51 protein-coding genes and 1 pseudogene (2 of these 52 only partly in view) are annotated in these 57671 nt (G+C 55.0%); 34 read left to right on the plus strand and 18 right to left on the minus strand.

From position 1 onward, the window contains the following. A protein-coding gene (locus EYC98_RS09410; RefSeq protein ID WP_279245094.1) for a DUF3336 domain-containing protein crosses the window boundary here: on the plus strand, nt 1-380 show its final stretch. It extends 1258 nt beyond the left edge of the window; only the last 380 of its 1638 coding nucleotides appear in the window; the start codon falls outside the window, past its left edge; it ends in the stop codon at nt 378-380. Nucleotides 381-468: 88 nt separating this feature from the next. Continuing rightward, a complete protein-coding gene (locus EYC98_RS09415; RefSeq protein ID WP_279245095.1) occupies nt 469-2466 on the plus strand; it encodes an alkyl/aryl-sulfatase in 1998 nt (665 codons plus the stop codon). 14 nt (nt 2467-2480) lie between these two features. On the opposite strand, the gene EYC98_RS09420 is transcribed toward EYC98_RS09415, so the two are convergent. From EYC98_RS09420 to aptA, 4 genes are all read right to left on the minus strand, one after another. Then, the gene (locus tag EYC98_RS09420; protein ID WP_279245096.1) at nt 2481-3902 is read right to left on the minus strand and encodes an SDR family NAD(P)-dependent oxidoreductase; all 1422 of its coding nucleotides are present in this window, start codon (nt 3900-3902) and stop codon (nt 2481-2483) included. Nucleotides 3903-3995: 93 nt separating this feature from the next. Next, nucleotides 3996-4697: a GTP cyclohydrolase I FolE gene (folE, locus tag EYC98_RS09425; RefSeq protein WP_279245097.1), complete on the minus strand. Its 702-nt coding sequence runs from the start codon at nt 4695-4697 to the stop codon at nt 3996-3998. A gap of 145 nt (nt 4698-4842) precedes the next feature. Then, entirely contained in the window at nt 4843-6327 is a 1485-nt protein-coding gene (locus tag EYC98_RS09430; RefSeq protein ID WP_279245098.1) for an FMN-binding glutamate synthase family protein, read from the minus strand. 66 nt (nt 6328-6393) lie between these two features. After that, on the minus strand, nt 6394-7737 hold the full coding sequence (gene aptA / locus EYC98_RS09435) for an omega-aminotransferase AptA (protein ID WP_279245099.1): 1344 nt from the start codon (nt 7735-7737) through the stop codon (nt 6394-6396). Nucleotides 7738-7853: 116 nt separating this feature from the next. Here aptA and EYC98_RS09440 point away from each other — a divergent pair, with 116 nt between their 5' ends. After that, nucleotides 7854-8792, plus strand: coding sequence for a LysR family transcriptional regulator (locus EYC98_RS09440; protein ID WP_279245100.1), 939 nt, complete (start codon nt 7854-7856; stop codon nt 8790-8792). 44 nt (nt 8793-8836) lie between these two features. Here EYC98_RS09440 and EYC98_RS09445 read toward each other — a convergent pair whose 3' ends face one another. Together EYC98_RS09445 and EYC98_RS09450 are read right to left on the minus strand one after the other, a co-directional pair. After that, nucleotides 8837-11068 (minus strand): 6-phosphogluconolactonase, encoded by a 2232-nt coding sequence (locus EYC98_RS09445; protein WP_279245101.1) that lies wholly within the window; start codon nt 11066-11068, stop codon nt 8837-8839. A 105-nt stretch (nt 11069-11173) separates the two neighbouring features. Then, nucleotides 11174-12874: a class I adenylate-forming enzyme family protein gene (locus EYC98_RS09450; RefSeq protein WP_279245102.1), complete on the minus strand. Its 1701-nt coding sequence runs from the start codon at nt 12872-12874 to the stop codon at nt 11174-11176. Between the two features lie 188 nt (nt 12875-13062). Between EYC98_RS09450 and EYC98_RS09455 the strand changes: the two genes are divergently transcribed. Further along, nucleotides 13063-14172 carry an NADH:flavin oxidoreductase gene (locus EYC98_RS09455; RefSeq protein ID WP_279245103.1) on the plus strand — a complete coding sequence of 370 codons (1110 nt, stop codon included), beginning with the start codon at nt 13063-13065 and terminating at the stop codon, nt 14170-14172. Between the two features lie 16 nt (nt 14173-14188). After that, nucleotides 14189-14476, plus strand: a pseudogene (locus EYC98_RS09460) (DUF3291 domain-containing protein); the annotation flags it as partial. Nucleotides 14477-14582: 106 nt separating this feature from the next. Here the strand turns inward: EYC98_RS09460 and EYC98_RS09465 are convergent. The 10 genes from EYC98_RS09465 to EYC98_RS09510 form a co-directional block, all read right to left on the minus strand. Further along, nucleotides 14583-15011 (minus strand): hypothetical protein, encoded by a 429-nt coding sequence (locus EYC98_RS09465; protein WP_279245104.1) that lies wholly within the window; start codon nt 15009-15011, stop codon nt 14583-14585. A 188-nt stretch (nt 15012-15199) separates the two neighbouring features. Next, nucleotides 15200-15814, minus strand: coding sequence for a 2-hydroxychromene-2-carboxylate isomerase (locus tag EYC98_RS09470; RefSeq protein WP_279245105.1), 615 nt, complete (start codon nt 15812-15814; stop codon nt 15200-15202). A gap of 74 nt (nt 15815-15888) precedes the next feature. Continuing rightward, on the minus strand, nt 15889-16395 hold the full coding sequence (locus EYC98_RS09475) for a gamma-glutamylcyclotransferase family protein (protein ID WP_279245106.1): 507 nt from the start codon (nt 16393-16395) through the stop codon (nt 15889-15891). Continuing rightward, on the minus strand, nt 16392-16649 hold the full coding sequence (gene nrtS, locus EYC98_RS09480) for a nitrate/nitrite transporter NrtS (protein ID WP_279245107.1): 258 nt from the start codon (nt 16647-16649) through the stop codon (nt 16392-16394). Before nrtS ends, EYC98_RS09475 begins: the two co-directional genes overlap by 4 nt. Beyond that, nucleotides 16642-17064: a hypothetical protein gene (locus EYC98_RS09485; RefSeq protein ID WP_279245108.1), complete on the minus strand. Its 423-nt coding sequence runs from the start codon at nt 17062-17064 to the stop codon at nt 16642-16644. The genes nrtS and EYC98_RS09485 overlap by 8 nt, the downstream gene beginning before the upstream one ends. 103 nt (nt 17065-17167) lie before the next feature. After that, on the minus strand, nt 17168-18400 hold the full coding sequence (locus EYC98_RS09490; RefSeq protein ID WP_279245109.1) for an acetyl-CoA C-acetyltransferase: 1233 nt from the start codon (nt 18398-18400) through the stop codon (nt 17168-17170). Between the two features lie 2 nt (nt 18401-18402). After that, a complete protein-coding gene (locus tag EYC98_RS09495) occupies nt 18403-19167 on the minus strand; it encodes a crotonase/enoyl-CoA hydratase family protein (protein WP_279245110.1) in 765 nt (254 codons plus the stop codon). A gap of 52 nt (nt 19168-19219) precedes the next feature. After that, nucleotides 19220-20242 carry a phosphotransferase gene (locus tag EYC98_RS09500; protein ID WP_279245111.1) on the minus strand — a complete coding sequence of 341 codons (1023 nt, stop codon included), beginning with the start codon at nt 20240-20242 and terminating at the stop codon, nt 19220-19222. Beyond that, on the minus strand, nt 20239-21447 hold the full coding sequence (locus EYC98_RS09505) for an acyl-CoA dehydrogenase family protein (RefSeq protein WP_279245112.1): 1209 nt from the start codon (nt 21445-21447) through the stop codon (nt 20239-20241). The genes EYC98_RS09500 and EYC98_RS09505 overlap by 4 nt, the downstream gene beginning before the upstream one ends. 8 nt (nt 21448-21455) lie before the next feature. Further along, nucleotides 21456-23012, minus strand: a complete 1557-nt coding sequence (locus tag EYC98_RS09510; RefSeq protein ID WP_279245113.1) for a long-chain-fatty-acid--CoA ligase — start codon at nt 23010-23012, stop codon at nt 21456-21458. 414 nt (nt 23013-23426) lie between these two features. On the opposite strand from EYC98_RS09510, the gene EYC98_RS09515 reads away from it, so the two are divergent. Then, nucleotides 23427-25127 (plus strand): class I adenylate-forming enzyme family protein, encoded by a 1701-nt coding sequence (locus tag EYC98_RS09515; protein WP_279245114.1) that lies wholly within the window; start codon nt 23427-23429, stop codon nt 25125-25127. A 61-nt stretch (nt 25128-25188) separates the two neighbouring features. Here the strand turns inward: EYC98_RS09515 and EYC98_RS09520 are convergent, their stop codons facing one another. After that, nucleotides 25189-26184, minus strand: coding sequence for an AraC family transcriptional regulator (locus EYC98_RS09520; RefSeq protein ID WP_279245115.1), 996 nt, complete (start codon nt 26182-26184; stop codon nt 25189-25191). Between the two features lie 254 nt (nt 26185-26438). Here EYC98_RS09520 and EYC98_RS09525 point away from each other — a divergent pair, with 254 nt between their 5' ends. From EYC98_RS09525 to EYC98_RS09650, 26 genes are all read left to right on the plus strand, one after another. Further along, the gene (locus EYC98_RS09525; RefSeq protein ID WP_279245116.1) at nt 26439-27614 is read left to right on the plus strand and encodes an acyl-CoA dehydrogenase family protein; all 1176 of its coding nucleotides are present in this window, start codon (nt 26439-26441) and stop codon (nt 27612-27614) included. Nucleotides 27615-27650: 36 nt separating this feature from the next. Next, a complete protein-coding gene (locus EYC98_RS09530) occupies nt 27651-28442 on the plus strand; it encodes an SDR family NAD(P)-dependent oxidoreductase (protein WP_279245117.1) in 792 nt (263 codons plus the stop codon). A 38-nt stretch (nt 28443-28480) separates the two neighbouring features. Next, entirely contained in the window at nt 28481-29614 is a 1134-nt protein-coding gene (locus EYC98_RS09535) for a CaiB/BaiF CoA transferase family protein (protein WP_279245118.1), read from the plus strand. Nucleotides 29615-29706: 92 nt separating this feature from the next. Then, nucleotides 29707-30489, plus strand: coding sequence for an enoyl-CoA hydratase/isomerase family protein (locus EYC98_RS09540; protein WP_279245119.1), 783 nt, complete (start codon nt 29707-29709; stop codon nt 30487-30489). 2 nt (nt 30490-30491) lie between these two features. After that, nucleotides 30492-31271 (plus strand): enoyl-CoA hydratase, encoded by a 780-nt coding sequence (locus EYC98_RS09545; protein ID WP_279245120.1) that lies wholly within the window; start codon nt 30492-30494, stop codon nt 31269-31271. After that, on the plus strand, nt 31268-32266 hold the full coding sequence (locus tag EYC98_RS09550; RefSeq protein WP_279245121.1) for an LLM class flavin-dependent oxidoreductase: 999 nt from the start codon (nt 31268-31270) through the stop codon (nt 32264-32266). Before EYC98_RS09545 ends, EYC98_RS09550 begins: the two co-directional genes overlap by 4 nt. Beyond that, on the plus strand, nt 32263-32958 hold the full coding sequence (locus tag EYC98_RS09555) for an NUDIX hydrolase (protein WP_279245122.1): 696 nt from the start codon (nt 32263-32265) through the stop codon (nt 32956-32958). The genes EYC98_RS09550 and EYC98_RS09555 overlap by 4 nt, the downstream gene beginning before the upstream one ends. Nucleotides 32959-32976: 18 nt before the next feature. Beyond that, entirely contained in the window at nt 32977-33774 is a 798-nt protein-coding gene (locus EYC98_RS09560; protein ID WP_279245123.1) for an enoyl-CoA hydratase/isomerase family protein, read from the plus strand. Beyond that, a complete protein-coding gene (locus EYC98_RS09565; RefSeq protein WP_279245124.1) occupies nt 33767-34858 on the plus strand; it encodes an NAD(P)H-dependent flavin oxidoreductase in 1092 nt (363 codons plus the stop codon). The genes EYC98_RS09560 and EYC98_RS09565 overlap by 8 nt, the downstream gene beginning before the upstream one ends. Before the next feature lie 92 nt (nt 34859-34950). Continuing rightward, nucleotides 34951-35517: a heme-binding beta-barrel domain-containing protein gene (locus EYC98_RS09570; RefSeq protein ID WP_279245125.1), complete on the plus strand. Its 567-nt coding sequence runs from the start codon at nt 34951-34953 to the stop codon at nt 35515-35517. A gap of 5 nt (nt 35518-35522) precedes the next feature. Then, nucleotides 35523-36980, plus strand: a complete 1458-nt coding sequence (locus tag EYC98_RS09575; protein ID WP_279245126.1) for an AMP-binding protein — start codon at nt 35523-35525, stop codon at nt 36978-36980. Continuing rightward, complete coding sequence (locus tag EYC98_RS09580; protein WP_279245127.1) at nt 36977-38527, plus strand: acyl-CoA carboxylase subunit beta; 1551 nt, start codon at nt 36977-36979, stop codon at nt 38525-38527. Before EYC98_RS09575 ends, EYC98_RS09580 begins: the two co-directional genes overlap by 4 nt. Nucleotides 38528-38613: 86 nt before the next feature. After that, nucleotides 38614-39786, plus strand: a complete 1173-nt coding sequence (locus EYC98_RS09585) for an acyl-CoA dehydrogenase family protein (RefSeq protein ID WP_279245128.1) — start codon at nt 38614-38616, stop codon at nt 39784-39786. Nucleotides 39787-39791: 5 nt separating this feature from the next. Continuing rightward, nucleotides 39792-40421, plus strand: a complete 630-nt coding sequence (locus EYC98_RS09590) for a glutathione S-transferase family protein (RefSeq protein WP_279245129.1) — start codon at nt 39792-39794, stop codon at nt 40419-40421. Between the two features lie 40 nt (nt 40422-40461). Then, nucleotides 40462-42066: an acyl-CoA carboxylase subunit beta gene (locus EYC98_RS09595; protein ID WP_279245130.1), complete on the plus strand. Its 1605-nt coding sequence runs from the start codon at nt 40462-40464 to the stop codon at nt 42064-42066. A gap of 1 nt (nt 42067) precedes the next feature. Beyond that, nucleotides 42068-42868 carry an enoyl-CoA hydratase/isomerase family protein gene (locus EYC98_RS09600; RefSeq protein WP_279245131.1) on the plus strand — a complete coding sequence of 267 codons (801 nt, stop codon included), beginning with the start codon at nt 42068-42070 and terminating at the stop codon, nt 42866-42868. A gap of 10 nt (nt 42869-42878) precedes the next feature. Continuing rightward, nucleotides 42879-44087 (plus strand): acyl-CoA dehydrogenase family protein, encoded by a 1209-nt coding sequence (locus EYC98_RS09605; protein ID WP_279245132.1) that lies wholly within the window; start codon nt 42879-42881, stop codon nt 44085-44087. A gap of 11 nt (nt 44088-44098) precedes the next feature. Then, nucleotides 44099-45232 carry an acyl-CoA dehydrogenase family protein gene (locus EYC98_RS09610; protein WP_279245133.1) on the plus strand — a complete coding sequence of 378 codons (1134 nt, stop codon included), beginning with the start codon at nt 44099-44101 and terminating at the stop codon, nt 45230-45232. Nucleotides 45233-45287: 55 nt separating this feature from the next. Then, on the plus strand, nt 45288-47249 hold the full coding sequence (locus EYC98_RS09615) for an acetyl/propionyl/methylcrotonyl-CoA carboxylase subunit alpha (RefSeq protein ID WP_279245134.1): 1962 nt from the start codon (nt 45288-45290) through the stop codon (nt 47247-47249). A gap of 3 nt (nt 47250-47252) precedes the next feature. Further along, the gene (locus EYC98_RS09620) at nt 47253-49037 is read left to right on the plus strand and encodes an acyclic terpene utilization AtuA family protein (RefSeq protein WP_279245135.1); all 1785 of its coding nucleotides are present in this window, start codon (nt 47253-47255) and stop codon (nt 49035-49037) included. Nucleotides 49038-49073: 36 nt separating this feature from the next. Next, the gene (locus tag EYC98_RS09625) at nt 49074-49844 is read left to right on the plus strand and encodes an SDR family NAD(P)-dependent oxidoreductase (RefSeq protein ID WP_279245136.1); all 771 of its coding nucleotides are present in this window, start codon (nt 49074-49076) and stop codon (nt 49842-49844) included. A gap of 4 nt (nt 49845-49848) precedes the next feature. Then, on the plus strand, nt 49849-50628 hold the full coding sequence (locus EYC98_RS09630) for an SDR family NAD(P)-dependent oxidoreductase (RefSeq protein ID WP_279245137.1): 780 nt from the start codon (nt 49849-49851) through the stop codon (nt 50626-50628). 62 nt (nt 50629-50690) lie between these two features. After that, nucleotides 50691-51470 carry an SDR family NAD(P)-dependent oxidoreductase gene (locus tag EYC98_RS09635; protein WP_279245138.1) on the plus strand — a complete coding sequence of 260 codons (780 nt, stop codon included), beginning with the start codon at nt 50691-50693 and terminating at the stop codon, nt 51468-51470. Nucleotides 51471-51586: 116 nt separating this feature from the next. Continuing rightward, on the plus strand, nt 51587-53320 hold the full coding sequence (locus EYC98_RS09640) for a vWA domain-containing protein (protein ID WP_279245139.1): 1734 nt from the start codon (nt 51587-51589) through the stop codon (nt 53318-53320). Between the two features lie 38 nt (nt 53321-53358). Beyond that, complete coding sequence (locus EYC98_RS09645; RefSeq protein WP_279245140.1) at nt 53359-53874, plus strand: sigma-70 family RNA polymerase sigma factor; 516 nt, start codon at nt 53359-53361, stop codon at nt 53872-53874. After that, entirely contained in the window at nt 53864-54571 is a 708-nt protein-coding gene (locus EYC98_RS09650; RefSeq protein WP_279245141.1) for a hypothetical protein, read from the plus strand. Before EYC98_RS09645 ends, EYC98_RS09650 begins: the two co-directional genes overlap by 11 nt. On the opposite strand, the gene EYC98_RS09655 is transcribed toward EYC98_RS09650, so the two are convergent. After that, a complete protein-coding gene (locus EYC98_RS09655) occupies nt 54537-56096 on the minus strand; it encodes an MltF family protein (protein WP_279245142.1) in 1560 nt (519 codons plus the stop codon). The two genes, EYC98_RS09650 and EYC98_RS09655, sit on opposite strands and share 35 nt — an antisense overlap. Before the next feature lie 297 nt (nt 56097-56393). Between EYC98_RS09655 and EYC98_RS09660 the strand changes: the two genes are divergently transcribed. Continuing rightward, complete coding sequence (locus tag EYC98_RS09660; RefSeq protein ID WP_279245143.1) at nt 56394-57470, plus strand: alpha/beta hydrolase; 1077 nt, start codon at nt 56394-56396, stop codon at nt 57468-57470. 26 nt (nt 57471-57496) lie between these two features. After that, nucleotides 57497-57671, plus strand: the start of a protein-coding gene (locus EYC98_RS09665) for a lysophospholipid acyltransferase family protein (protein ID WP_279246061.1). The gene runs 533 nt beyond the window's last position; 175 of the gene's 708 nt are visible here — the first part of the coding sequence; it begins with the start codon at nt 57497-57499; the stop codon falls past the right edge of the window.

A 57671-nucleotide genomic window follows, 5' to 3' on the forward strand; every position in this document is an offset into this window, starting at 1 on the left:
CCGGTTTCAGCTTTTATAATCCGTTAAAGCTACTATCGCATGTCACTGAAAAAGAAATGCTGAGTCTGATGCAGCAGGGCGAGCGCTCTACCTGGCCGCACATTGGTGAAATTGACACTTGCACCCGCATCAGCCGAACCTTGGACTCTATTCTGGAGCGCTTTGAAAGCGGTGATCTGAAACCGCGTGCGGCACGGCGCAGGCCACGACGTCCTTTGGCAAAGAAAAGCAGTAGTAAGACAACCGGCGTGACTGGTAAAACGGGCACTGTGAAAAAGAGCACTGCCAAGAAAGCTAAGGCGAAAAAGAGCGCCAAGCGTGGTGCTGCGGCACTGGTGAACGGCAAGGGCAGTGATTTTAGCGCAGCCGCGATGGTTTAAGCGCGCCGGCGTAAGAGCGATCGCAGCCGGCGCTATTATTTTTGATTTGCTTCGCGCTACACTGTCGCTCCGCAGAAGGGAGCTCAGCATGTCGTATACCACTTTAGCGCGCCTTGGTAGCATTGTGATATTGGCGCTTAGCGTCGCTTGCAGTAACGATACTGCAATTCCGATTGATCCAGATGCCGACGCACAGGGTCATACCGCGCCCAGTGCCGAGACCATTCGGCGCAATGCTGCCGTATTAGATGAGGCGCCTTTTGAAGATCGGCAGGATTTTGCCGATGCCAGTAAAGGTCTGATTGCCCGCATGCCCGCATTGCGCATTGAGGGACCGGGCGCCGAGCCTATTTGGGACCAGACTGCCTACGAGTTTATTACCGGTGATGCTCCCGCCAGCGTCAATCCCAGTCTATGGCGGCAGGCGCAGCTTAACAATATGCATGGTTTGTATCAGGTGGCGGATCGCATCTACCAATTGCGCGGCCACGACCTGGCGAATATGACCATCATTGAGGGCGATAGCGGCTGGATACTGGTGGATCCTTTGACCGCTAAAGAAACAGCAGCCGTGGCGCTGGATTTTGCTCGCGAGCACCTGGGTAACAAGCCGGTGGTTGCGGTACTGTTTACACACAGTCATATCGATCACTTTGGCGGCGTACTGGGCGTGGTTTCACCGGCTGACGTAGCGTCCGGAAAGGTGCAAATTATTGCGCCGGATGGATTTATGGAGGAGGTCACCAGCGAGAACGTCATTGCTGGCATTGCCATGAGTCGCCGCTCAGCCTATATGTATGGTACCCAATTGGCTCGCACCGAGCGCGGACATGTGGGCTCGGGGCTGGGCAAAAACCCGGCGATTGGTAGCCCGGGAGTCCTTGAGCCCACCACATTGATTAATGATGATTTACTGGCGTTGACCATTGATGGTGTCGATTTTGAGTTTCTGTATGCACCTGAATCAGAGGCGCCGGCGGAGTTTATGTTTTATCTGCCGCAGATGGGCGCTTTCTGTGGCGCCGAAGTCGTCTCCAGCACTCTGCACAACTTGTATACCTTACGCGGGGCCAAAGTTCGCAACGCCACTCGCTGGAGTGGCTATATTGACGAGTCTATTGAACGCTTTGGTGAAGCAGAGATTTATTTTGGCAGTCATCATTGGCCGCGGTGGGGTAACGACAACGTCGTCGAATTTCTAGAAGTACAGCGCGATACTTACCAATACATCCACGACCAGACAGTGCGGATGTTTAATAACGGTAAGACCCCAGGCGAAATCGCCGACGAGCTGACACTGCCTGAATCACTGCGCGGCAGCTTTGCCAACCGCGACTATTACGGCACTGTGCGCCACAATGCGCGCGCCGTCTATCAGGCCTATCTGGGCTGGTACGATGCCAACCCGGCGCATTTGAACCCGTTGCCGCCGCAGCAGGCAGGCACGCGTTACGTAGAAATGATGGGCGGTGCTCAGGCTCTGTTGGACAATGCTCAGACTTACTATGAGCAGGGAGACTACCGCTGGGTTGCCGAGGTCGTTAATCATTTGGTATTCGCCGAGCCTGGCAATGTAGCAGCACGAGCGCTGCTGGCACAGACTTACGACCAGCTTGGCTATCAGGCTGAGTCGGGGCCCTGGCGGGATGTCTATTTGACCGCTGCGCTGGAGCTGCGGCGAGGCGCGCCGAAAAAGTCCAGCATCGACCTGGCTAGCGCGCGAGATTTACTGCGCCAGACACCGGTGCCGCTGATGCTTGATTCTATGGCAGTACGCCTCAACGGGCCGGAAGCTGAAGGTGTTGAACTGAGGCTGAAGATGGTATTCACCGACAGCGGTGAGAGCTACCTGCTGACAGTTGAGAACTCCGTGCTCCGGCACCGTCGGGCGCGGCCGGATGATAAAGCCAATACCACGTTGACTCTGACCTACGATTTGTTTCTTGATATGGCGCTGAAAACGGCCAGCCTGAAGGACACCTTGCTATCTGATGATCTGAGCATAGACGGCAGCAAGCTCGACCTGGTGCGGTTTTTCTCGCTGCAGGATCAACCGCAGGGCGTGTTTAATATTGTTACGCCCTGAAGCCGCGGTGGCTGCTAGCTGGCTTTATCCAGGCTAGTGTCCCAGTCGTCGTTGTCGAGCAGGGTACGCAGTTGTTCTCGCTCGTCCGCCGATTCTTTGGTGGCGCTCATGAGGTGGGTAGTGCGGGGCTCTCGATCGAGAAACAGGTGGCCCGAAAGCGCGTCGGCCTCGGTGGCGCAGCTGAGCCAGACAATAGTGTCAGCGCCTTCCTCGGCAGAGCGAAGGAAAGGTCGTGTAAGTGCTCTGAATTCCGGGAGGGCAGACTGCACGCCCGGCGTGTCAGCCCACCCAGGGTGCATGGCATTCACCACAATGTTGTCGTCCGCCCAATCCTCTGCCCACTGCTCAGTCTTTATCATCAGCGCGCGCTTGGCACGGGCATAGGCGGCGCTTCCAGAATACTTGCCCACTTCATTTTGCAGGTCATCTACCTGCACCTTCTGTGAGTACATACCGCCAGACACAACATTGATGACGCGTCCACCACCGCTTTTCGCTAGCAGCGGATAAAGGCCCTCTGTGAGCCGAAACGGGCTCAGTAGCAGAAGGGCAAAACTCTGTTCCAGGCCTTCGGAGGTGACCTTACGGGGGTTGAATAATGCACCAGCGTTGTTAACCAGCACATCTATGGGCTTTTTACCCGTTATCAGCCGCTTAACCAGCGCATCGACATCGGCCATCAGGCTCAGGTCGGCGATTTCCAGCGCAATATTCTGGTTACCGGTGGTGGTTTTGAGTTCGTCGACAAGCTCTGCCCCGCGCGCGCTATCGCGGACTACCAGAGTCAGGTGTGCGTGTTTGCGTGCCATGGCCTCTGCCGTCGCCTTGCCGAGCCCGGCAGTGGCCCCGGTGATGACGACATGACTGTCACCCATATAGGCTGAAACTGGATTCCAGTGTTTGCTGCCTCTGCGGTATCCGCGTTTGGTGAATAAACTCAGTGCGCTGGGCAGAAAGCGATCGGCACGGGAGTTGGCTTTGGACAACCGTGGAGTCGGAAAATCATTATCCAGTGCCTGCTTCAAACCGACCTGTACGGCCTGATGGCCCATGTGCTCGAGGCCTGCAGAAAATGTCTTGACCACAGGCCGCAGGGGCTGCGGAAAGCGAAACTCTGCGGTGTATTCCAGAGTGCAGCCGCCCTTGCTGGGGGCCACGGTGATGGTGTCCTCGACATCGAAGAATCGAGATTTTCCCAATAGAACAATACAGCTGTCAGGCTCGAAGCGTGTCACCGAGTATTCCAAGGTGATACTGCCCACGGGTAATTCGCACACCACCTCCCAGCGACTGCCAAGGCCGAGCGGCGCATGGTCGAGACGTTTGGCAGAGATGGCTGTAGCATCCCACTCCGGGCAGGTAGAAAAGTCGGCGACGTACGCAAATACTTCCTGCACGGGACGGCTGAGAGTGATAGTTTCATTGAGCGTTGTCATGGGCAATTCTTCATGTGGTCATGCAGGAGGATGTGAAATGCAGTGGGGAAAAAAGGCGCCCCGCGAGGGGATTGGGGCGCCGTCAAACTGGACCTAGCGGGACTGTTGGAGAAACTCTTTCCGGGTGTCAGGGTTGCTCTTGAAGTTGCCGCCCAGAGCAGAAGTCTGCGTGCGTGAGTTACTGTCCATTACGCCACGTGATTTGACGCAGTAATGCGTCGCATCGATGCTGACAGCTACGTCTTTAGTACCGAGCAGAGCCTGCAGAGCAACCAGAATTTGCTGGGTCAAACGCTCCTGTACCTGAGGACGCTGCGCGAAAAAACGCACTATTCGGTTGATCTTTGACAGACCGATGATTTTTTCACCCGGGATGTAGGCGACTGTGGCGAAGCCATCAATCGTAACGAAGTGATGCTCGCAGGTGCTGATGACAGAGATCTCGCTGATCTTGACCATCTCCTCAACGCCCATCTTGTTGTCGATAACTGAGATGCGCGGGAACTGTTGATAGTCCAGGCCAGCGAACATTTCGTCGACGTACATTTTTGCGATCCGGTGGGGTGTCTCACAGAGGCTGTCGTCTGTCAGATCTAGCCCCAGCGTGTAGGCTATATCTGTAAAAGACTCCTTGATCTGCGCATACTTCTCACTCCTACTCAAGCCGTTCTCTATGAGAGGCGTTTCCAGGCCATTGTCTACCAATGCTTGGCGGACCAGTTGCGCCTCGGCGCTCAGCGTCGGCTCAGGTGCCTGAGTCAGGGGGGCGGTTTTTTCTTTGAGTGCAGCTTCCATTGGGGCTCCTTTTAGGGCGCGTTATAAGCATCACCAGAGCCATCCTATGTGACTCCTTGCAAGTAATTACGCCTCCGGTGCGCGGTCGGTTCACTGCACAGCAAGATAATTGTGAGAGTGCTGCTTAATTTGGCCATTTGAGCGGCTACGGCATTGCAGCAGGGGCTCCAGCGGCGTTGATCGTGTGCAGGTGTTGCCGACCTAACTGCCGTGGTTCAGTCACTCCGCAGGAGTGAGCAATGATTTCCACTTCGTGCTGCAGATTGAGGGCATAGTGACTGACACGGGCTGATTTATCAGTAGGGTCCAGGCCTTTTTGCAGATCTTTATCGTGGGTTGTAATACCAGTAGGGCAAGTGTTTTTATTACATTGCATCGCCTGCACACAGCCCAGAGCAAACATAAAGCCGCGCGCACTGTTGATGCAATCTGCGCCCAGGCACAGGGCCGCAGCTGCGGCCGCCGGCGTGATCATTTTACCGGAGGCAATGACGCGGATACGCTGGCGCAACTTGTGCCGCTCCAGCAGCTCCACCAGTAGCGGCAGACTCTGCCTGACTGGCAATCCCATGAAATCCATCAGGCTCTGCGGTGCTGCGCCTGTGCCGCCATCGGCGCTGTCTACCGTGATGAAGTCGGGTGCGCTCTGTAAACCACGTTCATTAATTCGGTCGCAGAGTTCTTCCAACCAGCTGCTGTCTCCAATAACCGCTTTGAAACCGGTGGGCTTGCCGGTGATATGGCGTACCTTTTCGATCATATTTAGCAGCTCATCGACACTGCCTATATCGCTGTGCCGGTTGGGGCTAATCGAGTCTTCTCCCACTGGAATACCGCGGGTGCTGGCGATAACCGCGGTAACCTTGGCGGCAGGCAAAATACCGCCTTTGCCCGGTTTTGCCCCCTGCGATAGCTTGATCTCAAACATCCGTACCTGCTCATGATCGGCGATTGCCTTGAGCTTTGTTTCGCTGAGGTCGCCGTGCTCATCGCGCACTCCGTATTTTGCCGTGCCCAGCTGAAACGCAATGTCACAGCCGCCTTCAAGGTGATACGGCGATAGTCCACCTTCGCCGGTATTGAGCCAGACCCCAGCCTTGGCAGCGCCTCTGGACAGCGCCTGAATGGCCGGCACAGAGATAGCGCCAAAGCTCATCGCAGAAATATTGATCAGGGAGCGAGTGCTATAGGGGTGTTGGGCGTAGCCTTCGCCAAAGCTAATCTCAGCGGGGATCCGGGTTTGCTCATCAAGCGGCGGAAAGGCGCCATTGAGGAACAGATAGTCGCCGGGTTGATTGATGCGTTGAGTAGAACCAAATGCCACCGTGGAATCAATATTTTTTGCGGCACGGTAAACCCAGGAGCGTTGCGCGCGATTGAAGGGCAACTCCTCGCGGTCGTGAGCAAAAAAGTACTGCCTAAAAAACTCCCCCATATGTTCAAACAGGTAACGAAAGCGGCCGATAACAGGGTAGTTGCGACGTATGGTCTGTCGCGTCTGGGTGATATCCACAATATACATGTAGAGAGTAAGCACCAGCGCTGCGCACACCGCAAAGGCGAGGATGAGGGCACTGATCTCCATGGTGCGCAGGGCAAAAGCCTGCAGTGCGTCCATGTTTTGGTTCATCGCGGTCGGTCCTTAAGGCAAGCCATTCGTCATTGACCCGCGGCTGCCTGGGACAGTTGTGCGTAGTCAGTTTTGCTGCTGCAGGCTATCTTCCATAGCAGCGATCAAGCTGTCAATTTCAGCCTGCTGGCAGGTGAACGGGAGACCTAGTTGCAACGTGTCACCACCATAGCGCACATAGAATCCCTTGTCCCACAGGCGCATGGCAATCTCGAAGGGGCGGCGCAGCGGTTCCCCTGGCATTGACTCGATGGTCAGTCCAGCGGCCAGCCCGCAGTTGCGTATATCACTGACCCAGGGCTTGTCGGCGAGACTATGCACTGCGCTTTCCAAAATGGGTGCGATGCTGGCAGAACGCTCTATTAATTGCTCCTGTTCCAGTATATCCAGCGTAGCGAGGCTGGCAGCGCAGGACACCGGGTGTGCAGAATAGGTGTAGCCATGTGGAAGTTCCAGCGCGTAATCAGGGCCTCCGTTTTCCATGAAGGTGTCGTAGATAGACTGTCTTACGGCTACTGCACCCATCGGAATCGCTCCGTTGGTAAGTTGCTTGGCCATCGTGAGAATGTCTGGCGTCACCCCGAATGCCTCTGCGCCCGTGTTGGCCCCGAGCCGGCCAAAGGCTGTGATGACCTCGTCAAAAATGAGCAGGATGTCATGTTCGTCACATATTGCTCGGAGTCTGGCCAGATAACCCTGCGGCGGCGGTAAAACCCCTGCCGATCCGGCCATGGGCTCGACGATTACGGCGGCAATAGTGCTGGCATCCTGCAGGGCAATAATCTCCAGCAGCTGCTCCGCCAAATGTGAGCCATGCTCGGGCATGCCCTTAACAAACCGATTCTCCGGCAGCAGAGTATGGGGGAGGTGATCAGCTTCTACGGCGCTGCCAAAAAGTGCTCTGTTGGGCGCGAGTCCTCCCACAGAGATACCGCCGAAGTTAACCCCGTGGTAACCCTTGACGCGGCCTATCAGGCGGGTCTTGTGCCCCATACCGCGCTTGCGCCAATAGGCCCGGGCAATCTTCAGTGCGGTGTCTGCGGACTCGGAGCCTGATCCGGTAAAAAATATGCGATTCAGTTCATCGGGCATCAACCGGGTGATGCGTTCGGCTAACTGAAACGATTTTGGATGACCAAACTGAAAGGCCGGAGAGTAGTCCAGGGTTCGCAGCTGTTGGCTTACTGCATCGGCGATTTCCGGTCGGGCATGGCCAGCGCCACAAGTCCACAGGCCGGAAAGGCCGTCGAAGATACGCCGTCCGTCTGCTGTAAAGTAATAGTTACCTTGAGCTTTGACAATCAGCCTCGGGTCACGCTTGAACTGGCGATTGCCGGTTGACGGCATCCAGTGTGCATCTAGCTGTTGTTGGGTGAGCCCGGCTCTGGGGTCAAATTCTGCCTGGGTCATGCTACTGATCTCGCCTTACCGCTGTAATCTTACTTAGTTTAGAGGCATGCTATATCAATGAAAAATACAAATAACTTAAGTATATTCAATTAATTGTTTAAGTAAGGAGTGGTTTCATGGTGGCGCGCAAGTTAGTGCTCAGCGCCCAGTTGGGTGATAGCGATGTTCGTTTGCTCCGGATTTTTCGCGCGGTGGTGGATTGTGGCGGTATATCTGCAGCTGAAGTCGAGCTCAACATGAGTGTTGCAGCGATCAGTATGGGTATCGCCGACCTTGAAAGGCGCCTGAGCCTGAAACTGTGCCAGCGCGGTAGGGCCGGGTTCGCACTCAGCGATGAAGGTGCTCAGGTCTATGAGGCTGTGCTGCAGGTACTGGCAGCATTAGAGGACTTTCGGACTGAAGTGAATAGCCTTCATGCCAACCTGAGGGGTGAGCTGAATATTGGCATTACCGACAATCTAGTCACAATGTCTGAGCATATGAGGGTGACTCATTCACTGGCGGCACTGCGGGAGCGCGGGCCAGATGTGAGAATCAATATTCGCATGCTGCCGCCACCGGAAATTGAAAAAAGCGTGCTGGACGGACGCATGCATATTGGAGTGATCCCTTCGCTGCGATTACTGGCAGGTTTGGAGTACCTCGATTTATATACGGAAGAATCGCGCTTGTACTGTGGCCACGAGCACCCTTTGTATTGCCGTCGGGATGCTACTGAGCAGGAGGTGCTGGCCGCTCCTGCGGTGCTGGCTACCGGCGTCGTAATGCCCGAGGCAGCGCGTACGTTCAGCCAGCAGATGCAGGCAGCAGCTACCGCTACCGATAGAGAAGGCATCGCATTTTTGATTCTGTCTGGCCGGTATATTGGGTTTCTACCGCGGCATTATGCCCAGCGCTGGGTGGCGGAAGAGCGCATGCGCGAGTTGATTCCGGAGCACTTTTTATTTCAAACACCTTTTGCAGCAATTACCCGCAAAGGCGCGCGGCCCAACCTGGTGCTGCAGACGTATCTGGAAGAATTGCGACGCTCTGAAAGCGATCAGCTACATCCCTGAAGATTGACGTTGCGGAGAGCCTGAGCCGAGGCTTGGATTCAGCTTCAGGCAGTTTTTCTGCTGCGTCGCGATGATTTTCGGTTTGACAGCCAGGTCTGCACGCTGGCTACTCGATCCACTGTACCGGCGGCGCTGGCAGCGGCGACATTGGTGTTCACAAACTCGGTTATAGCGGCAGTGACCTGACGTGATAAGGCGTCGCCTTCTTGCGATGTGGACATCAACATTAAATGTGGATTCAGTGGATCTACGGGCAGTTTCTGCTCGGCTCTGGTAAGTTCCAGAAAGCCCAGCGGTGTGCGTAGATCAGCAGCCCGCTTGACGCCTTCTTTAGCCATGCGCTGCTGCATAAGATAGTCGTGTTCTTCACGATGTCTTTGCGCAGAGACCATAAAGTCATCGCGGTGAATAATGGCGAGATAGGGAATATCATACTTAACAATAATATCCAGTGCTCGAAGATGCAGTTGCTGATACTGCAGCGGTTCGTGCAAGGCTGCGCTGACTTCTTTCAGCAGTCCGTAGAACGAAACTTTTCGTAACAGGCGGCCGCCAATGACTCGCAGTCCATAGGGGATCTCGCGTCGCGACAAACTCTGCTGAAGGTCGTGGCGGTCCATCAGGTAGCGGATGCCGCGGTTGAGTGCGTTGACGGTTTGCTTGACCGTCGGTAGCAATGTGAACTTCAGCAGACGCTTGGGTTGGTTATCCAATACCAGATTGGGGTCGACTAAATGCAGCTGGCCGTGTTCATCTTTCTGATAAACCTGTTGCGGGCCGCCGTAGTCCAGGTCTTCACCGCGGCGCCAATGGCCAATCAGGCTGCGCGAGGTTTTATTGATATGCACAATATCGCTGGGTGCCCAGGTTGCCATCGCAACGATACCGCCGCTGCGCAGTGCCTGAATTAGCTTTTGATCTTCGCGCTTCAACTGTTCGAATTCAGGCAGGGGGCCCTCTTCTGAACCGACCAGAGACACCAGTAAATGATCGCAAATCACGCCGGCAATGGAGTGATGGCCGACTGCAGTAGGGTGTCGCTTGTTCCAGTTCTGCAAAATGCCTTTGCGCAGTGCTTTGGCATAGTGAGGAAAGATGTCAGCGGCGGGCAATTTCTTGGCATGGCTGCCTCTGTGCAATGCCGATACCGTCCATGCGCCGGGTAGCCTGATCAGGAAGTTTATGTAGCTGTAGAGGCCCATAAAGCCGTGCAACAGGTAAACATGGACACCATCTTCCTCAGTGCCGTAACGGACTTCCGCCTTGGTGGAAATATCTTGCCCATCTTCACGATACTGTAACTCCCCTTCATCGAAGTGCAGGGCGTTGTCGTCGGCGAAGACGTAGACCTTTTCACAGATGGCAGGTGATTCGCGCAGCATCCTCACCGGGGTTTCCATGACGGTTTGCTCGAAGTCAGCGGACTCCTGCATTTCAAAGCGCCCTAGCGCCATTAGCTTGCGACTTCCCGCCAGCATGGCAACGATGCAACCGGCATTAACAATGGCGCCGCGGTTGAGCGTAACGCGGATGGCGCCGTTTTCTTTAAGTACAGCGACGCCTGGCTGTTTGTCTGCCAGTGCTGGACTATAGGGCGTAAAGGCGCCTAGCCCGCCATTGCGGCCGATTCCGGTCACCAGCAGGTGGCAGGCCATACTCTCGCCAAGATGCTCACGCAGCAGGGCTTCATAGCGACGGCGTTCTTGTTGGGCGCTGCGACCGGCCTGCGGGGCTTTACCGGCGCGTAAATAACTGGCAGTAGCATCCAGATCAAAGCGATAGACCATGGCGGCAGTAATCTGCTCCGCTGCATCCTCCGCCATAATGGGGTAGGGCAGGGCCAGCATTTCGTTGACTCGCTTGATGCCATAACGCTCTACGAGTTTGGTGGCAAGAGGGCGCAGAAAAGTATTGCTCAGCGAATCGGAAGCATTTTCCCAGTTGGACTCACCGGTCGATTCCTGCACGAAGAAAAAGCGCACATGCTCAATCCAGTTGATGTGATCAGCAAGGTGCTCAAGCCAAGCGCGGTATAATGCCTTCACGGTATTACCGCCACCGACCGCGATCGTAAAATACTGGTATTTAAAACCGGTGTCGGCGCTAAAACTGCCGTTTTTACACCACTCCTGATATTTCTCCAACGTCGTGTTGGCTGCCAGCCGGCCCATCTCCTCCAGATTCCCGGCTATGCCGAGCTGAAATCCCGCCGCCTCTTGCGATAGCAGCGGTTCGTTGTCTGCAGCAGCGCCTCTGAGCGCATTGAATAACTTCATTCTGGGTGCCCCAGCCCGAGACGGACTGGCTTGTGGGTTATCCTTCCATTAGAGCGGAAATAATTAGGCATTACCTTCTAATTTTCCTCATATTGGGGCACGGCTTCACAGGGGCTGAAAGCCGGCCCTGAGATCCTTTTTTAGTACTTTGCCAGACGGATTGCGTGGCAACGGTGCGCTGTGTATCCAGACTTGGTGGGGTACCTTGAAGTTTGCCAGGTGCTCTGCGGCGTAGGCGGTTACGTCAGCCGGGCTCAGTTCAGTCCCCTCGCGTGGCACCACTGCGGCCGCCAGCGCCTCGCCCATTTTCTCGTCGGGTACGCCAAATACGGCCGCCTCGACAATATCGGGGTGGTCAAACAGTACGGATTCAATCTCAGCGGGATAGATGTTTTCACCGCCACGTATCACCATATCTTTGGCGCGATCTGACAGGAAAAGATAGCCATCTTCGTCGAAATACCCAATATCTCCCGAGTTAAACCATCCTGCAACGAAATCTTTCGCGGTTGCCTCCGGACGATTCCAGTACTCGCGGATCAGGGTCGGTGTCTTTATCCATAGTTCACCAGCAGTCCCCGTAGGTAACTCTTCGCCGTTAGCATCGCGGATACTGATTTGTACCGTCGCATAGGGAAACCCAGCGCTATTGGGCTTGCTCTGGAAAGGTTTGCCAGTGAAGGCAGTGCCGATGGCATTGGTTTCGGTCAGACCCCAGCCGGTACCGGGATAGCCGTTGGTAACTTTCTGCTCAATCAAGCGGGCAGCGCGCGGTGGTGTGGCAGAACCGCCGGCGCCCACGCTGGAAAGGGAGCTGGTATCGCGGCTGTCAAAGTTAGGAGATTCGAACAGTTGCAGCAGTTGGGCGGGTGCTGCATTGGCGATGGTGATTTTTTCACTCTCAATCATTTCCAGAGCTATCTCTGGATCCCATTTGTAGAGCATGACTATCTTGCGCCCAGCTTTCAGCGCGGTCATAAAGACAGCGTGACAGCCGCTCACATGGAACAGGGGTACCGCCAACATCTGGGTAGGTTCCAGCCCGCTTTCCATCATGGCACCGATGGCCTCCGGGTTGATCATGGCTGAAGCCATACCCATGACTTCAAAATTCTGAATCGCCTGACCCAGCGCATAGTGGGTAGAGATTGCACCCTTGGGTGCGCCGGTGGTACCGGAGGTATACAACATGAGTGCGAGATCTTCACCACTGATGGCGACGGCGGGCATTGTCGCGGTTTCATGGCCTTGCACGAAGTGCTCCAGGTCGTAAACGCTGACGCCGCTATTGGGTTGCTCTGGCCGCACAATCACCGCGGGAATGCCGGCGTCCTCCAATGCAGTCGCAATCAGATCAAAACGTTGTTGATCACAAAACGCGACCCTGGCGCCGGCGTCTTCGATGGCGAATTGCAATTCTCGCGCCTTACCCCAACTGTTCAAGGGCACGGCGACTGCGCCTATCGAGATAATGGCAATAAAAGCGGCCATCCACTCGGGGTAATTGCGCATGGCAATGACGACTCGGTCGCCTTTGTTCACGCCCAATTCCTGTTGCAGCTGATGGCCAATACTGGCGGCCAGTTGCAGCATTTGGGTGAAGGTCCAGCGCTCCCCCTCGTAGATGACGAATTCTTTGTCACCATGGACGGCGGCGGCCGTGAACACTTCCAGCATAGTAGCTGGCGCTTCTGCAAACTCCACGTAATCGACGCCGTGCCGAGTGATCGACTGCGTGGCGAAAGGTGACCCGGCTGCGGTGAGTTGGGCGAGGGCTTCGTCAAAAGCGCGTTTGTAGTCAGACATCTGGTTTCCCTGGGTGAATGCTCTGCACGTAACTGCAGACCATAGGTGTATTTTGGAGCAAATATTGTAAGAACAGCGACCCTGTTGTGGCAAGGCTTGCAGTATCAGCAGCCATACTGGCGCTGCTGATTTTGCCGCTGAGGAGTGTTAGAGTCAGCCGTCTTCGTAAACGTCTACAGGAACTCTTCATGACAGATTACAGCAGTCTGTACCGACCCTTTGGCCTCGGTCCGCTCGAACTCCCCAACCGCATCGTTATGGCGCCTATGACCCGTAATATGTCTCCTAATAATGTGCCCAGTGACGATGTCGTTGAATACTATCGTCGTCGAGCGGCGGGTGGCACCGGTTTGATTATCACCGAAGGCACCTGTGTTGATCATATCGCCGCTAGCGGTTATCCCGATGTGCCGTACTTTCACGGAGCGGACTCCCTGGCGGGTTGGCGCCGGGTCGTTGAAGCCGTGCATGCGGAAGGGGGCAAGATTGCACCGCAGCTGTGGCATGTCGGGGGGATGCGTAAGGCCGGTACGCCACCGGAGGGCGATGTGGATGGCTACTGCCCCAGTGGTATGAATATGCCTGGCAAGGTCAATCGCCGGGTTATGACACAGCAGGATATTCACGACTGTGTTGACGCGTTTGCGCGTGGCGCGGCCGCTGCCAAGGAGTTGGGTTTTGATGCCGTGGAAATACACGGCGCCCATGGTTACTTGGTCGATCAGTTTTTTTGGGAGGGAACTAATATCCGTGATGATGAATACGGTGGCTCGATGCAGAAGCGCAGTCGCTTCGCGATTGAAATTATCGAGGCGACCCGAGCTGCCGTAGGCCCCGATTTTCCCATTATTTTTCGCTTTTCACAGTGGAAACAGCAGGACTTTGATGCGCGACTGGTGCAGAACGAGACTGAGCTAGAGCAATTCCTGATGCCACTCAGTGAAGCGGGTGTGGATATTTTCCACTGTTCAACGCGGCGCTTCTGGGAACCTGAATTTGAGGGCAGTGATCTCAACTTGGCGGGCTGGACTAAAAAGATAACCGGTAAGCCCACCATTACCGTCGGCAGCGTCGGACTCAATCACGACTTTATCCCGCTACCTGGTGAAGCCACCTTTCGCGAAGCAGAGCCGGCCAGTTTGGATAGCCTGATTGAGAGAATGGAGCGGGATGAGTTCGACCTTGTCGCAGTTGGGCGCGCCATGATTGCCAACCCGGACTGGGCCGCGCGCGTGCGTGAGGGTCATCTGGATACTATGCAGGCGTTCGAGAAGGAGCAATTGTTCGCGCTAACTTAGGCGCGGCAATGCCACCGATATTGATGTTGGCGGGAAAGCTTTGTTGCTCGCGAATATGTCGGTTTGGGAGTCTGCTGACAGACTGTTCGACTACGTCTACAGATCTGCGCATCGCGATGTCATGGTAAAGCGCCGCGCTGGGTTCGAAAAATCGCTGCAACTTTATCAAGTGTTGTGGTGGATACCGGCGGGACACATACCGAGCGCGGAGGAGGGCTTGCAAAAGTTGAAACTGCTGTGGGGCAACGGTCCCAGTGCTGAGGTTTTCACTTTCAAACTAATAGCTGAGACTTTAGCCGCTTAACAGCTACTTGCTAGCAAGGACTTTATAGTAGGCAAAAAAAAAGGCCCTCACAAGGAGAGCCTGACACAGGCGCGTTACCGCGCCCGGGTCTTAACTGTGCAGCTGATTAAGCTGCTTTAGCCGGTGTAAAACGATCTTTGACGCTAACAACAGCATCTTCAACCTGGTTCTGAACTTTGCTTAGCTGCTGACGTGCATCGCCGACAACTTCATCGAAAGCCGGTACGTCGATACTGTCAACACGCTTTTCCAACTGCTTGCGAAGCTTGGCGCCACGCTTTTCCAGATCACTGACACGCTTTTCGTTTTGCTTGCGCGCTGTTTCCAGATTGGCTTGAATACTATCAACGCTCTTACCAATAACGCCGAGGTAAACGTTAACAGCGCGTTCTGCGACCTTGATGAAGGCGGGGCTGGTCTGCTTGGTAGCAGCCTTTTTAGCCGTGGTCTTCTTGGCAGCGGTCTTTGGTGCAGGGGCTTTTTTGGCAGAGACTTTCTTCGCCGGTGCTTTCTTTGCTTTGGGTGCTGTGGCCATTTTCTATCTCCTGATACTTCAGTTTGTTTGGTTACGGCAGAACAATGACTTGTTTGGAAACATCATTGCCCTGTCTACAAATGCGAAGATACGGAGATTTTTTAGAATCTACTGCCTAAAAAAAGTGAGAACTATTTACAACCCGGTCTTTGCTGCGCGCACCGCCAACATCTCGGGAGTTGCGCAGACTAGAGTAGCTGGCGAAGTCTATGCTCGATGAGCGGCAAACGGTCGTTGCCGAAGTACATATGATCGGTGTCTATAAACATCGTAGGCGAGCCATAGCCACCTCTGGAAATAACCTCTTCGGTGTTCTCGCGTAACTTCAGCTTGATAGCCTCGGAGTCCAGTTCCATCAAAAACTTATCACGTGACATGCCCAGCTCTGCTGCGATGTCGGCTAGAATATCTGCGCCGGAAACATCCTGATGATCGCTCCAGTAACCTCTGAACAAACGTTCTGAAAACGCCTCGCCGATGTCGTTTTCCAGTGCGACTAGACAACCGCGCATCATTTTGACCGAGTTAACCTGCAGGTGGAAGCTCGGCCAGTTAATTCGAATGTCGCGGTACTCGGCCCACTCGCCCAGATCTATCATCATTTGTTCAATACGGGGCTTGTTCTGAAAGATCTTCTCGCGGGCTGCATAAAGATCGGGATTAACCGCATTGAAAACACCGCCTACCAGAATCGGTCGCCACTCTATGTCTATGCCCAACTCAGCCGCCATTGGTCTGATGCCGGCAAAGGCGAGATAAGTCCAGGGTGAGGAGCAGTCGTAAAAGAATTCCAGTTTTGGCATGCCAGGTCTCGAGATTGTTTGGTTGGTGCAGAGCTTAATACAGGCTGTCCTTCGCAGCAAAGAATCAGTGCCGGCTAAGGCGATTGGTACAAACTCATTTCCAGATTGTGGCGCTTTTTGTCGGGATCCTGGGTGGCCGGCGTAGCCGCAATATCTGCGACATAATCGTGCGGGAGTCGAGCGGCTCGAGCGCCGGTAAGCACATGATTCAGATACCAGGTATAAGGCGGGAGATTTTCGGCAATGCGAATGGCGCTGTAGGTGAAGCAGGAGTGCAAGACACCCTCGGGGCAGCTTACCTGCACCTGGCTAATTTCGTAGCCCCATCCAACGCCTTCGATGCGATCCAGAATGGGTTTCTCTGCACCGTCGAGTTCGTAGAGTATGCCGATCACCGAGTGCTGCTCATTGCCGCTGTAAAACGCGTTGCATTTGCCCGAACCGTCTTTGCCCGCTTTATGAAATAGCAGCTGATGCCGGGGTAGTACATGTATACCGAGGCTATGCGCACTAGGTGTGCGGGCCAGCAGCCTGGCGCTGGACATGTTCGAGCCGTAGGCGAAGTACTTCAGCGCGCTCATGGGCGTGATCCGGGTACTGGGCTCGGTTGTTCGGTTCCCTGTAACGCTCTGGCAGAGGAATAAGTCGAGACCCCATAGGGAACCAGATAAGTGAGGCCTACTTGTAGCCAGCGGCCACTGCTCATGCCCCCTTCAAGCAGTGCCGGTCCATGATTGATGGCGGCGAGAACGCTGCCAACCAGAAGTGACAACTTCAGGGCCGTGATGACCACCGGGCGGCGCAAAGCGATGCTGAGCAAGCTCGAATCACTCATCGAGATTAGAGTGTCGGTTAGTGTGCACAGTGGTGCTGACCTGCAGTTCGCGCTGGGAAGGGTTCTCGATAATCACACTGGGGTCGGTCGTGCTGATAAGCCGATAACTGCGATACAACTCGCCAAACGCAGCCAGTAGGTGTCGCTCACCTCGCGCCAGGGAGTCGCGTATCTGTTGCTCCCTTTCACCAGGGGTCAGATTGGCTATGTCGGGGGGTAACGACTGCTCTGCCGCCACCAATACTTTGACGATATTATCGGCGGTTTCTGCCGCAGCCTGCTGGAATATAGGTTCGTAGGCGCGATAGTCCTGTCTTAGCTGATTGAGCGCTTTCAGATTAGTGCGGGTCTGTTGCACGGCAAACCGTGCTGGTGCTGTGGCCAGTTTGAAGACGCGAGAGGTGAGGCTGACCATAACTGAGGACCATGCCGAATGGGAGGTCTAGTGTAACGAGGGCGGGGGTCAAACGAAAGGGAGTTAACCCCGCCGTAGCGGGGTTAAGCAGTAACGCAGTGTATTAGATGCGCTCGATGATGATGGCGGGTGCCATGCCGCCTGCTGCACACATAGTGACCAGACCGAACTGCTTGTCTGCCCGTTCCAGTTCATCCAGCATAGTGCCAATCAGAATGGAGCCGGTGGCACCAATCGGGTGACCCAGCGCCATGGCGCCGCCGTTGACGTTGACCTTACTGCGGTCGAGGTCTAGATCGCGAATAAACTTCTCAGCAACCACGGAGAATGCTTCGTTGATTTCGAACAGGTCGATATCGGAAATTGACATGCCAGCGCGAGCCAGCACTTTACGCGCAGCCGGGACCGGAGCATTCAGCATCAACGTGGGCGAATCACCCATGTTGGCCATTGCTACAATGCGTGCACGTGGCTTCATACCGTTCGCTTCGGCATAACGCCGTGAAGCAATCAGGACTGCGCCCGCACCATCGACAACACCTGAAGAATTACCAGCGTGATGGACGTGGTTGATTTCCAGGTCAGGGTACTTCTGTAAGACCAGACCGCGGAAAGTGGTGCCGGCTTCATCAAGCGGATAGTCAGCCAATGCTGCGAAGGATGGCTGTAGTTCTGCCAGTGATTCTTTGGTGGTCTGCGGACGCGGGAACTCTTCCTTGTCCAGAGCCACGCTACCATCCGGATTTAAAACCGGGATCAGCGACTTGTCGAAGTGACCGTTGGCGATAGCGTTGGCAGCATTTTTCTGAGATACCGCGGCGAGCGCATCAACCGCTTCGCGATCAATCCCTTCCAGAGTGGCAATGGCGTCTGCACATAGCCCCTGGTGAGGCTGTGGGTGCATCTCACGCAAGTGCAGGTTGTCACTGTCAATGAACGGTGACATACCCTGCAGGCTGGCGTACATGGACATCATTTCGGTGCCGCCACCGATACAAAGATCTTCCATACCCGCCATGATGCTGCTGGCCGCCATGTTGACCGAGGTAATACCGGAGCCACAGAAGCGGTCCAGTGTGACAGCGCTGGAGCGCACATCGTAGCCGGCGTCCAGTGCGGCCATGCGACCTAAATCACCGCCTTGCTGGCCCTTTTGCTGGCTGGTGCCCCAGATAATGTCATCTACTTCAGCTGTGTTCAGGTCATTGCGCTCGGCGATGGCCTTGAGCACGGTGGCGCCCAGGTGTTGCGGGTGCAAATGCGCCAGGGCGCCCTTGCCAACTTTGCCAATGCCGCGAGGGGTGCGGCAGGCATCTATAATCCATGCTTCTGACATAACTATTTACCTGTCCAGTTAGGGGCTCGTTTCTCGGCGAAGGCAGTGGCGCCTTCAATGGCGTCAGCGCTGCTGAACACCGGCATAACAATATCGTTTTGCTTTTTGAACATCTCGTCGCTGGACCAGTCGCCCTGCTCAGCGATAACCTGCTTGCTCTTGGCAACAGCCAGCGGGCCATTAGCGGCGATACGCGCAGCCAGTTCTTTGGCCGCTTCCAGTGCGGTGCCCGAAGGTACCACGTGATTGATCAGTCCCAGTTCAGCGGCACGTTGCGCGCTAATAAAGTCTCCGGTCAGTGCCAGCTCCATGGCAATACGAGGTGCAATCTGGCGCGGCAGCTTGACCAATCCGCCAGCAGCTGCGGCTAGTCCGCGCTTGACTTCGGGGATTCCAAATTTTGCGTCGTCTGCTGCTATCAGCATATCGCAAGAGATCGCCAGTTCGAGTCCGCCTGCCAGCGCGTAGCCTTCTACAGCTCCGATCAATGGCTTGTTGGGAGTATATTCGGTCAGACCGGCAAAGCCGCGTCCGGGAATGTTGGGGGTTTCGCCTGTCACAAAGGCTTTCAGGTCCATGCCTGAGCAGAAGGTGCCGCCGGCGCCAGTCAAAATGCCAACGCGCAGATCATCATTGCTTTCCAGCTCATCAATTGCAGCTGCAATACCTTCAGCTAGCGCCTTATTGGCCGCGTTTTTGGCCTTGGGACGGTTCAGAGTAATGATAATTACTCCGTCCTCAATCGTCGTTAATACTTCGTCTGCCATGCTCATGTCCTCTCTAGGGTTAATAGCTTGTGCCGCCTGGCGGCGGTGTTGGTTAATCTGTAATCAGGTCTATGCCTGCTTTGGCTAGCGGTTCTACCATAGCTCCGCGGCTTTCAGCCTCGGCGCTGGAAGCAGTGCCTATTTCTGCACGCTTCTTAATGCCTTGCAAGATAGCGGCCAGGCGGAAAAAGCAAAATACCAGATAAAAATTCCAATTGTCGATTTTGTCGCGCCCGGTGCGAGCGCAGTAACGAGCCACATACTCTTCGTCAGTCGGCATACCGAGTGCGGCACGGTCAACGCCGCCCAGACCACTGATACCCGCGCCGGCGGGCAGCGCCCAGGCCATACACTGGTATGCCAGATCTGCCAGCGGGTTGCCCAGCGTTGAAAGTTCCCAGTCAAGCACCGCAATGATGCGCGGCTCGGTTGGGTGAAACATCACATTATCGATGCGATAGTCGCCATGCACTAGGCAGATCGAACCGTCATCTTCCGGGATGTTTAGCGGCAGCCACTCGATGAGTTTCTCCATGGCCGGCGAATGACCCGTCTCTGAGGCACGATATTGTTTGGTCCAACGTCCGACCTGACGTTCAAAGTAATTGCCCGGCTTACCGTAGTCAGACAGCCCTACAGCATCCACGTCAACATTGTGTAGCGCCGCCAGTACCCGGTTCATTTCCTCGTAAATAGCAGCGCGCTCAGCATTGGACTCGATCTCGGGGAGCTGTGAATCCCAGAATACGCGGCCTTCCATATACTCCATTACATAGAACATGGAACCGACTACGCTTTCGTCTTCACACAGGCAATAGGCTTCGGCGACCGGCACTTCGGTACCGTGGAGGGCGCTGATAACCTTGAACTCGCGGTCCACGGCATGCGCTGATTTAAGCAACTCACCGGGCGGCTTGCGACGCAATACATAATGCTTGCCACCGGCGCTTAGTTTAAAGGTGGGATTGGACTGGCCACCGGGAAACTTCTCGTAGGTAAGGTCACCACTGAAGCCAGGAACGTGCTGTTCCAGATAGGGCTGCAGTTTCTCGACATCCAGCATTTGTGTACTCATGATGCATACCGTTTTATCAGTTGTTTACCCAGTGCCATCATGTGGACCTGATCGGAGCCATCAGCCTGCCGACACCAGCGCGCATAATTGAAGGCCTCTGCCATAAAGAAGTCCTGACACAGGCCACCGGCGCCGTGAATTTGCATCGCACGGTCTATCACGCGCTGGACTGTCAGTGGCGTGGATATTTTGGCGGCAGCAATCAGGTCACGAGCCTCCTTATTGCCCACTTTATCCAGCTGATCAGCGGTCTTTAACGTTAGCAACCGTACCTGTTCTATCTCGCAGAAGCAGTTGGCGATATCCTCTCTGACCGATTGATGCTCGGACAGCTTTTTACCAAAGGTGCTGCGCGTTTCAGCGCGATGGCAGGCCAGTTCCATGGAACGCTGTGCACAACCGATCAGGCGCATACAATGGTGCAGCCGGCCTGGTCCAAGACGCCCCTGCGCTATTTCAAAGCCACGGCCTTCGCCGAGCAGCAGATTGGCTGCTGGCACCCGCACATTATCAAACACTATCTCAGCATGACCAATTGGTGCATCGTCATAGTTAAAGGTCTTCAACGCGCGTTCTACGGTAAGTCCGGGCGTTCCTTTAGGTACCAAAATTTGTGTTTGCTGGAGGTGACGGTTGGGATTGTCTGGGTCTGACTTACCCATGACGATAAATATCTGGGTACGCTCATTCATGGCCCCGGTAATGAACCACTTGCGACCATTGATCACGTACTCGTCGCCGTCGCGCACAATGCTGGTCTCGATATTGGTGGCGTCGGAGGAGGCTACGTTCGGTTCCGTCATGGCGTAGGCAGAGCGGATATCACCATTAAGCAGAGGTGTTAACCATTGCTCCTGCTGAGCCTCAGTGCCGTACATCATGAACACTTCCATATTGCCGGTATCAGGCGCATTACAGTTAAAGATTTCTGGCGCCCACATAACCCGGCCCATGATTTCGGCGAGTGGAGCGTACTCAAGATTGGTCAGACCGGCGCCGTGGCTGCCCGGGAATGCCAGATTCCAGAGGCCCTGTTCACGGGCTTTAGCTTTGAGTTCTTCCATCATCGGCACGGTGGCCCAACGATTCTCACAACTATCGAGGTAGTCGTAGTAGTCATGCTCTACCGGATAAACATGTTCATTCATAAACGCGGTGAGCCGCGCCATGTAGTCCTGCGCTTTGGGACTGTGTTCAAAATTCATAAGTAGTCTCAGCCAATGTTGCGGTTAACGCCTTCCCAGTAGGGCTTGCGCAGTTCTTTTTTCAGTATTTTGCCAGATGGGTTACGCGGCATTTCCTGCAGAATCTCCAGTTGTCGCGGAATTTTGTACCCGGCAATCTTGTCGCGGCAGAAGTCTATCATTTCATCGGCTGTGAGGCTGCAATCAGGTTTCAATACTGCAAACGCCAGCAGCGCCTCCCCAAACTTCTCGTTGGGAACGCCGATGACGGCCACGTCGGCGATGGCGGCGTGGCTCGCCAATGCGTTTTCTACTTCCACCGGGTATATGTTTTCTCCGCCACTGACGACCATATCCTTGATGCGATCTTTCAGGTACAGAAAACCCTCAGCATCCAAATACCCTGCGTCGCCGGTATGTACCCAGCCGTCGGTGAGATTTTTGGCGGTTTCTTCTGCCAGATTATGGTATCCGATCATATTGCAGCTGGCGTGGGCCCAGATTTCTCCGACTTCACCCGTCGCCACTGGCCGACCGTTGGTATCCATAATCTTGAGTTGTACGCCAATGGAGGGGCGGCCGCAGGACCTCAGCAGCTCAGGCTCTCCGGCCAACGCGCGGTCATGGTCGGCTGGCGAAAGATTGACTACGGTGCCACAGGTTTCTGTCATACCGTACATCTGGATAAAGCGAGCCCCAAAGACTTCGATAGCGCGCTTTAATACCGACTCAGATATGGGTGAGGCGCCATAGTAGATCTGGCGCAGTTTGGAAAAATCCCGTTGCTCGATATCAGGCAGCCCCAATACGGCCATAATCATTGCCGGTACCATGAAAATCGCGCTGACGTTGTAGGATTCGATGTCATTGACCACCGCGGCCGGGTCGAACACCTTATGCAGAATGATTTCAATACCGGCAGCGATACCGCCCAGCACTGAGCCCGCGCCACCGATATGGAATAGGGGGGCACATACCAGATCCGCCGAGCCAGGTCCCGGACGGTGGGGCATCAAAATTGTGTTCATTTGAATCTGTGTGGCTACGTTTTGATGGCTGACCACCACGCCTTTGGGGTGGCCGGTTGTGCCGCTGGTATACATCTGCAAAAACGGATCGTCTGCGCCGACTTCAACGGCAGGCTTGCCAGCATCCTGTTGCGCCAGCCAGGCATCCCAATGATGAGTATCGGCGCTGTCCCGGGTAAAAATCTCAATGCCGGCAGGCAGATCTGCACGCATCGCAGCCAGGCACTCAAGCAGTGTTTGATCGAGTATCAGTAGGGCACGAGCGCCGGCATCATCTATGATATAGCTAAGTTCGGCCGGCGCCAGTCGGTAGTTAAGAGACACGGTAACGGCCCCGATTTTGCCCGCCGCCAAAAAGGTAAGTAGATGCTCCAGGCTGTTTTCGCCCATGATGGCAACGCGTTCGCCGGGTTTGATGCCGAGTTTCAGCAGGCCATTGGCCATGCGGTTGGCCAGTTGGTCCAATTCGCCGTAACTGGTGGTATCGCCAGCCTGAGTCAGGCAGGGGTTGTTTGGGAAATTACGGGCGTAGTACTCAGCGAACTGATGAACAAGCATGTCAGGCTACCTGATTTGCAGTCTTGCCAAAGGGCGGTCAGTCTGTGGGCTGAGACTGGAGCGGGCAATGACATGGCGAAACAAAAAAATGTGCAACAACTGACAGAATAGCAGCTCTGTCAGTTTGGGTATGCCGCCGCGGTAAACAAGATGGGGATTCTGGCCCTGGTGCTTCAAGGGAGCAGACAACAAACGTCACTTGACGGCGTCTGTGGCGGTCTCAAACTGCGCCGGGTTGCTTTCGACCCAGATAAACTGGCGTCTGGCGAATATGCTGGTAGACTCGATATTCCGTCGCGATAAGGCCCGTTATAAGGGGCATGAGAGCCGGCTGAAATGACACGCTCAGCTGCTGTGACTAGGCAGGGCGGGGCAATAGATTATTAATCAATAAGAGCTTTAAAGGATCGCTTTATGTACCAAGAACTTCGTGATACCTGGGACGAGCTGACCCAGCCTGGGCAAATGTTCGAGTTAACCACGATCAGCATCCGCGGCGCTGACGATGTCAAAGCCTTTGCCAACATACCTGGCTCACTTCGCGATGTCTGGGAAATGACCGCGGGTCATGGTCAGGCGGATTACCTGGTGTATGAAGATGAGCGCTGGACCTATGAGGAGGCGCACCAGCAGGTGCAGTCGATAGCCGCTTGGCTCACAGCCAATGGTGTACAACAACACGACCGGGTAGCGATTGCTATGCGCAACTATCCGGAGTGGATGTTGGCCTACTGGGCGGTTATCTCGATGGGCGCTGTTGCAGTGGGAATGAATGCCTGGTGGGTGCCCGAGGAAATGGACTATGGGCTGGCGGATTCTGCGCCGAAGGCGTTGATTTGCGACAAGGAAAGACTGCAACGTTTCAGTGAGATTGCGGCCAACCACCCTGACATAAAAGTGGTCGCCGTGCGTTGCGAGGATGAGCTCCCCGCTGGTGTTGTCAGCTGGTCCGAGCTTATCAGTGCGGATCCGGTCAAACAGACTGTAGAGATCGACCCTGATGACGATGCCTGCGTGTTTTACACGTCGGGCACTACCGGACGTCCCAAAGGTGCCCAGTTGACTCATCGCGGTTGCGTGACCAACCTGTTCGCCGTGGTGTTTGCCAATATGGCGCAGAGTATGGCCGCTGCCAAGGTCTCTCCACCGGTGGAAACGGATGAAGCGCCGGTGCAACAGGCCGCGATTATTGCGACACCGCTATTTCACGTGACGGCTAATAACTGTCTGGCGCAAGCGCTGACACTGGCCGGAGGCAAGCTTCTGCATATGTATAAATGGGATGCAGGTGAGGCATTGCGCATTATCGAAGCTGAAAAAATCACGACCTTTACTGGCGTGCCGGTGATGTCTCGCGAGATGATGAATCACCCCGATTATCAGCATCGAGACACCTCTAGTCTGAAATCATTGGGCGGTGGTGGTGCGCCGGTGCAGCCCGACCTGGTAGACAAGATTGACAAAAATGGTGGCAATGCGGCGCCTTCGCAGGGCTACGGTATGACTGAGGTGTGCGGCATCATCAGCGCTGTAGGCGGCGCGTATTTTGTCGATAAGCCCAAGAGCGCCGGTTTGGTAATGCCGACCTTTGATATCAAATGCGTGGATGAAGACGGCAAAGAAGTGCCGCTGGGTGAGCGTGGTGAGGTGTGTGTTAAAGGTGCGCAGGTTATCAAGGGCTACCTGAATCGACCCGAGGCGACTGCAGAGGCCATTGTGGACGGCTGGCTCGCCACCGGTGATATTGGCTACCTGGATGATGACGGCTTTTTGTATCTAGTCGACCGCGCCAAGGACATGGTGTTGCGTGGCGGCGAAAACGTGTACTGCAGCGAAGTGGAAACAGTCTTGTTCTCTCATGACGATGTCGCCGAATGTGCTGTCTTTTCAGTACCCGATGATCGTTTGGGTGAAGAGGTAGGCGCCGCCATATATCTCACAGCTGGTAAGTCTCTGACGGCGGAGGAACTGCGAGAATTTTGCAAAGTCCATCTTTCGGCGTACAAAATTCCGCGTTATATCTGGATGATGGACGAGCAGCTACCGCGCAATGCCAGTGGCAAGTTCCTCAAGAAGGAGCTGCAAAAGGAACTATTGGTCGTAGACGCCAGCTGAGGCCGCTTTGCATCGCCCTGTCATGCAGGGCATTGGGCGCGCCGGTTCGTAAGGCCGCTGCCTAAACACCCTTGCGATAGGTATAGGGTGTTACCCCAGTCCAGCCCTTAAAGGCACGAATGAAAGCGCTGGATTCTGAAAACCCCGCGCGATGGGCAATTTCTTCGATACTCAGACCCTGCTTACCCAGGTAGTGCAGGGCTACGTCTCGTCGCAACAGACTTTTGATCTCAGAAAATGAGCTGCCTTCCTTGTTGAGCCTCCGTCGCAGCGTTTGTGGGTGCAGCTCCAGCTGCTGCGCCACGGCGTCCAGTTCGGCGAGGTCGGTAAGGTCGCCGCGTAATATTTGTCGAACCCGAGAGGTCCAGCTGGCCTGATCATATTGCTGAGATAACAGTGCCAGCACCGGGTGGCGTAAAAAACGCGTCAGAGACTGTTCGTTTTGAGTCACCGGTTTCCCCAGCAATGCCTCATTAAAAACTATCTGTGTGTGTGGTTGGTCAAACATGACGGGGCTGCCCAGAAACATATGCCGATATTCCTCGATGTGCGGCGGGGCACTATGCTGAAAGTGGACTTCAATCAGTGGCAGGTGCTCCTGTACCAGCCAGCTGCCAAAGCGATGGCAATTGAAGAGGGCGTGCTCGACGCTGTAGTGCTCAGCAGGAGCATCGGACTCGCCTAGCTGCACCATTGCACGGCCACCTTCTATTCTTAGCTGCGGGCCGTAAGGTTGCATAAATAGACCGAAAAATCGGCAGTAGCGAGCCAGTGCCTGCCCCAGAGTATCGCAGCCAATGACGGCGTAACACATCATCGACCATGAACCGATGGGTAGTCGCTGCTCACCGTAGCCCAGGCTTTCGTCGCCCATGGCGAGCATTGCTGCTACCTGAAGGTCAGCAAATCGCTCGATGGATATTCTGGCATCATTCTCTTCCAAGAGTCGTGGAGAAATCCGATTGAGCCGCAGCAGCGCCGCCGGCTCGAGTCCTTGCGATACGGCGTGCTTGAGCACCGCTTTGACAAAATACACTGAAATTGAGAGTTGTCGCATGGCCATGTCGTTGTGTTTGTATCTCTTCGCAGATTAGGGACTATTGAGCACTGTGCAGATTTGTCAGCTACAGTTAGTGTTTAAGTCGCCTCTAACTAGCCTATCCGCGTCGTTGACGCAGCCTGTGCCTCAGTGGCTGCTTCAAGGTGTTAGTTTACGTCAATTTTTTTGTCGATGGGTGTCATTGTTGGGGGATAGTGGCCTCACCATACTGTTGCCCCTTCTTAGACGCGGGCAGGCGTAAGGTTTTAGCTATGTTACCAAGAGATTTCACCGAAGAGCAGATCATGTTTCGTGACGCCTATCGTCAGTTTCTGGCGCAGGAGATTGTGCCGCATATGGAAGACTGGCGTGAAGCGGGTATCGTAGACCGCAGCGCTTTTCGCAAAGCGGGGGAGGCCGGATTTTTGATGATTTGGCCGGACGAAAAATACGGAGGTATTGGCGATAACGATTTTCGATTCGAGCAGATAATCACCGAAGAGACAGCCTATGCGCGTGTTGCTGACTGGTACAACACCCTTCACAGCCGGCTGGTAGGCCCCTATTTGACCCGTTTTGGCAACGAAGAGCAGTGTGATCGGTTTCTGTCCAAGTGTGTTAGCGGTGAATGTGTGTTGGCAATTGCCATGACCGAGCCAGATGCCGGCAGCGATCTGGCAGGTATGCGCACCTCAGCCGTCGAGGCGGATGATCACTGGGTGATTAATGGTCAGAAGACCTATATCTCCAATGGTATCAATGCGGACCTGGTGATAGTGGCGGCCAAGACTGATCCCGACAATAATCCACACCACATGACTCTGTTTTTGGTTGAGCGTGGTATGGAGGGTTTCGAGCGCGGCCGTAACTTGAAGAAAATGGGGCTAAAGGCGCAGGATACTGCTGAACTGTTTTTCACCGATCTCAAAGTCCCCAAGCAAAACGTATTGGGCGAAGTGGGTCACGGCTTCTACTACCTGATGGAAGGGCTGGCCGAAGAGCGGCTGATCGGCGCTGCCGGTTACCTGTCTGCAGCCCAGCTCTCCTATGATTTGGCGGCAGAGTACGTCAAGGAACGCAAAGCGTTCGGAAAACCTGTAGCTGCCTTTCAGAATACTCAGTTCAAATTAGCAGAGCTGCGTACCGAGCTTGATTTGGCACAAACCTACGTAGACCAATGTGTGGCGGCCTTTAATGGTGGAGCGTTGACCGCAGTTGATGCGGCTAAAGCCAAGCTGGTCACCAGTGAGCTACAGTGCAAGGCGGCAGATATCGGCGTGCAGCTGCATGGCGGCGCAGGTTATATGGATGAATATCCGATTTCGCGGCAGTTTACCGACGCGCGGATTTCACCCATTTACGCGGGCACCTCAGAAGTCATGAAAATAATTATCAGCCGGGATTGCCTGGGTGACGATTATGCCCCATTCAACACCCGTAATTTTTGATCAACACAACGTTTCATTTAACCGAGGAGAAACATTATGGATTTAAAAGATAAAGTTGCAGTCGTCACTGGTGGGGCTTCCGGCCTCGGTCGTGCCACCGTTAAGCGTTTCGTGGCCAATGGCGCCAAGTGCGCGATCTTCGATATGAACGAAGAGAAAGGCAATGCGCTGTGTGAAGAGCTGGGCGACAGCGTCATTTTTTGCAGTGTTAATGTTACCGATGAAGATTCTGTTAAAGCGGGTATCGCCAAGACTCTGGAAGCCTTTGGTGCAATCCACATCAACTGTAACTATGCCGGTATTGGCAACGCCAAGCGCACCATGGGTCGTGATGGTCCTTTCCCGCTGGACGATTTCAAACTGGTACTCAACGTCAACCTGATCGGTACTTTCAACGTGCTGCGCCTGTGTGCTGAGGCCATGTCGACGAATGACGTGGTTACCGCCGACGGCGGTCGTGGCGTTATCATCAACACCGCCTCTGTAGCCGCTTACGAAGGCCAGATCGGTCAAGCTGCTTACTCTGCTTCCAAAGGTGGCGTTGTGGGTATGACGTTGCCGATTGCGCGTGACCTGTCAGTATTGGGTATTCGTGTAAATACTATCGTGCCAGGTCTTATTGCGACGCCCCTGATGATGGGTGGAGCTGAAGAAATGACGCCTGAAATCGCTGAGTTCCTCAAGCCTCTGGGTAGCCAGGTACTGTATCCAAAGCGTCTGGGTGTTGCTGACGAGATTGCTCACGTCGCGCAAATGCTGGTTGAGAACGACTACATGAACGGCGAGTGCATCCGTATGGATGGCGGTATCCGCATGCAACCCAAGTAAGTCACAGCAACTGTCAGGACCAACACGAGGAGAACGGTATGGGCCCACTAAACGGCTATACAATTATTGAACTGGCCGGTATTGGGCCCGCACCAATGGCGGGAATGATTCTCGCTGATATGGGCGCTGAGGTGATTCGAATTGAACGCGCCGGCGCCTATGATCCCCGAATTTCCAAAGATGTTAGTTTCCGCGGCAAAAAATCGCTGGTGGTCAATCTGAAGGATCCACAGGGTGTGGAAGTCCTGTTACGCATGATAGAAAACGCGGATTGCCTGATTGACCCTTACCGTCCAGGCGTCTGTGAAAAGCTCGGTATTGGTCCAGATGTATGTCTGAAGCGCAACCCCAAGCTGGTCTTCGGACGTATGACAGGTTGGGGGCAGGAAGGCCCGCTGGCAAATGCAGCCGGTCACGACATCAATTACATTTCGCTAACCGGAGCACTCTATGCGACCGGTCGCAGCGGACAGAAGCCGGTGCCCCCGCTGAATCTGGTGGGTGATATGGGCGGCGGCGGAATGCTGTTGGTGAACGGAATTTTGGCGGCTCTACTCGAAAGTCACAATTCTGGCCAGGGACAAGTTATCGATGCCGCTATGGTTGATGGTGCTGCCCAGCTGATGTGGATGTTTCACGGTTTCCAGGCTGCCGGAGGCTGGGATGAAACTCAGCGTGAGTCGAATATGCTCGATGGTGCCATGCATTTTTATGACACCTATGAGTGCTCAGATGGCGAATACGTCTCGCTGGGCTCTATCGAACCCCAGTTCTATGCGCTGTTGATGGAAAAGGCGGGCCTGGATATAGAAGTCTTTGGCAATCAACATGATCGCTCGAAGCTGGCTGAAATGAAGGCTGCTTTGACGGAAGTCATGAAGACGAAAACTCAGGCGCAATGGTGTGAAATCATGGAAGGCACGGATGTCTGTTTCGCTCCTGTGCTCAACTTTATGGACGCGCCACAGCACCCTGCCAATGTCGCCAGAAATACTTATATTGAAGTCGATGGGGTCACGCAGCCGGCACCGGCTCCGCGCTTCAGTCGAACGCCGGCTGCCGTGCAGCACGGTGCCCATGGAGTGGGTGAAGATACCGATGAGGCATTGGCTGATATGGGCTTTGCAGAGCAGGAAATAGCGGCTCTACGCGACAGCGGAGCGATTGGATAACGCAATCTGAGGCGCCGCCAGGGCCGACTCCTGAACTGTGTTGGCCGCGGCGACTTGTCGATACCACTCAATAAAACTTAAGGGACGTAGAGATGAGCGAATTCAAGGCAATGAAGATCGAATACGATGGGCCGGTTGCTATCGTTAGTTTTAACCGTCCCGATATGCTCAATGCAATCGATGGCAGCATTCGCGGTGAGTTTCTGGCCGTCGCCAATCAGGTAAATAATGACGACGCTATCCGGGTGGTAATCTTGACCGGTGAGGGTCGTTGTTTTTGTGCCGGCGCTGACTTGGCTGAGAAAGTTCCGGCAGGGCTCGGCGCTGAAGATATGCTTAATCAGCAGTACAAGCCTGCACTGATGGCCATTACTAATGCCCCCAAGCCCTGGATTAGCGCAGTCCGTGGTGCTGCGGCAGGTGTTGGTAGTGCCTTTGCCATGAATTGCGACCTGACTGTGATGGCCGAAGACGGCTACATTTTTCAGGCCTTTGCAGCCATTGGCCTGATCCCCGATGGTGGTGCGACCTGGCACTTGGCGCGCACCGTAGGGCGTAAAAAAGCCTTTGAGCTGATTGCTGGTGGCGAGAAATTGCGGGCCGAAGACTGCTTGCAGTTAGGTCTGTGTAATCGGGTTGTGCCGGGGCAGGAACTGATGTCCGCTACTATCGCCTGGGCCCATGAACTGGCGGCGAAGGCGCCGTTGTCGCTGCGCTATGCGAAAGAATCTTTGAACGCAGCCATGGAAATCAACGTCGCCGATGTTATTTCCAACGAGGCTCGCTTGCAGGCCAAGTGTATCGCCAGTGAAGACGCCGGCGAGGGCGCTCTGGCTTTCTTACAAAAACGCCCCGCAGAATTCAAAGGACGCTAGTTGTGACTGACCCCATATTGTTGTTGGAGAAAAATGGCGCAGTAGCGACTGTTACGCTCAATCGCCCCGATCAAATGAATGCGCTGTCGCCGGAATTACTCAGCGAATTGTGCAATGTCTTCAAAGATCTACAAACCGATAGAAGCATACTTGCCGCCGTTCTCACAGGTAATGGCCGTGCGTTCTGTGCTGGTCTTGATCTGAAAGCGATGGCTACTCATCCAGGTGGGCTGGATGCGTTTGCGATTCATGGAGAAAATGACGTGGCGCGCGCCATGGCAGATTTTGATCGTCCCATAATCGTTGGCGTAAACGGAGTCGCCGCTACTGGCGGATTTGAGTTGGCCCTGATGGGCGACATCCTCATTTGTGGCGATAGCGCGCGTTTTGCTGATACACACTGCCGGGTTGGTCTCGCACCGGGCTGGGGTTTGTCGCAAAAGCTGTCGCGTATGATTGGGCCGAGTCGGGCCAAGGAAGCGCACTTTACCGGCAATTTTATCAGCGCCCAGCAGGCCGCTGACTGGGGCATGGTGAGTCGCGTAGTTGCAGATGAGCAGCTTGGCGCAGAGTGTCAGAAGGTCGCAGAAGACATCGCCTCTTGCGTGCCTGCTACGGTTAAGGTTTACAAGAAACTGGTTGATGATGGTTTCGACTCCACTCTGGGAGCGGGCATGGAGATGGAGAAACTGGTGATGGCTCACGCCAACAAAGGCGTTAGCGGTGACACTATTGGTCAGCGCCGCAAAGGCGTACAGGAAAGAGGGAAGTCACAAGTATGAGTTTACCCAAGCGCACAGCATTATCCTTGCCGGCCCCGACCGGAACCGTTGCCGACACTATTGCACTGGCCCAGCAAGCGGAGGCCCTGGGTTATGACGATGTCTGGTTGGCCGATGCCGGTGGATTGGATGCACTAACACTGGTGCCGATCATTCTTGCCAATACGCAGAAGTTGCGCGTCGGTATCGCGGTAGTCCCTGCCTATACACGCACTCCAGGCGTGTTGGCGTCCACCTTTTCTGTTATTTGCCAGAACTGGCCGGGACGTTTTATACCCGGATTGGGAACCTCCAGTCACACTATTATTGAGAATTGGCACGGGCTGAAGCTGGAAAAGCCACTGACCCGCATGACTGAAACAGTGGCATTGCTGCGCACGATGTTGGCCGGCGAAAAAACTGCGTTTGAAGGAGAGACGCTTACCAGTAAGGGTTACCGTCAGTTACCGGTAGAGAATGTGCCTATCTATCTGGCTGCGTTGCGACCCAAGATGGTAGAGCGCGCTGCCGAAATCGGTGACGGCGTTATCCTGAATTTGTTTCCGCGCGCCGCGCTCCCAAGGATTATGGAGCACGTTGCCATTGGCGCGGAGCGTGCAGGCAAGCAGGCGGAAGATGTGGAGATCGTGTGTCGGCACATGATGGTGGTGACTGATGATAAAGATGCCGGGCGCGCAGCGTTCCGCGGTGCTTTTGCCAGCTACTACTCTACGCCTGTCTACAACAAATTTCTGGCCTGGGCCGGCTATGAAGATGCGGCTCAAGAGATACGTGAAGGCTGGGCTGCGAAGGACCGGGAGCGCACGGCAGCGGCGCTCCCTGATTCTTTGGTGGACGAGATTGGCCTGATTGGTAACGAGGCAGAATGCCAGCAATTGATTCGCGAATACGCGGCCGGCGGTATCCATACTAATATCGTTTCCTGTATTTACCCGACACCGGAGATATTTCCAGCCACGGTTAATGTACTCGCTGCCGATCGTTTCAGTTTTTGACCGGTACTGATGCTGTGGCGGTGTCGGCGCAGGGCGAGCAGTCGCGGAGTTTGCGTCCGCGCGACGCGGCTACCCTTATCGTGGTACGCGACCAGCGTGAGATACTGGTCGGCGTGCGGAGTGCAGGACATGTCTTTATGCCTCACCTGTACGTGTTCCCCGGTGGCAGAGTAGACGCCGGTGATGCTCGGGTGCCCAGTCCGGTCCAGCTACGCGCGCCTGAACTGAATAAATTGACGAAAACCCTCAGTCCGGCCCGAGCGCGAGCATTGGCGATGACTGCGGTGCGTGAGACCTACGAAGAAACCGGTCTGATTTTAGGGCGTCCTACGAAGCAGCCGCCGAGCACCAGCTCCCCACATTGGCAGCCCTTTTTTGAGACTGGACATGTGGCAGCACTGGATCGCTTACGCTATGTGGCGCGCGCGATTACGCCGCCGAATCCTCTGCGACGTTATGACGCCAGGTTCTTTCTTGCAGACGCCAAACACTGTTCCGGACAACTGCGAGGCAATGGCGAACTTGAGGATCTGCGCTGGGTCACGTTAAAGCAGGCCGCACGGCTGGAGCTTTCGCCTGTAACCGAGCTGGTGCTGGAACTGTTGGGGAATAAGCTGCTACAGGGCCGCAGTTCGAGCCGAGTTCCCTTGTACTGGTCACGTTTTGGCCGCGAGCGAATCGATTACGAATAGTTGATACAGGAGAATGCCATGAATGATTTCACCTCGTTGGTTCTGGAGCGCCGCGGCGCCGTGGATTGGTTGACCCTGAACCGCCCCGATGCATTGAACACCTTGAGTATGGCTATGGTCGATGAACTGGAGGCTTATTTCAGTTCACTCTGTGATGACCATAGTGTTCGCATTGTGGTGCTGAGAGCAAACGGCCGCGCGTTCTGCGCCGGTGCTGACCTCAGCGGTGAGGGGTTTGACGGTGTCTATAACGGCACTTCGGTGTATGCCATGCAGAAACGTATTGGCAACATCTACCGGGCTATGCGCCGTTGTCCGCAGCCGATTATTGCGCTCGTCCATGGCGCAGCCTGCGGCGGCGGATTCAGTTTGGCGCTGGCCTCAGATATTCGGATAGCGGGAGAGTCAGCGAAGATGAACGCGGCCTATATTCGCGCCGGATTCAGTGCCTGCGATATGGGTTGCAGTTATTTTCTGCCGCGTATGGTCGGAGCTTCAGTTGCTTCCGAGCTGATGATGACCGGACGTTTTATTCATGCTGAGCGTGCACTCAGGGTGAACCTGGTGTCTGAGGTTGTCCCCGATGCTGAGCTAGCGAGTGCTGCGCAACCCTATATAGACGAGATGCTGCGCACTACACCTATGGGTTTGCGTCTTACCAAGGAAGGTATTAATCAGAATCTGGATGCGCAGAGTCTTGAGGCGGCCATGGCGCTTGAAGACCGGCAGCAGTCTTTGGCAGCATTGAGCACCGATTGTCGTGAAGCTCAGGCGGCGTTTTTCGAAAAAAGAGAGCCGGTCTACGTTGATGGATGATTTTTTGCCAAAGTCGCTGGCGCAGACACTGGGTATCGTCCACCCGCTGTTACAGGCGCCTATGGCGGGTGCGTCCAACCCCGATCTGGTCGCTGCCGTGAGTAATGCCGGCGGGCTGGGCGGGTTAGGTGCTGCGGGCATGTCACCCGAGCAGCTGAGCGTTACTGTACGCGATATACACGAGCGCACTGATGCACCATTTAACGTTAATCTGTTTCATCAGTCGACGGAAGCATACGACACAGCCGCATTGCCGGACCGGTTACTGGCGCAGCAGCTACAAGATTATCATGATGAATATGGGTTGGGTGCAGTGCCTGAACCTGTACCCTTGTTTGGGCCTGCTGCGGAGCAGTTGCAGGTATTGCTTGAGGCTGGTGTGCCGGTGATAAGCTTTCATTTTGGCGTGGACACAGCAACCGTAGCGACCATCCATGCTGCCGGAGCAAAAGTGTTATGCACTGCCACCACTTTGGCTGAAGCATTACAGCTGCAAGCGGCCGGGGTAGATGCAGTGATAGCCCAAGGCTCAGAGGCTGGTGGACATCGGGGTACCTTTGACGGTGATTATCAGGCGGGTTTGATAGGATCCATGGCGTTGGTGCCGAGGCTGGTAGATGCGCTTGAAGTGCCAGTGATTGCCGCTGGCGGCATCATGGACGCGCGTGGCATGGTAGCCAGCTTCGCGCTGGGCGCCGCCGCCGTGCAAATGGGCACAGCTTTTCTTGGCTGTCCAGAGACCGCGCTGGCGCAACCATGGGACGCGGCGCTGAACGCGGCAGAGGCTGATGATACTTGTGTCACTTCAACCCTGTCGGGAAAGCCCGCCCGTGGAATTCGCAATCGTTATATCAATGATTTAGAGCGTGCCGACACACCCTTGCTACCGTACCCGGCTCAGTACGCCGTATCACGTGTATTGCGCCAAAGTACTGTCCGCGCTGGCTCTGCTGATTTTATGGCAATGTGGGCGGGTCAGGGGGTAGGGCTCTACAGTAACCTGCCGGCGGCAGAGCGGGTTGAGCAGTTGATAGACGAAGCCAATACGCTGATACGGCAATTGAGTGAACCGCGTGGCAGGTGATGCTTCTGGCCGGCGCTTGAGCGTCAGCCAGAGGCAGTCAGAATAGCCTCGGTGTTGGCTTATTAGAGACAAGAATACAGGAGATAATGTACATGCAAGATACTGTGATCGAAGGTATTGATTATGGCCCGCTAAGCAGCTTGGTAGGCGTCTGGCAGGGCAATCAAGGGGTGGACGTTGCTCCGGAGCCAGACTCGGATGAGGTCAGTCCCTATTATGAAGTGCTGACCTTTGAGGCCGCCGGCGATGTGACCAATGCCGAAGAACAGACTCTTTCAGTGGTGCGCTACCATCAGGTGGTGCATCGTAAGTCCAATGACGAGGTGTTTCACGATCAGGTTGGCTACTGGCTTTGGGACAGTGCTACTGGAGTTATTTGTCAAACACTGACGATTCCGCGAGCAGTGACACTGCTGGCGGGCGGCACAGCCCAGAGCAGTGGCGAGACAACGGTGATTGAGGTGAAAGCAGTGGATGGTTCAGATACCTGGGGTATCGTGCAATCACCCTTTATGCGCGAGAAAGCACGAACCACAGAGTTTCAGCACAAAATAACAGTGACTGGCGATACGCTGGTGTACAGTGAAACCACCGTGCTGGAAATTTATGGCAAGGCGGCTTACCCGCATACTGATGGCAATACCTTGACACGGAGCTAGCACTGATGGCGTTTGTTTCCTTCTCAAGAATTCTCGATTACTGGGCGCAGCGCAGTGGTGATAACCCTGCTGTGACCTGTGGCGAGCGCAGTGTCAGTTTCGGTGAACTGGATCGTGCCAGTAATCGTCTGGCGCGGGCGTACGCAGAGCTAGGTGTCAAAGAGGGTGATAATGTCACTATCGCCTTACCGAATAGCATCGAATTTGTGGAGGCGACTTACGCGGTGTGGAAGCTGGGTGCGACCCCGCAGCCAGTATCTAGCAGGCTGCCGAGCATCGAACGGGATGCGATTATCGAAGTGGCGCAATCCACTTTGGTCGTTGGCATTGAGGCTGGTCAGCTGCCGGGGCTGCCCAGTGTCGCAGCGGGCTTTGTGCCAGACCCGCAGTTCGCAGACACTGAGCTTGAGGAAAAAACCTCGCGTTATATGAAAGCCATGACCTCCGGCGGCAGCACTGGGCGGCCCAAGCTGATAGTCGCCGAACAGGCGGCAGGCATGGATCCGCAGAAGCCGTTTATGGTTATGCCGCTGCAGAAATCGATCATGATGCCGGGGCCGTTGTATCATAACGGTCCATTTCTGTTCTTGTGGGCGGGTTTGGGTAATGGCAATCACCTCGTCATCGCCGAGAAATTTGAAGCGGCGCAGACGCTTGAGCTCATGCAGGCGCATAAGATCGATCTGATTTATATGGTGCCTACGATGATGCATCGCATTTGGCAGCTGCCTGATGATATTAAGGCCGGCGCTGAATTTCCGCACTTACGAATGGTGTTTCATCTCGCGGCTCCAATTGCGCCGTGGCTTAAAGAGGCTTGGATTGACTGGCTTGGCGCTGAACGCATCTTCGAACTTTATGGTGGCACTGAGGCGCAGGGGTTTACCGTTATCAACGGAACCGATTGGTTGGCGCACCGGGGCTCGGTAGGTCGGCCGTTAGGCGGCACCCTTATGAAGGTGGTTGGTGATAACGGTGAGGTGCTGCCGGCGGGCGAGGTCGGTGAGATTTACATGATGCCTGAGGGTGGTCAGGGCAGCACTTATCATTATGTCGGCGCTGAGGCTAAAGCCGACGCCGATGGTTGGGAGAGTCTGGGTGATATGGGCTACATGGATAGCGAGGGCTACTTGTACATCACCGATCGCCAGACCGACATGATTCTCAGTGGTGGCGCCAACATCTACCCGGCGGAAGTAGAAGGCGCTATCGAGTCTTTTCACGGAGTGCGTTCCTGTGCGGTGATTGGTTTGCCGCACAGTGATCTGGGTAGCACCGTACACGCCATTGTCGACATGCCAGAGCGTGGTGAAGTGAGTGAAGAAGCTGTGATTGCTCATCTGGCAGAGCGTTTGGTGCGTTATAAAATTCCGCGTACGCTGGAGTTTGTGAGTGAACCCCTGCGTGACGATGCTGGCAAGGTGCGGCGTAAGGCGCTGCGTGAAGCAAGGGTAAAACTATGACTGACGAGCTACGTCCTGAGCTGGCGGCCTTAAAACAGCGGCTGGCGAACACCCTTGATACGGTGCGCGAAGAAGCCGCCGCGAAACGTCATCAAAAAGGTTATCGCACTGCCCGAGAAAATTTGGCCGACCTGATAGACCCAGATTCCTTTATTGAATATGGGCAGCTGGCGGTAGCTGCTCAGCGCAATCGCCGCGATTATGAAGAGTTACAGGTCAATACTGCCGCCGATGCAGTTATCACTGGCGTGGCTACAATCAATGGACAGCGCGCGGCGGTAGTGATCTACGACTACGCAGTGCTAGCGGGGACGCAAGGTTATTACCATCACAAGAAACTGGACCGGATCTTTGAAGTGGCGGAGGAGTGGGAACTGCCGGTTGTAATGTACACCGAGGGTGGCGGTGGCCGCCCCGGAGATACCGACGTTACCACCCAGATTGCTGGCCTGAATATAAAGTCCTTTTCTACATGGGCGAGACTCAGTGGTTTGGTACCGAGAATTGCGGTGAACAACGGCTACTGCTTTGCCGGTAACGCTGCCCTGTTCGGCTGTGCCGATATTACCGTAGCCACTCGCAGCTCCTGGATTGGTATGGCCGGGCCGGCGATGATTGAGGGCGGTGGTCTGGGCAAACATGCGCCTACTGATATCGGCCCGATTGCGGTGCAAGAGAAGAACGGCGTAGTTGATATCGTTGCTGAAGATGAAGCGGATGCCACTCGCATCGCCCAGCAATTACTGAGCTACTTCCAGGGCCCCGTCGAACATTGGAACTGCGCTGATCAATCCGGTTTACGCAACGCCGTGCCGGAGGACCGACGCTGGGGTTACCCGGTACGACGCGTTATTGAAACTATCGCCGACACTGATTCCTTTATGGAATTGAGGCGGGTTTACGGGCGCTCCATTATCACTGGCTTTATGCGCCTCGAGGGGAAATCTGTCGGTCTTATAGCCAATGACTGTCAGCAACTGGGTGGCGCTGTAGATGCGGAGGCGGCGGAGAAAGCCGGACGCTTCCTGCAACTGTGTGATGCGTTTGAGTTGCCGGTAGTGTCACTGACAGATACCCCGGGCTTTATGGTGGGTCCGCAGAACGAAGAGCAGGCGGCAGTGCGTAGGATGGCGAGTTTGTTCGTAACCGGCGCTACGTTGACTGTACCGCTGGTCGCCATCTTTCTGCGTAAGGGCTATGGTTTGGGTGCCATGGCAATGACCGGAGGCAGCTTTGTAGCACCCGTGTATTCGGCCTCATGGCCGACCGGCGAATTTGGTGGCATGGGCCTGGAGGGGGCGGTGCGGCTTGGCTATCGCAAGGAGCTTGAAGCTGTCGAAGATGCGACCGAACGCGAGCAGTTGTTCGATCGTCTGGTGGCTCGAATGTACGAAATTGGTAAGGCGACTGAGGCCGCGGCGCAGTTAGAGATCGATGCGGTGATCGATCCGGTGGAGACCCGCTCGGTGATTATTCGGGCGCTTGCTGCAGCGCCCAAGTCGCGTCCGTCGCTGGGCCGCCGCCGCACTTTTGTCGATACCTGGTAATGTCCCGATAATGAGCACTCAATATTTAGCATATCGCCCTAAGGCCGCATTATTGGCAATAACGGCAAGCAGAAAGGAACAGAATAATGTCGCTTACGTTTGATTCAGCCCGGCTGGCTAACCCACATCTGACCAGCGATCATGAAAGCTGGCGCGGCCAATTGCGCAAGTTTATTGACGCCGAGATTATGCCGTTTGCAGATGATTGGGATGAGGCTGGTGAAATTCCCATCGAATTGTGGCCCAAAGCCGCGGCGGTGGGGTTACTCGGTATGGGATTTCCAGAGGAATTTGGTGGCACGCTAGAGGGTATTGATAGCTGGCATAACTGGATCGCGAATGAGGAACTGGCACGTATAGGAGTCGGCGGCATTCCTGCCAGCCTGATGGTGCATGGTATTGGCCTGCCTCCGGTACTCAACTGGGGCAGTCAAGCGCTAAAAGAACTGGTTGCGCCGCAGGTGCTCGCTGGTACCAGGCATATTGCATTGGGTATTACTGAACCAGGCGGTGGTTCAGATGTAGCGCAACTGCAAACCACAGCGGTACGTGATGGTGACGATTACGTGGTTAACGGCTCGAAGACCTATATTACCGGGGGCATGCGCGCCAACTGGGTGTCTACCGCGGTGCGTACTGGCGGTGCAGGGGCGGGCGGTGTTTCGATGTTGCTAATTCCCACCGATACCCCCGGCTTCTCGCGTACTGAATTGGACCACAAGCAGGGCTGGTGGGCATCAGATACAGCGACTCTTTATTTTGACGATGTGCGGGTTCCAGTCGCCAACCTCCTCGGCGAGGAGAATCGGGGTTTCAACGTCATCATGACTAATTTCAATGGAGAACGTATGTTTATGGCCGCGGCCATGGAAGCGTGTGGGCGTGTGTGTCTCGAAGAGGCCGTGCAATGGGCACAGGAGCGTAAAACCTTTGGCAAGCGCCTGGCTGATCATCAGGTTATTCGGCATAAGATTGCGCAGATGAAACAAAAACTGAATGCGACTCAGGCTTACATCAGGGTTTGCTATGAGTCCATAGAGGCAGGTAATCCCAACCCCGGCGATATTGCACTGCTGAAAGTACAGGCCAGTGAGACCATGGAATTTTGCGCTCGCGAGGCTATGCAGATTTTGGGTGGTAGTGGCTACATGCGTGGCAATCGGGTGGAACGCATTTATAGAGAAGTACGGGTGAACGCCATTGGTGGTGGTTCTGAAGAAATTATGCGCGACCTGGCCGCGCGACAATACGGAGTATAAGGCAGATGAAACTATGGCATTGCAGAGGCGCTCGCTCTTTACGCGCCTTATGGGCGTTGGAAGAGATGGGCATGGACTACGAGTTGGAAGTGATGCCGTTTCCACCGCGCATGTTCAACAAAGACTATATTGAAACCAATGTGATCGGCACTGTGCCGTATTTTGTCGATGGCGAAGTGCGTATGACCGAGTCCAGCGGCATCTGTCAGTATCTTGTTGAGCGCTACCAACGTTACGATTTTGGTCTCAAGGCCGAACATGCGGAATACGGTGATTATCTCAACTGGCTGTTTCACAGCGATGCGACATTGACCTTTCCTCAGACTATAGCAATGCGTTATTTTCATCTGGAACCGACGCCGGAAAAACAGCCGGTGGCGATAGATTATGGCAAGTGGTTTTATGCACGATTGCGCCTACTGGACCAGCACTTGGCTGATCGCGAGTATTTAGTCGATAACCGCTTTACGGTAGCGGATATTGCGGTCGGTTATGCGCTTTACCTGGCGGATACCCTCAAGCTGGGTGAAATGGTGGGGCGCGAGTTTACACCGCAAGTCTCTGATTACCTGGCGCGGCTGCGAGAGCGACCGGCGTTTCAACGCGCGGACGCATTCGACGAACCTGGCAAATAGTGCCCGTGCATAACCAGATATCTTCTCGAGAGGATTGAACATGGCGATACTGGAATCCGCAGTTGATTCGCGCGCGGCTGTCTATGCAGCCAACGTCGATGCGATGAAATTGGCCCTGGATGAATTCCGGGGTATTGAACAGCGTGTACTGGAACGTGCGCAAGGCAAGGCTCCCACCTATGCCAAGCGTGGCTTCATGTCGCCGCGCGAGCGTCTGAGTCAGTTGCTGGATGCTGGTGCGCCGTTTCTGGAGCTATCATCTCTGTGCGGGTATATGCAGGATCAGGACAAAGACGGCAGTTTTGCTGGCGGGTCCGTGATAGCGGGTATTGGCTATATCGAGGGCACCCGCTGCGTCATCATGATTGATGACTTTCTCACCAAAGGTGGGATCATCACTCGCCTGGGTGGAGACAAGCGTATGCGCATGCAGAATATCAGCATGCGGGAAAAGCTGCCGCTAGTGACGCTGGCGCAAAGCGGTGGTGGCAACTTGACTACTGCCGGTGAGACGTTCGGTCCTTCCGGTGAGATATTTGCCAATCAGTGTCGATTATCAGCCGCAGGAATACCGCAAATAACCGTTGTTCACGGTAGTGCTACCGCAGGCGGCGCCTACCAACCCGGCCTCTCAGATTACATCGTGATGATCCGGCGTCAGTCTACGGTTTATCTGGCTGGACCGCCGCTGCTTAAGGCTGCCACCGGAGAAATTGCCACGGACGAAGAAATTGGCGGTGCAGAAATGCATGCGGAGATAGCAGGCACCGCAGATTATTTGGCGGAGAACGATGCCGATGGTATTCGCATAGCGCGGGATATTGTGCGCAAGCTGGGCTGGGGCGCTGCCCCGCAGCCGGACCATTATGCTGAGCCGCTGTGTGCTCGAGATGAATTGCTGGGCGTAGTCCCTGCGGATCCGAAAACGCCTTATGACGTGCGTGAAATAATTGCCAGGGTCGCCGATGGCTCTGATTTTCTCGATTTCAAGCCGGAGTATGACGCCGGCACCGTGTGTGGTCATATTGAAATCAAGGGCCAGCCCTGCGGTGTTATTGGCAACAATGGACCGATAACCGCCAACGGAGCAGCCAAGGCGGGACAGTTTATTCAACTGTGTGAGCAATCGGCGACGCCGCTGCTATTTCTGCACAATACGACCGGCTTCATAGTCGGCACCGAGTCCGAGCGCGCAGGGATTATCAAACACGGCTCCAAATTGATTCAGGCTGTCACCAATAGCAAGACGCCCAAAATCAGTGTGGTGGTTGGCGGTTCTTACGGGGCTGGTAACTACGCCATGTGCGGTCGCGGTATGGGGCCGCGATTTATGTTTGCCTGGCCGCGCAGCGTAGTGTCGGTGATGGGTCCACCACAGGCTGGTCAGGTTATGCGTCAGGTATGGCAGGCGCAAATGCAAAAGGCGGGTGACGTTGATGAGTCTGAACTGGACGGTCGCGAACGCATGGTGGTAGAGGCTATGGAGGCGCAGTCACATGCGCTGGCCAATACTGCCAGAGTCTGGGATGACGCCTTGATCGATCCGCGTGACACCCGCGATATCGTTGCCTTTGTGCTAAGTGTCTGCAGGGAAGCCGACCAGCGTGAAGTGCAGCCTAATACTTTTGGCATAGCGAGGCTCTGATATGCAGTTTCCTGATTACCCTGAGCTATTGATAGAACTGGATGCGGGCGTTTTATATCTGACCATCAACCGGCCAGAAAAACGCAACGCGATGAACGCCGCCGTCGTCAATGGAATCTCCGAGACTTTTACTGCAATAGCTGACAATCGCGATATACGAGCCGTGGTGCTTAGGGGCAGTGAGGGGCATTTTTGTTCCGGCGGTGATATCGGCGGTATGCAACAGGGCGGCACCAAAGAAGAAGCTGAGCGCCAGGCTTGGGAATTTAACCGTTCTTTCGGACGTCTGGCCGCGCAGGTTAATCGCGCGCCGCAGGTGGTGATCGCTGCTTTGGAAGGCGCAGTACTGGGAGGTGGGTTTGGTCTTGCCTGTATCAGCGATGTGGCGATAGCCGATGTAAACGCCAAGTTCGGTATGCCGGAAACCGGTCTCGGTATTATCCCCGCGCAAATTGCCCCGTTTGTGGTTATGCGCATCGGTCTAACTCAGGCCAGGCGCCTGGCACTGCTGGGCGAGCGTATCAATGGAACTGCTGCTCGCGAACTGGGTCTGGTGCATTACGTGACGGACGGTACGGCGGCTATGCAAGAACAATTAGAAGCGGTGCTTAGCAAAGTCCGGCGCTGTGCGCCTGAGGCTAATGCAGCGACCAAACAGCTGATGTTGGATGTAGGTTCAACCGATTTGGAGAGTTTGCTGGATCGCGCCTCCGATGATTTTGCCAACGCGATAAATAGTCACGAAGGCAAGGAAGGCACTAACGCATTTTTGGAAAAGAGGCTGCCCTTGTGGGCGGTTTAAGGAGAGTACGATGAGTGAAGTAAGCGAACAGGAACTGGGCGAATTTCGCGCCGAAGTTTCGGCGTGGATGAAGGATAACAAGCCAGCAGACCCCGGCTTTTTGTTGCCGCAGACTTTTATGGAGGTCGGCAGCGAGCAGGTGCTGGAGTTCTTGCGTGAATGGCAGCATAAGATTTGGAGTGCCGGTTATCTGGGTATGGCCTGGCCCAAAGAGTATGGCGGTCAAGCGGTGGCCCCCATTTATCAGCGTATAGCCGATCAGGAAATGAAACGTCATGCGGTCCCTATTTGCTTCAACGTTATTGGACTTAGTTGGACCGGACCGCTTATCAATGATATTGGCACCGAGGCAGAAAAGCAGAAGTATCTTAAAGGTATACTCAATGCGGAAGATGTTTGGTGCCAGGGCTTCTCTGAACCTGATCACGGCTCTGACCTGGGTAACGCCCAGTGTCGCGCGGTGCGCGATGGTGACGACTACGTTGTTAACGGCACCAAGATCTGGACCACTATGGGCAACTATGCCAAGTACATGATCCTGCTGGCGCGAACCAGCACCCAGGGCGCACGCAAGTATGACGGCCTGTCATTCTTTCTCGCGCCTATGGACGTAGCTGGTATTGATCCGCGCCCGATTCAGAAGATGACGGGCGAGTACGGATTCTGCGAGACCTTTTTTACCGACGCCAGAATTCCTGCAGACTGCATTATGGGTGAAGAAGGGCAGGGCTGGCGTATTGCCATGCAGACACTGCAGTATGAGCGCGGCGCCGAGGCAGGTGCTGCCGGTGGCCTTATGGTAGTTCGTACTGTGATGGAAGACCTTATTAAGGATCTGCGTGGACTCAAGCGCGATGGTGAGCCACTGCTAAAAGACCCTTTAGTGCGTGATCGTTTGGTGCAACTGCTGATGGAAGAGAAAGCTATTTCATTAGGTGAGCGGCGTCAGGCTCATTCTGCTTTGAATACGGATTATCCATTCTCCTTGGCGCTGAGTGGGAAACTGCGCAGTTCCGAGTTCGCTCGCGAGATGCGCCAGTACGCCGTTGCACTGCAGGGTGCTCAGGGCAGTCTCTATGTGGGTGATGACGACGCTATTTCTGGCGGTTTCTGGCAGCGCGCCTATTTCAATAATTTTGCCACGACTATCGGTGGCGGTACCAGTCAGGTGCAAGCCAACATTATCGGCGAGCGCGTGCTCGGCCTGCCTAAGGATTGAGGAGAAAAGTAATGGCTAAAGCAAATAACGTCATCACCTTTAGTGATGAGCAGGCAATGGTCCTGCAAAGTGCTCGAGATTTCTGTGCCGACAAGTCTCCGGTTACCGCTGTGCGCGCACTGTTGCCTGGCAACACCGGTTACAGCGACGATGTCTGGCAGGAAATGGTAGCGCTGGGATGGTTGGGGATTGCATTGCCCGAACAGTATGGCGGGTCCGGGTTAGGTTTTGGCTCCGTGGTCCCGCTGGCAGAGAGCATGGGGCGTGGTCTGCTTTCTACGCCGTTTTTCTCTACTACCTTGGCGGCGCAAGCGATTCTCCGCGCTGGAGAGAGCCAACAAAAAGACACCTGGCTACCCCGTCTGGCTGAGGGTACTACAGCCACGTTGGCATTACTGGATAATGAAGACTGGGGCGCACCGGATACGACCTGTACGGCGACGGTTGCCGGGTCTGAGATTACTCTGCAAGGTACCAAATGGTATGTGCCTGATGCCGCTGTGGCTCAATTGTTCGTGGTACATGCCAGTCTCGACGGCGAGTCTGCGCTGGTGTTGGTAGAGCGCGCACAATTGGCGGACTCAGCACTGCAGTCACAAACCCTGATCGACGAGACCAAGCGTGCCTGTAAGGTAGACTTCAGTGGTGTTAGCGTATCAGCAGACGCTGTTATGCGCGGTCCGCTTGCCGCATCTGCATTGCGCGACATACACCTGCTCGGTGCTTTGCTAGTAGCTGCAGAAGCTGCCGGTAGCGCGGCGGCCTGTCTGGATGTCGTGGTTGATTATCTCAAGACACGTAAACAGTTTGGGCGTTTGATTGGTTCCTATCAGGGCCTCAAGCATCCGACAGTCGAAATCCTTACGGCGATGGATTCAGCACGCTGCCATGTCTACCATGCGGCATCTGTTATCGGCGATGAGGCCCTCTCTGAGGACGCAGAGGTTGCCTGTCGTATGTCCAAGGCTCAGGCCACAGATGCCATTACCTTCGCCGGTGACCGTGCCATTCAGTTTCACGGTGGTATGGGATTTACCTACGAGTGCGACGCACAGCTGTATATGCGTCGCGCACAGTGGGTGCAGCAGCAGTTTGGTGATGCTTATCATCACCGCAAACGTCTGGCAGCGTTATTGTTAGATTGAGGTGGTTAGTCCGCGACGCCAACCGATAGTCTCCAGAGCGTAACAGGAGGTATAAATGAACGGTTTCAGCAAGATACTGGTAGCTAACCGGGGCGAAATTGCCGTGCGGGTTATGCGCACTGCGCGTGAACTCGGCTACCGTACCGTCGCGGTTTATAGCGAGGCAGATTCGTCGGCGCTGCACGTAGAGTTTGCGGACGAGGCGGTGTGTATAGGTCCGCCCGCAGCAGCGGAGTCTTATCTGCGCGCAGAGGCTATCTTGGAAGCTGCTAGACGGACGGGTGCTGATGCGATTCATCCAGGCTACGGCTTTCTCTCAGAGAACAGCGACTTTGCCCGAGCCTGTGTCGAGGCTGGGATCTGCTTTATTGGCCCTCCGGCGGACGCTATTGAATTGATGGGCAGCAAGCGCTTATCGAAACTGGCGATGCTGGCTGCCGAAGTGCCTTGCATACCCGGTTACCAGGGTGAACAACAAGATGATGCGACCCTGCTGAAGCAGGCCGCTGCGGTTGGCTTTCCGCTGATGGTCAAGGCATCGGCGGGCGGCGGCGGGCGTGGTATGCGTTTGGTGCTGGAGCCATCTGAACTTGCTGAGCAGCTTAAAACGGCTCGCTCCGAGGCGTTGAATGCCTTTGGCAGCGGAGAGCTGATTCTGGAGCGTGCCGTACTGGAACCGCACCATATAGAAATTCAGGTGTTCGCGGATAACCACGGCAATACGGTATATCTTGGTGAGCGAGACTGCTCAATTCAGCGCCGTCATCAAAAAGTAGTCGAGGAAGCACCCTCGCCGTTCGTTGACGCTGGGCTGCGCGAACGGATGGGGACTGCAGCGGTAGAAGCAGCACAATCCTGCGGCTATCGAGGTGCCGGTACCGTTGAGTTTTTGGTTGACGGCGAGCGTAATTTCTATTTTTTGGAGATGAATACGCGGTTGCAAGTTGAGCATCCGGTTACCGAGGAAATTACCGGACAGGATTTGGTCGCCTGGCAGATTCGCGTTGCTGCGGGTGAAGTGCTGCCGTTGCGTCAGGAAGACATCAAGCTGACTGGTCATGCTGTGGAGGTGCGACTTTATGCTGAGGACCCGCGGCAACAGTTTTTGCCGCAAACTGGTGATATTAAGGTCTGGGCTTTTCCTCAGCGTTCAGGCCTGCGGGTTGACCACGGTATTGCCGCAGGACAAACCGTGTCTCCCTATTACGACCCGATGCTGGCCAAACTGGTGGCGCATGGGGAATCACGTGATGATGCCTGCCGCAAGCTGGCCAGTGCTTTGCAGGACACAGCGCTACTCGGGGTCAATAGCAATAAGCAGTTTCTAGAGAACATTTTGCGTCATCCTGAATTTCTTGCCGGTAATGCCACCACCGCATTCATCGAGCAACACTTTAGCGCAGACCCGAGTATGGATGAGGCGGCTCCAGCCGCAACCACATTGGCGGTGGCGGCACTGCTGAACTCAGCTAGCCACACCGGTGAGGTGCAGGGTTGGCAAAACCCGGCAGGCGCTGGCTATTGCTATCAGTTGGCGACGGCGACGGGGCATTACGAGGTGTCTCTGCAGCAGCTACCGAGCGGTTACGAGGCGATGATAGGTGAGCAGCGAATTGGCCTCAGTCTGGTTTCGATGTCCGCCACCAGCGCCGTGCTTATTATTGCGGGAATTATGTTCAGCGTACGTTTTTATCGCGAGGGCAATATGCTCTGGCTGGATGATGGCAGCGGGCATTGGCAGATTGAAGACCTGACTCAGGCGCCCGCAGCTGCGGTCGCGGGAGCTGGTAGCGGGGAGGTGAAAGCCTCAATGGACGGCGCTATCGTTGCCATCAACGTGGCCGTTGGCGATCAAGTGGTGGCGGGGCAGACCTTGGTGGTATTGGATGCCATGAAGATGGAGCATCCGCTAAAGTCGGGCGTTGCCGGCACCGTGGCGGCACTGAACTGTGCGGTCGGGGATCAGGTCAGTGCCCGGCAGTTACTCGCTGTCGTCACGGCATCGGAGGAGGCGTAAGCAATGGCAAAAACTGTGCGTATAGGCTGTGCCGCAGGATTTTATGGAGACAGTCAGCTATCTGCTCGACAATTGGTGGATAAAGGCGATATCGACTATCTGGTTTTCGATTATCTGGCCGAGATAACCATGGCTATTCTGGCGAAGGCACGCCAGAAAAATGATGACCTGGGTTATGCCATTGATTTTGTAACGGTGGCTATGGCCGACGTGCTTGCGGATTGCGCTGCCAAGGGTATCAAGGTGGTGGCCAATGCCGGCGGCGTTAATGTACCCGCCTGTATTGCCGCCTTGCAGCAGCTTTGCGAACAACAGGGTCTCAACCTGAAAATTGGCGGTGTCTACGGAGACAACTTACTAGGCCGTGAAGACCTGCCAGTGGCAGCGATGACCGAAAACCAGACCGGTGATCCGCTGCCTGACAAACTCGCCAGTATCAACGCGTATCTGGGTGCCCAACCGATTGCCGACGCGCTGGCTGCGGGTGCCGATGTAGTGGTTACCGGGCGGGTCGTTGACAGCGCGGTTATGCTCGGGCCGTTGATACATGAGTTTGGCTGGCAGACATCGGACTACGATCTATTGGCGCAGGGTTCCCTGTGCGGGCATGTGATTGAATGCGGTGCGCAGTGTACTGGCGGCAACTATACCGACTGGCATACGGTGCCGGACTTTGCCGATATCAGTTATCCGATCGCAGAAGTCAGTGCCGACGGCAGTTTTGTCATTGGCATTCCGCGTGACAGCGGTGGACTTGCCACCATTGGCAGCGTCGGCGAGCAGATACTCTATGAAATAGCTGACCCGGGCAATTACCTGTTGCCCGATGTCGCCTGCGATTTCAGTAATGTGCAACTTGAGCAGATTGGGGACAATCTGGTTAAAGTCAGTGGCGCCCGCGGTCGCGCGCCGGGTGATCGTTATAAGGTGTGTGCTACTTGGCGCGATGGTTTTCAGATTAAGGGCTGCGTCATGATTGGCGGATTGCGCGCTCGGGACAAAGCCGAGACTGCTATGGAAGCGTGGGTACAGCGTGTGCGTAGCTACTATGAGGCCCAGGGTATCGAAGATTTTCGCGCCGTTGATCTTGAGTATCTGGGCGCTGAGCACACCTTTGGACCACACGCCTCGGAAGCTGCGCGGGCGACCCGCGAGGTAACGGCGAAGTTTGGATTGCACCACGATGACCCGGCGGCATTACAGTTTGCCGCCAATGAGATGGTCTATCTGGGCACCTCAGGCGTACCTGGCTTTTATGGTCTTGGCGGTGGACGCGTCAGACCTGGGGGTTTGATGCGGGTGCATTCCACTATGATCGACAAGGAACTGGTGACCGTGGTGGTGCAGGTCGGCACAGAGACTATCGTCAATCAACCTTATACAACCCCTGCAACATCGGAGCCTCGCGGTCGCTACAAGATGGCGCTAGATGATGTCGATAGCTCACAGGCAATGGCTACAGTATTACTTGAGCAACTCGCGTATGCGCGCAGCGGTGATAAAGGCAACAATGCCAATATTGGGGTTTTATCGCGAGAGCGCGCATATTTGCCCTATTTGCAAAGTCAGCTTACCGCTCAGGCGGTAGCGGAATATTTCGCTCATCTGGTGCACGGTGAGGTGGAGCGGTTTGAATTACCCGGCATGGGCGCCTTTAATTTCTTTATGACCGAAGCTCTGGGTGGAGGCGGCGCTGCGTCGCTGCGCACCGATGCTCAGGGCAAGTCGCTGGCGCAGCAACTATTGTCGATAGAAATCCAGATACCAGCGGCACTCCTGGTCGGCTAGCCGTCGACTGCTAATTTACCCAACAGGATAGAGATTATGAAAGACTTATTCAGCGTAGCCGGCAAGGTGGCCGTGGTAACCGGCGGATCTACCGGTATTGGCGCAACGATTGCACGCGGGCTGGTGGAAAATGGGGCCAAAACCTATATTACGGCACGCAAGGTGGAGCAGTTGGAAGCTACTGCCAAAGAACTTTCTGCGTTTGGAGAGTGCATTGCGATACCCTCGAATTTGGGAACGCTTGAGGGCGTGTTGGATTTCGCTGCTGCGATTAATGCGCTTGAACCGAAACTGGATATCCTGATTAATAATGCAGGAGCGACTTGGGGCGCACCGCTGGAAGAGTTTCCAGAAAGCGGGTGGGACAAAGTCATGGACCTGAACGTCAAATCACTGTTTTTTCTCACCCAACAGCTGTTGCCGGGCCTGCGTCAGGCTGCTGCCGTAGGCGACCCTTCGCGGGTGGTCAACATTGCCTCCATCAACGGGATTACCCATCCGGGCATGAACAACTACTCTTATTCATCAAGCAAGGCAGCGGTGTTGCAATTGACTCGTCATCTGGCCGCCGATCTGGCGCCAGAAGGCATCAATGTCAACGGCATAGCCCCGGGTTACTTCCCCAGCAAGATGACAAAGCATCTGGCTGACTTTGAGGAAGATATGAAGCTGGGTATTCCCACTCGTACGCTGGGTACACCAGAAGACGCGGCAGGAACAGCGATCTACCTTTGCTCACGCGCCAGTAACTACGTGTGCGGTCATACCATAGTCCTTGACGGCGGCACTGTCGCCAATGCGGGGTAGGGTGATGAATCGTCTCTCAAAGTTCAGTCGTTCGATAGCGGGCAAAGTTGCCATTGTGACTGGCGCGGCCAGCGGTATGGGTCGTGCGACGGCGCATTTGTTTGCGGATGAAGGAGCGCGTCTGGCGCTGTTCGATATTGATGCTACTGCATTGGAGTCGGTTGCCAACGAATGCCGTGGAGTGGGCGCAGAAGTTTTGGCGCTACCGCTAGATTTGGTAGAGCGTGATGCGGTCAGCTCAGCCGTACAGCAGGTGGGTGAGCACTTTGGCATTATCGATATACTGATCAATAATGCAGGTTTCGCGCTGCCCGCCGCTATTGATGACGACAGCTATGCTACTTCCTGGGATACCTCAATGGCGGTAATGGCTACCGCGCAGGCCTGGGCGATTCGTGCTGCGCTGCCATGGCTGCGTCAGTCTGAACATCCGCGCATTATCAACGTTGCGTCTACTGAAGCTCACGGAGCTACTCGTTTTAATAGTGCGTACGTAGTGGCGAAGCACGCTTCGATGGGACTGACCCGGGCGATGGCGGTAGATTTGGGTAAAGAGGGCATAACGGTTAACTGCGTCTGTCCTGGTCCAGTGCGAACCGGTATTACTGCGGCGATACCGGAGTCGGACAAGGCAACTTTTTCGCAGCGGCGCACAGCGCTGAGACGTTACGCGGAGCCGGAAGAAGTGGCGCATGCCACCTTGAGTCTGGTATTGCCGGCATCCGGGTTTATTACCGGCGCTACTTTGTTAGTTGACGGTGGTTTGACCATTCGCAATGCCTAGAGCGAGCTTGACTGGTTTCTGGTCCAGTCTTTCCGTTTTTAATGAGATAAGGAAATACCCGTATGGATGCCAATAGAACCGCCAGCCATTTTGATCTTAGCGGTAAAGTTATTCTGGTTACCGGCGGTAGTCGCGGTTTGGGTTTGGCTATGTGCCACGCCTTTGCTGAGGCCGGTGCCAGTTTGGTGATCAGTTCGCGTAAGCAGGAGTCCTGTGATGTGGCAGCGGCTGAAATTTCCGCCGCCACCGGTGCTGAGTGCTTGCCGATTGCCTGTCACGTTGGCCACTGGGATGCCTGTGATGAGCTGTTGGCTAAGACCTACGCGCATTTCGGCCGTATTGATGTGTTGGTTAATAACGCAGGTATGTCACCGCTCTACGAGTCATTGTCTGGCGTTAGTCGCGAGCTCTTCGACAAGGTTATTGGGGTGAATCTGGCGGGCCCGTTTCGACTGTCATCGGTGGTTGCCGAAAAAATGGCAGCAGAGCAGGGTGGTTCGATTATCAATGTGAGCAGCACCTCTTCTATCGCTCCGGGCGCTGCGGAAATACCCTATGCAGCCGCCAAGGCCGGTATCAATAGTATGACGCAGGGTTTTGCTCATGCCTTTGCGCCCAAAGTGCGTACCAACTGCATTATGCCAGGGCCCTTTATGACCGATATTGCGAAGGCCTGGACCGATGAGGTGAAGCAGATATTTGCCCGCACGGTGCCCCTGGGTCGCGCTGGCGAGCCGCACGAAATTATTGGTGCGGCATTGTTTCTGGCCAGTGATGCTGGCTCCTTTACTAATGGCAGCACCATAAAGGTGGACGGCGGTATGGCCTATGGTGCCGGTTAGATCTCTCCAGCTACCCAAAGGCCCATAGCTACGCGCTGTAAAAAGCCGAAAATACTTTAACCCTGTTTGCTCTGCGCTGACGTTTAACTCTATAAACGTCAACAAGGAGAGCAAACATGTACAAGCACTTACTGATAGTCACTGCCATTCTCGCGCTCAATCCCGGCTGTGCCCGCGAGCAGTTTGATGATACCTCAAAGCATGCGGAAGCCACCGAAGCCGCAGCTACAACCGGTCAGGTGAGTCCACCGAGACTACTGCCAGCACCCGCCACTGAGTACCATGAGGTGGCGTCGGCGGCCGACCAAGCCGCTGTGAGCTTCACTGTTGGCTATGCGCCAGTCATGAAAGCCCGTATGGCCACGTCCGCTAATTTGGCTGACTCTGGTGGACACGGCTTCTGGCAGCAGCAAGACACCGAAAACTATCTAGCCTTCAGCGACAACCTGATACAGAGCGTAGTCACTCATCCAGTATCGACCTTCAGCGTCGATGTAGACACCGCAGCTTATAGCAATGTGCGGCGGATGTTGGTGCGAGAGGGTAGGTTACCTCCGGCGGCGGCAGTCAAGGCAGAGGAGTTTATTAATTACTTCGACTATGGCTATGATGCTCCTCGGTCGGGTGATGCCCCCTTTAGCATTCAGACCGGACTGGCTCAGGCACCCTGGAATGCCAAAACACAGCTATTGCGCATTGGTTTACAGGGCTATGAGCAAATTCAGGCAGAGCGTCCAGCGGCCAATCTGGTGTTTCTGATTGATGTCTCTGGCAGTATGCAGGCACCGTTCAAACTGGGCTTGGTTAAGAGCTCACTACGCTTGCTGGTTAATCAGCTACGTGCGCAAGACCGGATTGCGCTGGTGGTTTATGCGGGTGCCGCCGGGCTAGTGCTGGAGTCCACCCCGGGTGATCAACGCGCGACTATCATGGCGGCGATTGACGGTCTTGAAGCAGGTGGTTCAACCAATGGTGAAGCGGGCATTCGCCTGGCTTATGATGTCGCTGCACAGCACTTAATTGCAGAAGGTATCAACCGCGTGCTGATCGCCAGTGATGGCGACCTCAATGTCGGCACCACCAACATCGAGGCTTTACAGGAGCTGGTCAGCAGAGAAAAGCAGCGTGGCATCGCACTGAGCACATTGGGCTTCGGCAGTGGCAACTACAACTACGCGTTGATGGAGCAGATAGCCGACAAGGGTGACGGTAACGCCGCCTATATCGATAATCTGAAAGAAGCCCACAAAGTACTCGTACGTGAGCTAGGCTCAACCTTACAGACCATCGCCAGTGACGTAAAAATTCAGGTGGAGTTTAATCCTGCACTGGTCAGCGAGTATCGTCTGATTGGATATGAGAATCGCTTGCTGGCGCGTGAGGATTTCAGCAATGATAAAGTCGACGCAGGTGATATTGGTGCTGGTCATACTGTGACCGCATTGTATGAAGTGGTCATGAAAGGCTCTGGCGGCGAACGCCTGGAGCAGTTGCGCTATGGGGCACCGGATAGCGCAACAGAGGCAGCAGAATTCAGCGGCGAGTTGGCCTTCGTGCGTTTGCGTTACAAAAATCCGGGAGAGCAGGATTCACGCGAGTTGATGAGGGTCATCGAAACCAGTGAAGCCGGAGGCTCTATGGCAGAGATGGATGATGATTATCGCTTTGCAGTAGCAGTCGCAGGTTTTGCTCAGCTGTTGCGCGGTGGCAAATACACAGGGGACTGGAACTACAACAGTCTGCTGACTTTGCTTGATGACCTAAGAGGTAGTGATCCATACGGTTATAGAGGCGAGATGAAGGCTCTGGTAGAGTTGAGTCGGGATCTCAGTGGAACCAATATTCTCTAGTGTCATTGCTAAACCGCCTCCGGTCTGATGAGAACCTGATGTTACGCTACGCCGCCGGCGAGGTGGCAGCTTTCAGTGAGCTCTACCAACGTCACAAAGATCACCTGTACCGTTTTGTGTTGGGTTCTGTGGGAGATGCCGGGGCGGCCGAGGAAGTAGCGCAGGATACTTGGGAGGCAGTGCTAGGTGCAGCCACGCGTTATACCGATAGCGCAGCATTCACTACCTGGCTGTTCACCATCGCGCGGCGTAAGTTGGTAGATCATTACCGTCGCACTGAACGCAGCGGTGCTACACAAGCAGAAGCCGCAGTGGAAGATTTGGTTGCAGCGGTTCACGAAGGTCCTGAGCGCCAGCTACAGTCACACCAGCTGTTGGCGCTGATTGCACAACTGCCGCCTGATCAGGGTCAGGCGCTGCTGTTGAAGGAAGAGGGTTTTAGCATGAGGCAGATTGCAGATATTGTGGAGGCGGGTGAAGAAACTGTGAAAAGTCGCATTCGGTATGCCCGCAGCAGTCTGCGCAGTAGCCTGGGAGTTGGCGATGAGCACTGAACAAGAACCGTCAGATGAACGGTTGTCAGCTGCCTATCGGAAGCAGCGTCTGCGCTCGCCAAAGGCTTTGGACGAGCGCGTATTGGATATGGCTCAAGAGCGTGCCCCCGAGTCGCGAGGGCGGGGTTGGAACTGGTCACCGGCCTGGTCAGGTGTTGCGGTTGTTTGCGTACTGGCGCTTTGGTTGCCAGCGTTGATTGAATCGCCGACGCCGATTATCAATAGCTCTAATTTTGACGACAACGCCTCTGTCTCAGAATCGCCCAGCTTGGCTGATTCGCCTGTCGAATCTTTAGCTGCAGCTCGCGTTTCCGCTGCGCGGTTGAAGTCCGGCGCTGACGCGCCAAGTGCAAGCGCCAGGTCAGAACTGCATAGTGATCAAGCCAGCGCAGACGCCGCTAGTTTGGATGTGATACCGGCAGGGGCTGCTGAGATTAGACCGTCAGTTGCGACTGAAGCTGCGGCTGCGCCAATGCGAATGGCAGTAGAGGGAAAAACGCATGCGTTGAGTGAGAGTCGTACAGATGCGCCAGCAGCAGTTTATGCAGATAGTGAGGCGTGGTTACAGAGCATTGCCGAAATGGCTGAGAATGATGACATGGAGGCCGCGCAGGCGTCGTTCGAGGCGTTTCGTCAGGCTTACCCGGAGGTAGAGGTGGATGCTACGTTGCTGGAGCGCTTGCGGCTCTATCCTTGAGCTCGTGCTGAGCTAGTCGATAGGTCATCCAGTATTTGTAGATATTGGAGACATACTGCACGGTTTCGCGACCAATGCGGCGCGCGGCAATCACTTCGACATTACCAAACCACAGATTGGGATTGAGTCCAGCCGACGCGGCTTCCCGTCTCAGGTTGATAACGCGACTGGGGCCGGCATTGTAGGCGGCAAATGCAAATAGCGTCTTTTCAGTTTCGTCCATATCTTCTTCGCCAAAATAGTGATCGCGCAAAAAACGTAGATAGCGGGTGCCGGCATGTACGTTATTGTCGAGCTTGCCTATGTTCTTCACATTAACGCGTTTGTCTGCGGCGGTAGAAGGCTTGATCTGCATAATGCCCACCGCACCGGCAGAGCTGCGTACTGTTTGATTCAGGCGTGACTCCTGATAGGCCTGCGCCATCAGCATTAACCAATCAAACTCATACTCCTTGGCGTATTTGCGAAATACGGGCGCGGTATCACGAAACCGCTGCATAGACTGCGTGGACAGAGAATTTTCCACATAGCTGGTGTTTTTCAGGTAACGCTGCAACATCATATTTCCATAGAGCGTGCCACCTCGATGAGTCTTGATGAACTTATTGGTCATCGCCAAAAGATGCGGGCTGTTCTTGCGCATGGCCCAGGCCACGTTAGCGCCATCGCGCAGCGGCAATTGTTCGTGCAGGCGGATGTCTTCAAATATCTGCTGCCAGAAGCGAGCTTTGTGGGAGTCGACCACAGTGGTGCTGATTAAGCCCGCATTGAGCATTTCTAATAGGTCCTCGTCTTCTAGCTTCTCGTCAACCACCCGGATGCGGGCGGGAGCTAACCCGCGTGCTGAGAGCTGCTCATTGATGCCGGTCAAACTCGAATAGTAGGAGCTGCTGCGGCGCAGATGTATTTCGCGGCCGGATAGTTCGTCAATTGACTGTGGCTGCCATTCATCCTGTTTTTGGCTAATCAGTAATTCACTGATGGCACTGAATACAGGCCTCGAAAAATCGATGCTGCGCTGGCGCTCGGGAGTAATAGTGAGATTGGCGACTGCCAGGTCACCGCGACCAGCGAGTAAGGCGGGCAGAATCTCCTCACGGGTGACCGGAATAAATATCATGTGAACTTTCAGGTGACCGGTATTCAGAGACTTATTAACGAATTTTTCGAACTGGCTCAAGAAGTCGAAATCAAGGCCCCGCTGGACGGCACCGTCAAGAAAATAGGAGGTCTTGCTATAGACCACCAGGGCGCGGATAACCCGTGCGTCTATCATTTCATCAAAGTTTCTCACCTCCGCATCGGCCAAGGGTGAGAATAAGGGATTGTCTTCCAGTAGGTTCTCCAGCCGCGCAGTCGGGTCTGGCTGACTGGCTGACTCAGGTTGACTGGGTGATTCAGGCACTACCGGGGCAAAGGTCGGCAGCGCTGCCGGCGGCACTGTCTCAGGTGTACCTGTTTGCACACCGATATAAAGTAGTGCTGAACCTAGCACCAATAAGAGGCTGTAGATGATCTTGTTCATCAGCGTATTGTCCTGTGCTGCAAGGGCGTTTGCTTAGATACTTTCATCGTTCAAGGACTAGATAAAATATCATAAAAAACTAATAATATCAGCAGCATACGATTATTTTAGAGATTTAATGTGAGATCTATTTCGCGATCTACATAGATTTGACCGATGCTAGATCCTTCATTATCGCTAAGCCGTGATGGCTGCCTGTACTTTCGTCAAGACAGCCAAAACCGGCGTGATGATTGCATCATACCGCTATTCTGGGGTATACCCTCCCAGCTTGTTTATTGTTCTGGGGAAGACCGTATGTTCGGCTGGATAATACTGTTGTTATTGGTATGGGGATTGACCCATTTTTACCTAAAGGGTGAAGACCTTAGTGCCTACGACTTACCGAGCCCAAGTCCGATTGCAGATCTTGAACCCAGCGCGGAGCATCGTGCGGTGGTCCAGTCGATGGGCGCAATGGCGGCTGCGGGTGCAGGTGAGTCCCGCGGAGGTCGGCTGCAGCGAATGCGCTCTTACCTGGACTCCATGGGTGAGGGTGTTGAGTTTGACGGCGAGATAGTGCCGGTCGACAGCGCTGGTATAAAGGGCGAATGGGTATTGCCAAAGGGTTGTGATCACAGTTGTCGCACGCTTTATATTCATGGCGGCGCCTTCACCATGGGTAGTCCTTTGTCACATCGGGCTATTACGACGCGTTATGCACAGATGACTGGTGGTGCCGTGCTGGCTTTGGATTATCGGCTGATGCCTGAGAGTCGGCGCCTGGATGGCGTTGCCGACTGTCAATTGGCGTACCGCTGGATTATTGAGAATTCGCCGCAGGGCCGTGAGCCTGCCAGCACCGTTTATGTGTCCGGTGATTCGGCAGGGGGCAGTCTGGCTTTAATGGTGTCTGCCTGGGCCAGAGATGAAGGTGTTCGGGCGCCGAATGCGGTCGTAGCTCTGTCACCGGCAACAGATTCGACTTTTGGTAGCCCGAGCTGGCGGAGTAATTTGCACACTGATCCCATGCTAGGGCCAGCGTTTGGCCGCTTCATTAGTATCCCGCGCTGGTTGCTGCTGTGGGGAAGTTGGTTTAATGCCAGAGTGACCCCGGCAGCCAGTGTGGTGTCGCCCGTGCAGGGTGACCTTGGGGGCCTGCCGCCGACTCTGGTGCATGCCAGTCTCGCAGAAATGCTGCTAGACGATGGTGTACGCTATGCCAATAAGGCTCGCGCCAGTGGTTCACCGGTGACTCTTCAGACGTGGTCGCATATGGTGCATGTATGGCATATATTTCACCGTGAACTGCCAGAAGCAAAACAGGCTTTTGACGCAATTGACACTTTCCTGCGCGAGCATCGGGCAGGGAGCATAACCGAGGCCGCGGCGTGATTCGTTCCTTGTTGTTCATTATGGTGATGGTAGTGAGCGTTATACCGTATGCCATAGCGCTGCTTTTGCTATCCATTTTTGTGCGGGGTCGACCCTTGTACGACGTGGCGGTGGGCTGGCTGCGTGTGGTGATAGGGGCTGCGCGTTGGATCGGCGGCGTTGAGTACCGGGTTCAGGGGCTTGAAAATGTGCCCCCGGCAG

The organism is Candidatus Litorirhabdus singularis, from assembly GCF_026262625.1.
Taxonomy (GTDB): domain Bacteria; phylum Pseudomonadota; class Gammaproteobacteria; order Pseudomonadales; family Halieaceae; genus Litorirhabdus; species Litorirhabdus singularis.

Excerpts from the sequence above, each read along its gene's own strand:
- EYC98_RS09635 (WP_279245138.1), top strand. The coding sequence starts at position 50,691 with ATGGATGCCAATAGAACCGCCAGCCATTTTGATCTTAGCGGTAAAGTT.
- EYC98_RS09535 (WP_279245118.1), top strand. The coding sequence starts at position 28,481 with ATGGGCCCACTAAACGGCTATACAATTATTGAACTGGCCGGTATTGGG.
- EYC98_RS09430 (WP_279245098.1), bottom strand. The coding sequence starts at position 6,327 with ATGAACCAAAACATGGACGCACTGCAGGCTTTTGCCCTGCGCACCATG.
- EYC98_RS09530 (WP_279245117.1), top strand. The coding sequence starts at position 27,651 with ATGGATTTAAAAGATAAAGTTGCAGTCGTCACTGGTGGGGCTTCCGGC.
- EYC98_RS09485 (WP_279245108.1), bottom strand. The coding sequence starts at position 17,064 with ATGGTCAGCCTCACCTCTCGCGTCTTCAAACTGGCCACAGCACCAGCA.
- EYC98_RS09525 (WP_279245116.1), top strand. The coding sequence starts at position 26,439 with ATGTTACCAAGAGATTTCACCGAAGAGCAGATCATGTTTCGTGACGCC.
- EYC98_RS09505 (WP_279245112.1), bottom strand. The coding sequence starts at position 21,447 with ATGAATTTTGAACACAGTCCCAAAGCGCAGGACTACATGGCGCGGCTC.
- folE (WP_279245097.1), bottom strand. The coding sequence starts at position 4,697 with ATGGAAGCTGCACTCAAAGAAAAAACCGCCCCCCTGACTCAGGCACCT.
- EYC98_RS09550 (WP_279245121.1), top strand. The coding sequence starts at position 31,268 with ATGAGTTTACCCAAGCGCACAGCATTATCCTTGCCGGCCCCGACCGGA.
- EYC98_RS09605 (WP_279245132.1), top strand. The coding sequence starts at position 42,879 with ATGAGTGAAGTAAGCGAACAGGAACTGGGCGAATTTCGCGCCGAAGTT.
- EYC98_RS09540 (WP_279245119.1), top strand. The coding sequence starts at position 29,707 with ATGAGCGAATTCAAGGCAATGAAGATCGAATACGATGGGCCGGTTGCT.
- EYC98_RS09420 (WP_279245096.1), bottom strand. The coding sequence starts at position 3,902 with ATGACAACGCTCAATGAAACTATCACTCTCAGCCGTCCCGTGCAGGAA.
- EYC98_RS09465 (WP_279245104.1), bottom strand. The coding sequence starts at position 15,011 with ATGGCCACAGCACCCAAAGCAAAGAAAGCACCGGCGAAGAAAGTCTCT.
- EYC98_RS09475 (WP_279245106.1), bottom strand. The coding sequence starts at position 16,395 with ATGAGCGCGCTGAAGTACTTCGCCTACGGCTCGAACATGTCCAGCGCC.
- aptA (WP_279245099.1), bottom strand. The coding sequence starts at position 7,737 with ATGACCCAGGCAGAATTTGACCCCAGAGCCGGGCTCACCCAACAACAG.
- EYC98_RS09565 (WP_279245124.1), top strand. The coding sequence starts at position 33,767 with ATGGATGATTTTTTGCCAAAGTCGCTGGCGCAGACACTGGGTATCGTC.
- EYC98_RS09450 (WP_279245102.1), bottom strand. The coding sequence starts at position 12,874 with ATGTCTGACTACAAACGCGCTTTTGACGAAGCCCTCGCCCAACTCACC.
- EYC98_RS09630 (WP_279245137.1), top strand. The coding sequence starts at position 49,849 with ATGAATCGTCTCTCAAAGTTCAGTCGTTCGATAGCGGGCAAAGTTGCC.
- EYC98_RS09415 (WP_279245095.1), top strand. The coding sequence starts at position 469 with ATGTCGTATACCACTTTAGCGCGCCTTGGTAGCATTGTGATATTGGCG.
- EYC98_RS09650 (WP_279245141.1), top strand. The coding sequence starts at position 53,864 with ATGAGCACTGAACAAGAACCGTCAGATGAACGGTTGTCAGCTGCCTAT.
- EYC98_RS09640 (WP_279245139.1), top strand. The coding sequence starts at position 51,587 with ATGTACAAGCACTTACTGATAGTCACTGCCATTCTCGCGCTCAATCCC.
- EYC98_RS09585 (WP_279245128.1), top strand. The coding sequence starts at position 38,614 with ATGTCGCTTACGTTTGATTCAGCCCGGCTGGCTAACCCACATCTGACC.
- EYC98_RS09470 (WP_279245105.1), bottom strand. The coding sequence starts at position 15,814 with ATGCCAAAACTGGAATTCTTTTACGACTGCTCCTCACCCTGGACTTAT.
- EYC98_RS09520 (WP_279245115.1), bottom strand. The coding sequence starts at position 26,184 with ATGCGACAACTCTCAATTTCAGTGTATTTTGTCAAAGCGGTGCTCAAG.
- EYC98_RS09490 (WP_279245109.1), bottom strand. The coding sequence starts at position 18,400 with ATGTCAGAAGCATGGATTATAGATGCCTGCCGCACCCCTCGCGGCATT.
- EYC98_RS09590 (WP_279245129.1), top strand. The coding sequence starts at position 39,792 with ATGAAACTATGGCATTGCAGAGGCGCTCGCTCTTTACGCGCCTTATGG.
- EYC98_RS09515 (WP_279245114.1), top strand. The coding sequence starts at position 23,427 with ATGTACCAAGAACTTCGTGATACCTGGGACGAGCTGACCCAGCCTGGG.
- EYC98_RS09620 (WP_279245135.1), top strand. The coding sequence starts at position 47,253 with ATGGCAAAAACTGTGCGTATAGGCTGTGCCGCAGGATTTTATGGAGAC.
- EYC98_RS09600 (WP_279245131.1), top strand. The coding sequence starts at position 42,068 with ATGCAGTTTCCTGATTACCCTGAGCTATTGATAGAACTGGATGCGGGC.
- EYC98_RS09660 (WP_279245143.1), top strand. The coding sequence starts at position 56,394 with ATGTTCGGCTGGATAATACTGTTGTTATTGGTATGGGGATTGACCCAT.
- EYC98_RS09595 (WP_279245130.1), top strand. The coding sequence starts at position 40,462 with ATGGCGATACTGGAATCCGCAGTTGATTCGCGCGCGGCTGTCTATGCA.
- EYC98_RS09570 (WP_279245125.1), top strand. The coding sequence starts at position 34,951 with ATGCAAGATACTGTGATCGAAGGTATTGATTATGGCCCGCTAAGCAGC.
- EYC98_RS09510 (WP_279245113.1), bottom strand. The coding sequence starts at position 23,012 with ATGCTTGTTCATCAGTTCGCTGAGTACTACGCCCGTAATTTCCCAAAC.
- EYC98_RS09645 (WP_279245140.1), top strand. The coding sequence starts at position 53,359 with ATGTTACGCTACGCCGCCGGCGAGGTGGCAGCTTTCAGTGAGCTCTAC.
- EYC98_RS09495 (WP_279245110.1), bottom strand. The coding sequence starts at position 19,167 with ATGGCAGACGAAGTATTAACGACGATTGAGGACGGAGTAATTATCATT.
- EYC98_RS09615 (WP_279245134.1), top strand. The coding sequence starts at position 45,288 with ATGAACGGTTTCAGCAAGATACTGGTAGCTAACCGGGGCGAAATTGCC.
- EYC98_RS09455 (WP_279245103.1), top strand. The coding sequence starts at position 13,063 with ATGACAGATTACAGCAGTCTGTACCGACCCTTTGGCCTCGGTCCGCTC.
- EYC98_RS09560 (WP_279245123.1), top strand. The coding sequence starts at position 32,977 with ATGAATGATTTCACCTCGTTGGTTCTGGAGCGCCGCGGCGCCGTGGAT.
- EYC98_RS09625 (WP_279245136.1), top strand. The coding sequence starts at position 49,074 with ATGAAAGACTTATTCAGCGTAGCCGGCAAGGTGGCCGTGGTAACCGGC.
- EYC98_RS09655 (WP_279245142.1), bottom strand. The coding sequence starts at position 56,096 with ATGAACAAGATCATCTACAGCCTCTTATTGGTGCTAGGTTCAGCACTA.
- EYC98_RS09500 (WP_279245111.1), bottom strand. The coding sequence starts at position 20,242 with ATGAGTACACAAATGCTGGATGTCGAGAAACTGCAGCCCTATCTGGAA.
- EYC98_RS09610 (WP_279245133.1), top strand. The coding sequence starts at position 44,099 with ATGGCTAAAGCAAATAACGTCATCACCTTTAGTGATGAGCAGGCAATG.
- EYC98_RS09580 (WP_279245127.1), top strand. The coding sequence starts at position 36,977 with ATGACTGACGAGCTACGTCCTGAGCTGGCGGCCTTAAAACAGCGGCTG.
- nrtS (WP_279245107.1), bottom strand. The coding sequence starts at position 16,649 with ATGAGTGATTCGAGCTTGCTCAGCATCGCTTTGCGCCGCCCGGTGGTC.
- EYC98_RS09575 (WP_279245126.1), top strand. The coding sequence starts at position 35,523 with ATGGCGTTTGTTTCCTTCTCAAGAATTCTCGATTACTGGGCGCAGCGC.
- EYC98_RS09445 (WP_279245101.1), bottom strand. The coding sequence starts at position 11,068 with ATGAAGTTATTCAATGCGCTCAGAGGCGCTGCTGCAGACAACGAACCG.
- EYC98_RS09440 (WP_279245100.1), top strand. The coding sequence starts at position 7,854 with ATGGTGGCGCGCAAGTTAGTGCTCAGCGCCCAGTTGGGTGATAGCGAT.